Annotated in this window: 54 protein-coding genes, 3 pseudogenes and 1 other annotated feature (1 of these 58 running past the window's edge); of the genes and pseudogenes, 48 read left to right on the top strand and 9 right to left on the bottom strand. The window is 40.7% G+C overall.

Translation table 11 applies throughout. The annotated features are described in order from the left end of the window. From hisG to BMI76_RS07735, 10 genes are all read left to right on the top strand, one after another. On the top strand, nt 1-533 hold the 3' portion of the coding sequence (gene hisG, locus BMI76_RS07780; RefSeq protein WP_075347012.1) for an ATP phosphoribosyltransferase. 115 nt of this gene lie to the left of the window's left edge; the window shows 533 of its 648 coding nt (coding positions 116-648); its start codon lies off the left edge, out of view; it ends in the stop codon at nt 531-533. After that, on the top strand, nt 530-1813 hold the full coding sequence (gene hisD / locus BMI76_RS07775; RefSeq protein WP_075347011.1) for a histidinol dehydrogenase: 1284 nt from the start codon (nt 530-532) through the stop codon (nt 1811-1813). Before hisG ends, hisD begins: the two co-directional genes overlap by 4 nt. Further along, nucleotides 1800-2447 carry a phosphoserine phosphatase SerB gene (gene serB, locus BMI76_RS07770; RefSeq protein WP_075347010.1) on the top strand — a complete coding sequence of 216 codons (648 nt, stop codon included), beginning with the start codon at nt 1800-1802 and terminating at the stop codon, nt 2445-2447. Before hisD ends, serB begins: the two co-directional genes overlap by 14 nt. Next, nucleotides 2444-3028, top strand: a complete 585-nt coding sequence (gene hisB, locus BMI76_RS07765) for an imidazoleglycerol-phosphate dehydratase HisB (protein WP_075347009.1) — start codon at nt 2444-2446, stop codon at nt 3026-3028. Before serB ends, hisB begins: the two co-directional genes overlap by 4 nt. 1 nt (nt 3029) lies before the next feature. Next, nucleotides 3030-3641, top strand: a complete 612-nt coding sequence (gene hisH / locus BMI76_RS07760) for an imidazole glycerol phosphate synthase subunit HisH (protein ID WP_075347008.1) — start codon at nt 3030-3032, stop codon at nt 3639-3641. Between the two features lie 152 nt (nt 3642-3793). Then, nucleotides 3794-4513, top strand: a complete 720-nt coding sequence (gene hisA, locus BMI76_RS07755) for a 1-(5-phosphoribosyl)-5-[(5-phosphoribosylamino)methylideneamino]imidazole-4-carboxamide isomerase (RefSeq protein WP_075347007.1) — start codon at nt 3794-3796, stop codon at nt 4511-4513. Nucleotides 4514-4515: 2 nt separating this feature from the next. Beyond that, entirely contained in the window at nt 4516-5274 is a 759-nt protein-coding gene (gene hisF, locus BMI76_RS07750; protein ID WP_075347006.1) for an imidazole glycerol phosphate synthase subunit HisF, read from the top strand. Further along, nucleotides 5271-5612 (top strand): phosphoribosyl-AMP cyclohydrolase, encoded by a 342-nt coding sequence (gene hisI, locus BMI76_RS07745; RefSeq protein WP_075347005.1) that lies wholly within the window; start codon nt 5271-5273, stop codon nt 5610-5612. Before hisF ends, hisI begins: the two co-directional genes overlap by 4 nt. 144 nt (nt 5613-5756) lie before the next feature. Next, a complete protein-coding gene (gene hisE / locus BMI76_RS07740) occupies nt 5757-6071 on the top strand; it encodes a phosphoribosyl-ATP diphosphatase (RefSeq protein ID WP_075347004.1) in 315 nt (104 codons plus the stop codon). An 11-nt stretch (nt 6072-6082) separates the two neighbouring features. Further along, the gene (locus tag BMI76_RS07735; protein ID WP_075347003.1) at nt 6083-6265 is read left to right on the top strand and encodes a DivIVA domain-containing protein; all 183 of its coding nucleotides are present in this window, start codon (nt 6083-6085) and stop codon (nt 6263-6265) included. A gap of 328 nt (nt 6266-6593) precedes the next feature. Here the strand turns inward: BMI76_RS07735 and BMI76_RS10890 are convergent. Next, nucleotides 6594-6725 (bottom strand): annotated as a pseudogene (locus BMI76_RS10890) (type II toxin-antitoxin system PemK/MazF family toxin); the annotation flags it as partial. 121 nt (nt 6726-6846) lie between these two features. On the opposite strand from BMI76_RS10890, the gene BMI76_RS07725 reads away from it, so the two are divergent. Beyond that, nucleotides 6847-10104 (top strand): Eco57I restriction-modification methylase domain-containing protein, encoded by a 3258-nt coding sequence (locus tag BMI76_RS07725; protein ID WP_075347002.1) that lies wholly within the window; start codon nt 6847-6849, stop codon nt 10102-10104. Here BMI76_RS07725 and BMI76_RS07720 read toward each other — a convergent pair. After that, the gene (locus BMI76_RS07720) at nt 10050-10847 is read right to left on the bottom strand and encodes a TaqI-like C-terminal specificity domain-containing protein (RefSeq protein WP_257615260.1); all 798 of its coding nucleotides are present in this window, start codon (nt 10845-10847) and stop codon (nt 10050-10052) included. The two genes, BMI76_RS07725 and BMI76_RS07720, sit on opposite strands and share 55 nt — an antisense overlap. Before the next feature lie 83 nt (nt 10848-10930). Between BMI76_RS07720 and BMI76_RS07715 the strand changes: the two genes are divergently transcribed. The 5 genes from BMI76_RS07715 (at nt 10931) to BMI76_RS10685 (ending at nt 17623) form a co-directional block, all read left to right on the top strand. Then, a complete protein-coding gene (locus BMI76_RS07715; RefSeq protein WP_075347000.1) occupies nt 10931-11545 on the top strand; it encodes a master DNA invertase Mpi family serine-type recombinase in 615 nt (204 codons plus the stop codon). Further along, nucleotides 11532-14981, top strand: coding sequence for a helicase-related protein (locus BMI76_RS07710; protein ID WP_075346999.1), 3450 nt, complete (start codon nt 11532-11534; stop codon nt 14979-14981). The genes BMI76_RS07715 and BMI76_RS07710 overlap by 14 nt, the downstream gene beginning before the upstream one ends. A 280-nt stretch (nt 14982-15261) precedes the next feature. Continuing rightward, entirely contained in the window at nt 15262-16161 is a 900-nt protein-coding gene (locus tag BMI76_RS07705) for an ATP-binding protein (RefSeq protein WP_075346998.1), read from the top strand. Then, nucleotides 16155-16454 (top strand): STAS-like domain-containing protein, encoded by a 300-nt coding sequence (locus BMI76_RS07700; RefSeq protein ID WP_075346997.1) that lies wholly within the window; start codon nt 16155-16157, stop codon nt 16452-16454. The genes BMI76_RS07705 and BMI76_RS07700 overlap by 7 nt, the downstream gene beginning before the upstream one ends. A 191-nt stretch (nt 16455-16645) precedes the next feature. Continuing rightward, nucleotides 16646-17623, top strand: a complete 978-nt coding sequence (locus tag BMI76_RS10685; protein ID WP_142355067.1) for a hypothetical protein — start codon at nt 16646-16648, stop codon at nt 17621-17623. Between the two features lie 136 nt (nt 17624-17759). Here BMI76_RS10685 and BMI76_RS07690 read toward each other — a convergent pair whose 3' ends face one another. Together BMI76_RS07690 and BMI76_RS07685 are read right to left on the bottom strand one after the other, a co-directional pair. After that, complete coding sequence (locus BMI76_RS07690) at nt 17760-18923, bottom strand: NADP-dependent malic enzyme (RefSeq protein WP_075346996.1); 1164 nt, start codon at nt 18921-18923, stop codon at nt 17760-17762. A 36-nt stretch (nt 18924-18959) separates the two neighbouring features. Continuing rightward, the gene (locus BMI76_RS07685) at nt 18960-20279 is read right to left on the bottom strand and encodes a 2-hydroxycarboxylate transporter family protein (protein ID WP_075346995.1); all 1320 of its coding nucleotides are present in this window, start codon (nt 20277-20279) and stop codon (nt 18960-18962) included. A gap of 331 nt (nt 20280-20610) precedes the next feature. Here BMI76_RS07685 and BMI76_RS07680 point away from each other — a divergent pair, with 331 nt between their 5' ends. Further along, on the top strand, nt 20611-22149 hold the full coding sequence (locus tag BMI76_RS07680; RefSeq protein ID WP_075346994.1) for a sensor histidine kinase: 1539 nt from the start codon (nt 20611-20613) through the stop codon (nt 22147-22149). Then, entirely contained in the window at nt 22146-22817 is a 672-nt protein-coding gene (locus BMI76_RS07675) for a response regulator (protein ID WP_075346993.1), read from the top strand. Before BMI76_RS07680 ends, BMI76_RS07675 begins: the two co-directional genes overlap by 4 nt. A 187-nt stretch (nt 22818-23004) precedes the next feature. Here the strand turns inward: BMI76_RS07675 and BMI76_RS07670 are convergent, their stop codons facing one another. Beyond that, a complete protein-coding gene (locus BMI76_RS07670; RefSeq protein WP_075346992.1) occupies nt 23005-23667 on the bottom strand; it encodes an HAD family hydrolase in 663 nt (220 codons plus the stop codon). A 183-nt stretch (nt 23668-23850) separates the two neighbouring features. Beyond that, nucleotides 23851-24303 (bottom strand): YueI family protein, encoded by a 453-nt coding sequence (locus tag BMI76_RS07665; protein ID WP_075346991.1) that lies wholly within the window; start codon nt 24301-24303, stop codon nt 23851-23853. 139 nt (nt 24304-24442) lie between these two features. On the opposite strand from BMI76_RS07665, the gene BMI76_RS07660 reads away from it, so the two are divergent. The 7 genes from BMI76_RS07660 to BMI76_RS07630 all read left to right on the top strand — a co-directional run bounded on the left by BMI76_RS07660 (nt 24443) and on the right by BMI76_RS07630 (nt 32425). After that, on the top strand, nt 24443-24721 hold the full coding sequence (locus tag BMI76_RS07660) for a hypothetical protein (protein ID WP_075346990.1): 279 nt from the start codon (nt 24443-24445) through the stop codon (nt 24719-24721). A gap of 24 nt (nt 24722-24745) precedes the next feature. Further along, on the top strand, nt 24746-25384 hold the full coding sequence (locus BMI76_RS07655) for a DUF4352 domain-containing protein (protein WP_075346989.1): 639 nt from the start codon (nt 24746-24748) through the stop codon (nt 25382-25384). A gap of 194 nt (nt 25385-25578) precedes the next feature. Continuing rightward, on the top strand, nt 25579-26877 hold the full coding sequence (eno, locus tag BMI76_RS07650) for a surface-displayed alpha-enolase (protein WP_075346988.1): 1299 nt from the start codon (nt 25579-25581) through the stop codon (nt 26875-26877). Between the two features lie 185 nt (nt 26878-27062). Continuing rightward, on the top strand, nt 27063-29948 hold the full coding sequence (locus BMI76_RS07645; RefSeq protein ID WP_075346987.1) for a GBS Bsp-like repeat-containing protein: 2886 nt from the start codon (nt 27063-27065) through the stop codon (nt 29946-29948). A gap of 16 nt (nt 29949-29964) precedes the next feature. Next, on the top strand, nt 29965-30573 hold the full coding sequence (locus BMI76_RS07640; RefSeq protein ID WP_075346986.1) for a DUF6287 domain-containing protein: 609 nt from the start codon (nt 29965-29967) through the stop codon (nt 30571-30573). Nucleotides 30574-30662: 89 nt separating this feature from the next. Further along, complete coding sequence (gene pepT / locus BMI76_RS07635) at nt 30663-31883, top strand: peptidase T (protein WP_075346985.1); 1221 nt, start codon at nt 30663-30665, stop codon at nt 31881-31883. A gap of 56 nt (nt 31884-31939) precedes the next feature. Next, on the top strand, nt 31940-32425 hold the full coding sequence (locus BMI76_RS07630; protein ID WP_075346984.1) for an EbsA family protein: 486 nt from the start codon (nt 31940-31942) through the stop codon (nt 32423-32425). Here BMI76_RS07630 and BMI76_RS07625 read toward each other — a convergent pair. Next, nucleotides 32417-32611 carry a ferredoxin gene (locus BMI76_RS07625; RefSeq protein WP_075346983.1) on the bottom strand — a complete coding sequence of 65 codons (195 nt, stop codon included), beginning with the start codon at nt 32609-32611 and terminating at the stop codon, nt 32417-32419. The genes BMI76_RS07630 and BMI76_RS07625 overlap by 9 nt on opposite strands. Nucleotides 32612-32656: 45 nt before the next feature. On the opposite strand from BMI76_RS07625, the gene BMI76_RS07620 reads away from it, so the two are divergent. The 5 genes from BMI76_RS07620 to rplT all read left to right on the top strand — a co-directional run bounded on the left by BMI76_RS07620 (nt 32657) and on the right by rplT (nt 35180). Further along, nucleotides 32657-33151, top strand: coding sequence for an SAG1386/EF1546 family surface-associated protein (locus tag BMI76_RS07620; RefSeq protein ID WP_075346982.1), 495 nt, complete (start codon nt 32657-32659; stop codon nt 33149-33151). A gap of 9 nt (nt 33152-33160) precedes the next feature. Next, entirely contained in the window at nt 33161-33841 is a 681-nt protein-coding gene (cmk, locus tag BMI76_RS07615; RefSeq protein ID WP_075346981.1) for a (d)CMP kinase, read from the top strand. 24 nt (nt 33842-33865) lie between these two features. After that, nucleotides 33866-33994: a sequence feature (ribosomal protein L20 leader region), on the top strand. Between the two features lie 15 nt (nt 33995-34009). Next, nucleotides 34010-34540 carry a translation initiation factor IF-3 gene (gene infC, locus BMI76_RS07610; RefSeq protein WP_075347062.1) on the top strand — a complete coding sequence of 177 codons (531 nt, stop codon included), beginning with the start codon at nt 34010-34012 and terminating at the stop codon, nt 34538-34540. A gap of 34 nt (nt 34541-34574) precedes the next feature. Beyond that, nucleotides 34575-34775, top strand: a complete 201-nt coding sequence (gene rpmI / locus BMI76_RS07605) for a 50S ribosomal protein L35 (protein ID WP_075346980.1) — start codon at nt 34575-34577, stop codon at nt 34773-34775. Between the two features lie 45 nt (nt 34776-34820). After that, nucleotides 34821-35180 (top strand): 50S ribosomal protein L20, encoded by a 360-nt coding sequence (rplT, locus tag BMI76_RS07600; RefSeq protein ID WP_027976332.1) that lies wholly within the window; start codon nt 34821-34823, stop codon nt 35178-35180. A gap of 248 nt (nt 35181-35428) precedes the next feature. Here the strand turns inward: rplT and BMI76_RS07595 are convergent, their stop codons facing one another. Continuing rightward, nucleotides 35429-37588 carry an LTA synthase family protein gene (locus tag BMI76_RS07595; RefSeq protein ID WP_075346979.1) on the bottom strand — a complete coding sequence of 720 codons (2160 nt, stop codon included), beginning with the start codon at nt 37586-37588 and terminating at the stop codon, nt 35429-35431. Nucleotides 37589-37718: 130 nt separating this feature from the next. Between BMI76_RS07595 and BMI76_RS07590 the strand changes: the two genes are divergently transcribed. From BMI76_RS07590 to pezT, 16 genes and pseudogenes are all read left to right on the top strand, one after another. Further along, complete coding sequence (locus tag BMI76_RS07590; RefSeq protein ID WP_075347061.1) at nt 37719-38876, top strand: class I SAM-dependent rRNA methyltransferase; 1158 nt, start codon at nt 37719-37721, stop codon at nt 38874-38876. A 6-nt stretch (nt 38877-38882) separates the two neighbouring features. Then, nucleotides 38883-39560 (top strand): type I 3-dehydroquinate dehydratase, encoded by a 678-nt coding sequence (aroD, locus tag BMI76_RS07585; RefSeq protein WP_075346978.1) that lies wholly within the window; start codon nt 38883-38885, stop codon nt 39558-39560. Beyond that, nucleotides 39550-40413: a shikimate dehydrogenase gene (locus BMI76_RS07580; protein WP_075346977.1), complete on the top strand. Its 864-nt coding sequence runs from the start codon at nt 39550-39552 to the stop codon at nt 40411-40413. The genes aroD and BMI76_RS07580 overlap by 11 nt, the downstream gene beginning before the upstream one ends. 18 nt (nt 40414-40431) lie before the next feature. Continuing rightward, nucleotides 40432-41499 carry a 3-dehydroquinate synthase gene (gene aroB / locus BMI76_RS07575; RefSeq protein WP_075346976.1) on the top strand — a complete coding sequence of 356 codons (1068 nt, stop codon included), beginning with the start codon at nt 40432-40434 and terminating at the stop codon, nt 41497-41499. A gap of 1 nt (nt 41500) precedes the next feature. Further along, a complete protein-coding gene (gene aroC / locus BMI76_RS07570) occupies nt 41501-42667 on the top strand; it encodes a chorismate synthase (RefSeq protein ID WP_075346975.1) in 1167 nt (388 codons plus the stop codon). Nucleotides 42668-42781: 114 nt separating this feature from the next. Then, nucleotides 42782-43924, top strand: a pseudogene (locus BMI76_RS07565) (prephenate dehydrogenase); the annotation flags it as partial. 16 nt (nt 43925-43940) lie between these two features. Further along, nucleotides 43941-44282 carry a YlbF/YmcA family competence regulator gene (locus BMI76_RS07560; RefSeq protein WP_075346973.1) on the top strand — a complete coding sequence of 114 codons (342 nt, stop codon included), beginning with the start codon at nt 43941-43943 and terminating at the stop codon, nt 44280-44282. A 398-nt stretch (nt 44283-44680) separates the two neighbouring features. Further along, nucleotides 44681-45964: a 3-phosphoshikimate 1-carboxyvinyltransferase gene (gene aroA, locus BMI76_RS07555; protein ID WP_075346972.1), complete on the top strand. Its 1284-nt coding sequence runs from the start codon at nt 44681-44683 to the stop codon at nt 45962-45964. After that, entirely contained in the window at nt 45957-46436 is a 480-nt protein-coding gene (locus BMI76_RS07550; RefSeq protein ID WP_075346971.1) for a shikimate kinase, read from the top strand. The genes aroA and BMI76_RS07550 overlap by 8 nt, the downstream gene beginning before the upstream one ends. Continuing rightward, entirely contained in the window at nt 46433-47257 is an 825-nt protein-coding gene (gene pheA, locus BMI76_RS07545; protein WP_075346970.1) for a prephenate dehydratase, read from the top strand. Before BMI76_RS07550 ends, pheA begins: the two co-directional genes overlap by 4 nt. Before the next feature lie 45 nt (nt 47258-47302). Next, entirely contained in the window at nt 47303-48691 is a 1389-nt protein-coding gene (locus tag BMI76_RS07540; protein WP_075346969.1) for an LCP family protein, read from the top strand. A gap of 57 nt (nt 48692-48748) precedes the next feature. After that, entirely contained in the window at nt 48749-50110 is a 1362-nt protein-coding gene (gene rlmD / locus BMI76_RS07535; RefSeq protein ID WP_075346968.1) for a 23S rRNA (uracil(1939)-C(5))-methyltransferase RlmD, read from the top strand. Nucleotides 50111-50232: 122 nt separating this feature from the next. Further along, nucleotides 50233-51093: a hypothetical protein gene (locus tag BMI76_RS07530; protein WP_075346967.1), complete on the top strand. Its 861-nt coding sequence runs from the start codon at nt 50233-50235 to the stop codon at nt 51091-51093. A 50-nt stretch (nt 51094-51143) separates the two neighbouring features. Next, nucleotides 51144-51404, top strand: a complete 261-nt coding sequence (locus BMI76_RS07525) for an HNH endonuclease (protein WP_075346966.1) — start codon at nt 51144-51146, stop codon at nt 51402-51404. A 188-nt stretch (nt 51405-51592) separates the two neighbouring features. After that, the gene (gene pezA, locus BMI76_RS07520) at nt 51593-52069 is read left to right on the top strand and encodes a type II toxin-antitoxin system antitoxin PezA (RefSeq protein WP_075346965.1); all 477 of its coding nucleotides are present in this window, start codon (nt 51593-51595) and stop codon (nt 52067-52069) included. Further along, a pseudogene (pezT, locus tag BMI76_RS07515) lies at nt 52069-52837 on the top strand (type II toxin-antitoxin system toxin PezT). The gene pezA and the pseudogene pezT overlap by 1 nt, the downstream one beginning before the upstream one ends. 609 nt (nt 52838-53446) lie before the next feature. Here pezT and BMI76_RS07510 read toward each other — a convergent pair. Next, nucleotides 53447-55408, bottom strand: a complete 1962-nt coding sequence (locus BMI76_RS07510; protein ID WP_075346964.1) for an NAD(P)/FAD-dependent oxidoreductase — start codon at nt 55406-55408, stop codon at nt 53447-53449. A gap of 134 nt (nt 55409-55542) precedes the next feature. Here BMI76_RS07510 and BMI76_RS07505 point away from each other — a divergent pair, with 134 nt between their 5' ends. Together BMI76_RS07505 and BMI76_RS07500 are read left to right on the top strand one after the other, a co-directional pair. Then, complete coding sequence (locus BMI76_RS07505; RefSeq protein ID WP_142355066.1) at nt 55543-56097, top strand: TetR/AcrR family transcriptional regulator C-terminal domain-containing protein; 555 nt, start codon at nt 55543-55545, stop codon at nt 56095-56097. 78 nt (nt 56098-56175) lie between these two features. Beyond that, on the top strand, nt 56176-57114 hold the full coding sequence (locus BMI76_RS07500) for a CPBP family intramembrane glutamic endopeptidase (protein WP_075346962.1): 939 nt from the start codon (nt 56176-56178) through the stop codon (nt 57112-57114). Nucleotides 57115-57671: the final 557 nt, after the last annotated feature.

Raw genomic sequence — 57671 nt, 5'->3', positions numbered from 1 at the left:
TGATTTTTGAAAGTCCCGATAAGCGTTTTCGCTTTTTGTTAGTCAAGGCACCGGATGTTACGACCTATGTCCGCCACGGTGTAGCCGATATTGGTGTCGTTGGCAAGGATGTCCTGATTGAACATCCGACAGGTTATTTGGAAATGCTGGATTTGAATTTCGGCCTCTGTAAATTTTCTGTGGCATCGACCAAAGATTATAATCCGACTGACCATAAGCGCAAGCGCATTGCCACAAAATACCCAACCCTCGCTAAAAACTTCTTCAACCAAAAGGGAGAAGATGTGGAAATTATTTCCATTCAGGGCAGTGTCGAAATTGCTCCTGTTATCGGTCTGGCAGATGCCATTGTCGATATTGTGGAGACCGGCAACACCCTAAGAGCCAACGGCTTAGAGGTATTTGAAGATATTTGCCGCATTTCGGCACGGATGATTGTCAATAAGGCCAGCTTAAAAAACAAGCCTGAGCTGCTGCCTTTTATTAAAAAAATTGAAGGACTGGTCGGAGATCGGGAGGTAGCTTTTAAATGAAACGTCTAACAGGAACTAATGAAGAAATATCGAAGATTCTCTATCAAGAACAGCTGGAGCTGAACCGGGAAAATGTCAGTGTTGAAGAAACCGTCCGCGCTATTATTGACGATGTGAGAAATCGCGGTGATCAAGCCCTGCGTGAGTATTCCATCAAGTTTGACAAGATTGATTTGACAGATTTTGAGGTGGGGCAGGACCGGATTGACCAAGCATTTGCAGATATTGACAGGGACGTTTTGGCAGCGCTGGAGAATGCCAAGGCTAATATCGAATCCTACCACCGCCAGCAGCTGGAGACAGGCTTTGAGGATCAGCCGTCAGAAGGTGTGCTTCGCGGCCAGCTTATCCGTCCCATTGAGCGCGTGGGTGTCTATGTGCCGGGAGGAACAGCAGCTTACCCGTCCTCAGTCCTTATGAATGTTATTCCGGCTAAAATCGCTGGTGTCAAGGAAATCATTATGATAACACCGCCGCAGGAGCACTTTGTGCCGGCTATTTTGGTGGCTGCTAAATTGGCGGGAGTTGATAAGATTTTCCAAGTCGGCGGGGCTCAAGGGGTCGCTGCTCTGGCTTACGGCACCCAAAGCATTCCAAACGTTGATAAGATTACAGGTCCTGGTAATATCTTTGTGGCAACGGCTAAGAAAGAGGTTTACGGTACCGTTGGCATTGATATGATTGCAGGTCCCTCAGAAATCGGTGTCATCGCTGACAGTACCGCAAGTCCTCGTTTTGTAGCGGCGGATTTGCTGTCGCAGGCTGAGCATGATGTTCGTGCTCGTGCCATTTTGGTGACCAATTCTGAAACTCTGGCTGATGCGGTAGAGGCTGAGATCGAAACTCAGCTGCAAACCTTGCCGCGTGAGGCGATTGCCCGTCCGTCTATTGAAAATAACGGCCGCATCATTATTGCAGAAAATGCGGATGATATGTTTGACCTTATGAATAAGGTTGCGCCAGAACACCTAGAAATTGCTATGGAAAATGCTTATGACTATTTAGACAAGGTCCAAAATGCCGGCTCTGTCTTTTTAGGACACTATACGAGCGAACCGATTGGTGATTATTATGCCGGTGCTAATCATGTCCTACCGACCACAGCAACCAGCCGCTTCTCATCTGCTCTGGGAGTGCATGACTTTGTCAAACGCATCCAGTATACCCAGTACAGTAAGGCAGCGGTCAACAGCGCAGAAAAAGATATTACAACTTTGGCCTATGCCGAGGGTCTGCAAGCGCATGCGAAAGCGATTGAGGTGAGAAATGAGAAAAGTTAGAGGACTCTTGGTCATGGACGTGGATTCCACCCTTGTTCAGGAAGAAGTCATTGATTTACTGGGGGATGAGGCCGGTGTCGGTGCCCAAGTTGCGGAGATCACCGAGCGTGCCATGCGGGGAGAATTGGATTTCAAACAGGCGCTGAAAGAGCGGGTGGGAACCCTCAAAGGACTGCCGGAATCCATTTTTGATCAGGTCTATCAGCGCATTCACTTTAATAAAGGTGCCAAGGAGCTGGTAGCTGAACTTCATGCGCGCGGTTATAAGGTTGGTTTGGTATCAGGAGGTTTTCATGAAACGGTTGACCGCTTAGCCGAGGAAGCAGGCGTTGACTATGTCATGGCGAACCATTTGGAGGTAGCAGACGGTGTTCTGACAGGTCAAACTTACGGTGAGGTGGTTACTAAAGAGATTAAAGTGCAAAAGCTCCGCGATTGGGCTGCGGAAAATGGGCTGGCGCTGGCAGAGACTGTTGCCATGGGTGATGGAGCAAATGATCTGCCCATGATTCACGAAGCTGGCATCGGCATTGCCTTTTGTGCCAAACCCATTGTGCGCCAGCAGGCACCTTACCAAATCAATGAAGCTGATTTGTACAAGGTGATTGAGATATTAGACGAGGTGAAAAAATGAGACAAGCAAGCATCGAACGCAATACCTTTGAAACAAAAATCAAACTCAGTTTGAATTTGGATGCGCAGGAGCCCGTTGACATTGATACGGGTGTAGGATTTTTTGACCACATGCTGACCCTCTTTGCCCGCCATGGACGGCTGTCCTTGGTGGTCAAGGCAGACGGAGATCTCTGGGTGGACAGCCATCACACGGTGGAAGATGTCGGTATCGTCTTAGGCCAGGCCCTGCGCCAGGCCTTGGGAGACAAGGCTGGTATCAACCGCTATGGAACAAGTTTTGTGCCCATGGATGAAACACTGGGGATGGCCAGTCTTGATTTGTCGGGCCGCTCTTACCTCGTTTTTGATGCTGACTTTGACAATCCCAAACTGGGCAATTTTGATACCGAATTGGTGGAAGAATTCTTCCAAGCCCTTGCCTTTAATGTGCAGATGAATTTGCACTTGAAAATCTTGCATGGTAAAAATAACCACCACAAGGCAGAAAGTCTGTTTAAGGCGACCGGCCGTGCCCTGCGTCAAGCAGTGACCATCAACCCGGAAATTCACGGGGTTAACTCTACCAAAGGAATGTTGTGATATGAAAATAATAGTCATTGATTATGACGCCGGCAATACAGCTAATGTCCTGCGGGCCTTGGATAAGATCGGTGTCGAGGCTGAGCTGTCAGCTGACCCGCAAAAGATTTTGGCAGCTTCTGGCTTGATTTTGCCGGGAGTAGGAGCCTATCCTGCAGCAATGGCCGAGCTGGAAAAACGAGGGCTGGTATCCGCCATTAAAGAAGCCGTTGCCAAGGGCACGCCGCTTCTGGGAATTTGTCTGGGCATGCAATTGCTGACCGAAACAGGGCTGGAGCATTATGAAACGGCTGGCCTGGGCTTCATTCCGGGTGCGACACGTGAAATCCCAGCCAAGAATGGCTTTCCAGTACCCCACATGGGTTGGAATGATTTACAGGTCAAGCAGGAGTCGCCTCTGACAGCTGGTTTGCAGGATCAGGCGGTCTATTTCGTGCACAGCTATTTTACAGATGTTCCCCAAGCGTACATTGACGTAGCAGCTGACTATTCTATTCAAGTGCCCGCCATGATTCACAAGGACAATGTCTACGGCGCCCAGTTTCACCCTGAAAAATCAGGAGCTGTCGGACTGGGCATTCTCGAAAAATTTGTGGGCTTGTGTGATCGATGAAAATAAATTAGAAAGGACGGTTCATTCAGGTATTTTCTGAACTGAACCCGAGCTAAAAGCATCGAGAAAAAGATAAACTGTCCAGTGACTAAAGTCACGTCGCCAGTTTCCTGTTTTCTTCTTGCTTTCTTAACGCTCTTGGTATCTTAATTATGCAGATTCTTCCTGCTATTGACATTAAAGACGGTCAGGCTGTCCGCCTTTTCAAAGGTGATTTTAACCAGCAGACGGTGGTTAATCCTGATGTGCTGGGTCAGGCACGCATTTTTGCGGATGCGGGCATTGACTTTATTCACGTTGTAGACCTTGATGGGGCTCTGGACGGTCAGGCGACCAACCGCGATCTCATTGCAGCACTGAAAGTGGCGACAGGGCTTGGTGTTGAAGTCGGCGGCGGCATTCGCACGCTAGAGCAGATTGAGGACTACCTCAATGTCGGCATTGACCGTGTCATCATCGGTTCTATGGCCGTTAAAAATCCCGCTTTTGTCAAAGCTGCGCTGGATAAGTTTGGGGCGGATAAGATTGTCGTTGGCATTGATGCCAAGGACGGCTATGTTGCTACTGAGGGGTGGCTCGCGACCAGCACGGTTGACTACATCAGCTTGGCCAAGGAAATGGAAAAAATGGGCGTCCAGCTCTTTGTCTACACCGATGTCGACCGAGACGGCACGCTGACGGGACCAAACTATGACCATTATGAGCGTTTGGTTGCTGAGCTGACGACTGCCAAGGTTATCGCCTCAGGCGGCATTGCAGAGCTGGATAATTTGACCAAACTTGAGGCTATCGGTGTGGCAGGCACCATTGTCGGCAAGGCCTACTACAGCGGCAACATCACGCTGGACGAGTTAAAGAGTTTTGGAGGATAAACATGCTGAAAAAACGAATTATTCCCTGCCTTGATGTCAAGGACGGGCGTGTTGTCAAGGGAATCAATTTTGTCAATTTAACCGATGTCGGTGACCCTGTTGACTCGGCGCGTGCCTACTATGAGGCCGGCTGTGATGAACTGGTCTTCTTGGACATCACCGCAACCCATGAAAAGCGCGATACTACGGTAGACATGGTGCGCCGCGTCGCCGATCAGGTCTTCATTCCTTTTACAGTCGGCGGCGGTATCCGCACCAGCGATGACATGAATAAGATGCTCAAGGCCGGTGCCGACAAAGTTGCAGTCAACTCTTCTGCACTTGCTAATCCCCAGCTCATCAAGGAATGTGCTGAAAAATTTGGCAGTCAGTGTGTCGTGGCAGCTGTTGACGCCCGCAAAGAAGCTGATGGAAGCTGGCATGTTTATGTGGCCGGCGGCCGCAAGGATACCGGCAGAGATCTGATTGACTGGGTTAAAGAAGCTGTTAGTTTGGGTGCGGGTGAAATTCTCCTCACCTCTATGGATAAGGATGGCACAAAATCTGGTTTTGATGTGGACATGCTCAATGCTGTAGCAGCAGTGGCGGATGTGCCCATTATCGCTTCAGGCGGTGCGGGTAACAGCGATCATATAGTAGAGGTCTTTGAGAAGACCCCGGCGACTGGTGCCCTGGCGGCTTCGATTTTTCATTATGGAGAAGTTGCTATCGCTGACACCAAAAAAGCCATGGCTGACGCGGGAATTGAGGTGCGCTTATGACAGATATCAAACTGGATTTTGCTAAACAAGACGGACTAATCCCTGTCATTGTCACAGATTATCAGACAGGGCAAGTACTTATGCTGGCTTATATGAATGAAGAATCCTACCAACTGACCCTTGAAACCAAGCAAATGCACTACTGGAGCCGCTCGCGGCAGGAACTCTGGCACAAGGGCGCAACCAGCGGCCACTACCAATATGTCAAATCCATCACAGCCGATTGCGACTGCGACACCCTGCTCATTGCTGTCGAGCAAGTCGGCGCAGCCTGCCATACGGGTGCTTACAGCTGTTTTTTTAATGAGATATACAGCGAAGAAAACTCACAGCAATAAGCTCTGCTATTTTTCAAAAAATCGAAAGAAAGGAATTGAGTTTGAGCTAAAAGCTTGGAATTTAGATAAATTATTTAGAAAATCAGGATTTTCCGATAATTTCCTAAAATTCAGTCGTTTTTTAGACGCTCTCACATCTTAATTATGTTAGAAACACTATATAAAGAAGCCCTTGACCGCAAACAGAACCCCAAAGAAGGGTCTTACACCAACTACCTTTTTGACAAGGGCTTGGATAAGATTTTAAAGAAAGTCGGCGAGGAAGCCACAGAAGTCGTCATTGCTGCCAAAAATGCAGATAAGGACGAAATCGCCAATGAAACAGCAGACGTCCTCTATCATTTGGCCGTTATGCTGGTTGAAAGCGGCGTGACGCCTGACGATGTCAATAGAGTGCTGGAAGCCCGCCAGGGCAAGAAAAGCAATGTCCACGACCGAAAAGAAATCACAAATTATTAAGGAGCATCAAAATGCTAAGCCAGCAGGACATCCGCAACAAGCTATTCTCTACTAAGTTTCGAGGTTATGATCAGGAGGAAGTCGATGAATTTCTTGATGAGATGATAGCAACCTTGGACGCCTTAGAGCAGGAAAATCAATCACTCAAAAGACAGATCAAACGGCTTAAGTCGGGAGATGACTATTTGTTATAAGAATAACAGCAAAACAAAAGAATTTGTGACAAAAGTCTCAAACTCTTTCAATTTATGAAGTATCACATATTAACGCAGTGGTTTATTGGAAGTCCTTATCCCTTGCTACGCAAGTGATAGCTCCAACAGTTTGGGGAACTGTTGGAGGATATCCAATTATATGAACGTTAGTTCATGTCAATCCCTAATAAACTGTGCGGAGGTGGGATAGAAATTATCCAGTGGATGATTTCTACCTGAGCCTTAAAATAGGAGAGCGAGGAAAATCGAAATCGCCATTTCATGACGATTTACCGATTTTTGTCCCACTCTCTTTTTTGATGCAGAATTAGCCCTTTGAATCTTCAAAAATGTAGGGATAAAGCTGTGCCACCTTTTGAAAAGCCCAAGTGTCCAGCTGTCCGACTTTTTGAATGTTGCGGGCACGATAGTCAAAGGTGTGAAGTTGAAAAGGATTGACAATTTTAAAAAATGAAATTTCATTTATCAAGTATAATTAGACTAAAGTAGCTATTAAATTTAAATTATATTCATGATATAATACATTTAATAATATTTATTATGAAAAGATGGGAATAAAAATGTCAGATTCTTTTGTAGTAGAATTAATAAAACAGGTTCAGCCTAATTTTAGCGGAATTAAATATTTAGCAGAGTATCTTGGCTTTAATATCGAAAAAGTCGAGAGTATTAAAGAGTCATTTGAAAACGATACTATTTTTTCTTTTGCGCGACCAAATGATTTAGAAGGAATTTTTGCTTATGTTACCACTCAGGAAAAACTAGCTGTAAAAACACGTGCTAATCAGTTTAAAACGTTTTTTCAAGAGGCAGCACAAGCAATGATCGAAAGGGCTCAAACAAGTGCAGAAGTTGATTTCATCATTGTAATTGGAAAAAACATTGTCATCATTTTTGATTCAGCAGATTATAGGAAAAGGTTAATTCTAACACCTGATAAATTATCTAGAAGTAATTCTAAATATTTAGCGAAATTAAATTTATTAAAATCAGATTCCCTAATAGACAATCAGAATTATGTAGAAGATGATTTCTTTGGCTTAGTCCAATTGGATGAAAGATTTAAAGTAGACCTTTTTCGTTTTGCCATAGCTGACGATGAACAATTTATTAATAAAACGAGAGTTTTACGCCTTAATTTTTGGAAAAGAATTAAAGAAGATTCCAAGTGTAGAAAAATTATTAATAAGATTTTTTTCAAGGAGCCTAGTTATACAGATGAAGCATCTGAACGTTATGGTGATGTTATCTCTGCAGTATTGGATACACTGGTATTACGATACATTTTGGTCCGTATTTTAGAGGGGCGTTTTGGCTATGAGAATGAATTTGCCAAAAAGTCTGTTGCTAAAATTGGATTAGGAACATCTATGTCTATAGACCAATTGCTTGAATCTAAGGCACACTTTGATCAGCAACAAAAGGATGAATTGTTTGCTTCTAAAAAGAAATCAGCACAACTGTCACTTTTTGATCTTCTACCTGATGAGATTGACACCCAAGCTGTTTCAGAGATACAAGATGAACAATCAGCTTATATGGAAGAAATGTATGGTGGGGATCTTTATGTATCGGATATTGCAAAAGCTGCAACACAAATTGAAAGGACTTTGACTGAAGCTGAATATGCCCTTATCTGGAATGTTACTAGCTCAACTGACTTAGATTTTGATTTAGATGACGTCACTCCGGGAACTATTGGAGAACAGTACGAACAGACACTCCAGATGAAATTAGTTCAAGATGAAGCAGGAAATTGGGTTTACAGTAAAGATAATGAAAAACAACGTTCACAAGGTTCTTTTTACACTAGTGCACAAATTACGGATTATATTATCGAGCAAACTCTTGGGAAAAAACTTATTGAAATTAAATACAAACTTATTGATAAAGAATCTTCTGAAAAGCAAAAAATTAAGACTTTAAGGGATACTCTAAATCTAAAAATGGCTGATATTTCCAGTGGTGGAGGAACATTTTTAGCTGGTGCTGTACGCAAACTAGGAGATTGGTACACAGAGCTTGAGAAGCTAGAGGATATAAAAGACTTATTACCTAAAATTTCTAATTTTAAATCGGCGATTGAATTTCAGAAATATGCTGTTAATCATATGATTTATGGTGTGGATCTTGATTTAAAAGCTTTAATTGTTTCAAGTTTTGCTCTAACATTGGAATCATTGGGAGATACTCAAGGTAAACTACCAGAACTCATAGGTAGAACGCTGATTCACCAAAATTCTTTAGTGTCGTTGGTACCAGAATCTTTAAAATTAGAATGGTTTGCTGCTTATAAAGATGATATTGCTAAGTTATATACCGAGAAGAAAAAGTGGCTCTCTAAAAAAAGCAATGATTTTTTTGAAGTAAAGGCTAAACTACAACAAATTTTTGCTGATATGGCTTCTGAACACCTCAGATCAAAAAAATATGCAAAAGAAAGTTTAGACAAAGTTTTTGTTGATAAGCATATGGAAGTATTGGAGTTTAATCTTCCTGAAGTATTCTTTGATAAAAATGGCAACTATAGTGGAGGCTTTGATATTATATTTGGTAATCCTCCATACATTCAGCTGCAAAAAAAGAAGATTTTCTCTGATACAGAAAAGTATATCTATCAAAAATTAGGAGAGTTTAAATGTTATGAGTCGACAGGGGATATTTATAGTCTTTTCTTTGAAAGAGGAGTTCAATTATTAAAATCCAATGGTGCTTTAGGATTTATCACGTCTAATAAATACTTACGTGCTGGCTATGGACAATCATTAAGAAATTATTTTTTAGAAAAAACGAATCCATATCTTTTAGTAAATCTTGGTTCAGGTATGTTCGGCGCGACAGTAGATACAAGTATTCTAGCGTTGGAAAAATCTCATAATAAAAATGAATTACAGGCTATTGATTTAGTGCAACGTGATAGTAATCCTAAAAAACGATTAGAAAATATGAGCGATTATATTGAGCAGCATAGTTTTTCGATTTCTTTTAATAAGGATGAGAGTTGGCTTGTCTTATCACCCATTGAACAGTCTATAAAACACAAGATCGAATCAGTCGGTACCCCTCTTAAAGATTGGAATATTTCAATTAATTATGGGATTAAAACTGGTTTCAACGAAGCTTTTATCATCAATGCTGAAAAACGAAATAAAATTCTCAATAATTGCCAGACAGAGGTTGAACGTAGCAAAACAGCTGATTTAATACGACCGATTTTAAGGGGCAAGGATATCAAACGATATTCATATGATTTTGCAGATAAATATCTTATTACAACTTATAATGAATTTACAGATGGTAATGGAATAGTTCATCCATCAATTGATATAAAAGATTACCCTGCCATAAAAGAACATTTGGATTATTACTGGCAACAGATTAATAAACGTCAGGATAAGGGAGACACCCCATATAATTTAAGAAGATGTGCATATATGGACGATTTTAATAAGCTAAAACTTGCATGGAATAGAATTGCTAGCCAAAAGATTTTTGGAATTGTATCGGAAGGCATTTATATCCAAGATAGTATGCATTTCATCACGGGTGAACATATTGAATATCTATCTGCCGTGCTCAATTCTTCATTATTCAATTGGTTGATGAATACAATCGTTGGAGAATCCGCCGGAGGTAACGCGGGAAACGCTGATAATATTAAGAATTTGCTGATAATAAAACCTACAAACGAAATAGAATATAAAATAATAAAATGCCTTAAAATCAATGATTCTAACTCCATTGATAAGATAATTTTTCAACTTTATTCATTAAGTGACGAAGAAATCCAGTTTATTTCAGATTCATTAAAATCATAGATTTTATAAATTTCTTCCTCCGTAACTGCAATATCTTTAACGAACTTAGGAATAGGGATATTTTCAAAAAATATTTTACTTAATTCCCTAGTTCCTCCTTGTAATTCAGGAAAATAATCCTTGAAGCAAACCTTGAATACATTAGAATTAAAAAAACTCACTAGAAATTCTAATTTCTCTCCTGTCATAATGAAACACTTTTGATTAGCGACAAAATTTTCTCTATCTAGATAAAATGGTAAATATTTTGTCATGTTTGGATATATAATTTTCGGTTTAGAAAAATCGTCCCAATATTTTGCACCCCAGCGTTGTAAAGCATACCATTCATAACGTATTCCTGTTTCTGATTTATTCCGCGAGGATAGCTTCTCTTTAAATTTAAGGAGATGCGAATATATAGCTGGATAATCTTGTTCAAATAATTTTTCGGCTTCTAACGAAGCACCTTGTACAGAAGTATCATTGTGTAAAGGAAAATGCCATGGAATATAAATGAGATACAAATCAGCAAAGTCATAGCCGTACTTCCTAATATCACGGCCACGCAAAATCGGTCGTATAATTTCAGCAGATTTGGCGTCTTTTTTAATTAATTCATCACGTTTCTTTTTATCAATGATAAATGCTTCATTGTAACCTGTAAGAATACCACGATTAATCCGAATATCCCAATCTCTTAATGGTGTTCCGACTGCCTCAATTTTTTGCTTAATCGATTGCTCTATAGGCGATAAAATCAACCAACTTTCATCATTTTTGAATGAGCATTGAATTTTTTGCTGCTCAATATAATCGCTCCTTTTAAGAAAGCAGGTGTGAAGGAATGATTTATGGTTATATAAGGGTGAGTACAGATAAGCAAACTGTAGAAAATCAACGATTTGAGATTGAAAAATTTGCAAAAACACGAGGAATGGTAATTGAGGAGTGGACATCTGAAATCATTAGTGGAACAAAGAAAGCAAATGAACGTATTTTAGGAGAGTTACTTAAACAATTAGAAAAGGGAGATATCCTAATTATTAGTGAATTATCTAGGCTGGGAAGAAATCTTTTACAGATTATGTCTTTGTTAAACTATTTAATGGAAAAAGAAATCATTTTGTTAACTGTTAAAGAGGGTTACGAATTAGGAAATAATATTAATTCTAAAGTTTTAGCATTTGCCTTTGGGTTATCTGCTGAAATTGAAAGGAATCTAATATCACAGCGTACAAAAGAAGCATTAGCTAGAAAGAAGGCAGAAGGAGTTGTTTTAGGTAGACCGAAAGGGCTAGCTAAAATTTCAACTTATAAACTGTATAGATATAAAACCGAAGTATTAGAAATGAGAAAAACAGGCTTATCTTTTAATAAAATTGCTCGTTATTATGGTGTAAATAGAGCAACAGTCTCAAAATTTATTAAACGTGTAGGAGAGAATAATGGCATTAGATAATTATATTCCTGAAATTGGTACTGAAAATCGCATAGATAACAAGTTGAGAACTATGCGTGGCGCTATCGGTGGTCTTATGGAACATAGCAATAAAATAAGAATTGCTAGTGGCTATTTTCGATTAAGTGGAATTGTTGAGCTAGAAGATGATTTTAGACAGTTCTTTGCGCGTTCAGAAAAAAATAAGATAGAGCTCTTAATAAGTAATCAATATGATACAAAAAACACCGATACACGAACTATTTTAGGAATTGCTGAAGGCTCAGTTGATTACAGTACAGAGTCTTTCTTTTTGGATAATCAATTTTATCAGGAGTTGGTTAAATGGATTAAGACTGGGCGTATTGAAGTAAAAATTTTTGTAGATGAAAAATTTTATGAAACTCATTCTAAAGCTGATATCGCATTTTTGCATGGTAAGGCCTATTTATTTTCAGCATCTGACGAATACATTAGTAACAGTGTCTTAATTGGCTCATCTAATTTTACTTATGGCGGTCTTGTTGCTAATAGAGAATTGAATATGGTCACTGCGGATTCATTTCCTACAATTAGGGAATGGTTTGATGAAATGTGGACAGAATATTCTGAGCCCTATGCAGATAAATTACTAAGTGATCTTAAATTTCAAAAAGATCATTATTCAAAACCCAAAATTAGTTATACGCCAGTAGAATATTTTTATTGGAATTTAGGAAAATATTTTGGTAAGAAGGCTTCAGAAACTCTAGTTACTCGAGTAAAAGAGATTGAACAAGATTTACCTTATCCTAGTCGTAAAGACGGCAAGAAATATTTTGCCCATCAGTTTTATGGAATTTTACATGTTTACCAGGCTTTAAAAGAGTTCGATACTCAAGTTCTAGCAGATGGAGTCGGTCTAGGAAAAACCTTAGAAGCTGCTAGTATCATCAAATTGTATCTTCAAGATTTATTGCTAAAAAATGATAAACGAAAGGTATTAATTTTGGCAAATGATCGTTTGAGAGAGCAGTGGATAGATGAACTAGGGAACGTTGGGGGAGAGCTTTCTCGAATTGATATTACCACGCGTCAAAAATTTACTGGATTAACTGAGGAAGAAATCCATTCCTATGCAGAAATGTACTCTTTAGTTGTTATTGATGAAGCACATGAAGGTTTTCTACGTAAAAATAATAAAGCTTACCAAAATATGCAAGCTATGATTCATTACGCAAGAAGGACTCAGAGTCGTACAATTAGAGGATTATTGTTAACAGCTACACCGTGGAATAACTCCAGAGAGGATGTTATCCGTTTAGGATTACTCTTTTTAAATATTGATAAAGTTCCAAAACAACGTCAATATTATAACTATATATTAACTAATCGTGAGAAGTTATTATATGATGTTAAGGATAGTGGGAACTATAATCATAATGCTTACGTAGAATTTTGGAAAGATTTGTTTTATCAACGTACAAGAACTAGCTTGGCAAATGACCGATATTTATCGGATAGATATCCAAGACGAGAATTTCCCCTTGAGGAAAGTGAAGAACCATTTACAATCACCTATTCTCCAGAGGTGTCACAATCTCTTAGTGAAATTTTAGAGCGCTTAATTGAATTGAAGTTACCATATCAAGATACAGTTTGGCAGTATTTTGGCTCAGATAAAGAAAGTAATGTTATCTTACGTCAACGTTTTCAGTTGCTTCGTAGAGTAGATTCTAGTAATGCTGCTTTTGGAAAAAGTTTGGAAAATATCAAGAATAAGTTAGAGTTGTTTCAAAAAGATATTTTGCATTTACAAAATGAAACTCTTACACAAGTTAAAAGATATTTTTATTCTAAAGTAAATGAAGACTATGCTGAAGATTTTACAGATTCTGAAGAAGGATTTGATTTTGGTAGTGATTTGGAAGAATATGAAATAGAGTTAAACAAATCTCAACGTGATCGTATCAGATTAATTGATGAAAAACTTTCGGAACAGACACTTACTCCATTGTTAACAGAAATGTTGGAAGATACAAGTAATGACATTCAAAGTTTAGATGAAGTTCTTGAACAATGGGGAATTACTTCGAAACAAGATGAGAAGCAAAAGATAATTATTGACCAAATTAAAGAAATCATTTCTAAGGGTGAAAAAGTATTGATTTTTTCAGAGTTTTCGGATACTGTGGAAAATTACTTCCAAGAAATGATTGCGGATAAAGCGATTTTAGAAGCTGGTATAGGTATGATTCATGGCAGTACTAATCGTATTAACCATGGCGAAAGTACCAAAAAGGAAGTTTTAGGGCGATTTTCCCCTATTTCTAAATCATATGAACTTTTTGATAAAAAAGAAATTTCGATTCTAATAGGGACTGATGCTATTTCAACAGGACAAAATCTACAAGATGCTGATCATATTATGACTATTGAATTACCCTACAATCCAATGCGTTTGGAGCAGAGAATTGGGCGGATTGACAGACCAAAAATTAAGGGTGAAAATAAAATTTGCGTCTATGCTTTTCCCTCTGAAGAAATTATCAGTGCTGAATTAAAACTTTCAGAACGCTTTGAAAATAAAGCAAAAGGAGCAGCTACTGACACTGAAGGAGACTTCAAGTTACCCTTTGTTCATGAAGGAAGCTATAAAGGTCTTGTTGAAAGTTTATCTGAGAGTAACAGTGATGAGAAAAATATTCAAGATGAACTTTTAGCTTCTGTATCAGAGTTTGAAGCACGCGAACGTGTCCACGATTTTTATGAAAAAATTGGAGATGATTTTACAAAAAATAGAGAGTTTCAGCTTTTCCCTTATTCCTTTAATCACAAAGAATCCTTATTATTGTTCCAAGCAGAATTCAATGATGTTAATGGTAAATTTATACAAAAAACAACTCCTACTTTATGGAACATAGCTAGTGGGAATGAGTTAAGTTTTATGGAAGCCGAAAATAGAGTAAGAAAAATTTTGAAAAAGGATGCTTTTATTGAAGTTTCTGAAGCGACGAGTTTAATCAATGATTATAACAATAATCAGGTGGAAATTCTCAAGAAAATGGTTGAATACTATAATAAAGACTTAAAAACTTTAACAGAGTTAGAACAACAGCCGACTTATATTTTAGAGCTGAGGAAAACTTTGATGGACAATATGCAAGGGCATAGAAAAAATTTCTTAGACCAGAATATTAATGGAAAAGCCTTTTATAAGATTGTCCACTCGTTAGATCAAATGGGCTTTAACTCGGAACAACAGATGTTTTTGAGAAATTTAAAAGATAATGAAGGCAAATTAAGTACGTTCAAAATTAATGAAAACATCTGGAAGAATCTAGGTAGATTTATAGATGTATTCAGCGAATCTACTCATAATGCAGAAAATATTGTTTTAGAAAAAAACAAAAATAATAGGGCTAATACTAAGCATTCTACCTTAGAAGTGATAGCTGGGGTACTAAGCACAAGTTGAAATATCTCTTCCGATTCCAGATAATAAGGATGGGTAGATGTCTGCTGTTAATGTAGGTGCTAATTGCCATATTATTTTCGAAGGTTATACAATACGGTGACTTATAACAAAAAAGTTTAAAGTCGTCACTTTATTAGCCACTTCAAGGACTCATTGTTATATTAGCAAAAATTATAATTACTGAACTGACTATAATATTTATAGCAGATACTTTATCTTATTATATTAAATAGAATGGTTTTTACGAATAGAGTAGGTAGAAAAAATAAAGGGAGAAATCATGCATATCATTACTCTACCTAAGCAGGTTACTACAGATTCTATTAGAAAAAATATGATAGAGTTTAGAAATTACGTTGATAAAAGTTCAGATGGCGCGTTTTTATCCATTGATTTAACAAAGGTTGAATTCATTCAGCCTGCTGGAGTTATAGCATTAAATAATATTTTCCAGTGGTCAAAACAGCATAAGGGAATTGGAGTGTCCTTTGTAGTTGACACAGATACAGAAAATAAACGAAATCGGGAAGCTATGGGGTACCTTTCTGACTGTGGATTTTTTGGTAATTTTGGACAAGCAGATATCTTTAAAATTCCAAAGTTACGCCCCACTATGCTATCTTTAAAAACAGTTGAAGCAAGTAAAGTCGATCAATGGAAACAATCTGATTTAATGGGGTGGTTACAAAGACAGACGGGTAAAAGAAATGATTTTTCATCTATATGTGTTGCCATTGATGAAATCTTTAATAATATATCAGATCATTCAACTGAAAAGATAGGATCAATATTTGGTCAGTACTATCCTAAAAGCAATGAAATTGTCATAGTTGTTTCGGATTTTGGAATTGGAATTCCAAAATCTTTGAAGGAAAAGTATGGTGAAGAAAAAGCGGATAATGAGTGGATTGAAGTTGCCTTGAAAGAAGGGGTATCAACACAATCAGTTCCGCAAAATAGAGGAGCTGGTTTAGTCAATATTATGAAAACTTTAACTATAAATCAGATAGGCCAAGTGACAATTATATCAAATTGTGGTAAAGTAAAATTAGATAACAATCAAATTGTTGAATCTAAATCTTTTGAAGACTCATATCAAGGAACTTTTTTTGAATTAAAGATTGATACCTCAAATCAGTCTCTGTATGACATGGAAGAGGAGGAAGATTTCGAATGGTAAAGATTATTGTTAAAGATGTGGTGGATAATTGTTCAGACAATACTTCTGGATTAAAAATTTTGACACTTATTGAAGAAGCTTTGAAAGCAGGGGAAGAAGTAGCGGTTTCTTTTGAAGGCGTTTCCTATGTCAGTACTTCTTTTGTCAATTCAGCTTTTATCAACTTGCTGGAAGAGTTTACCTTTGACATCATTAAAACGAAACTTTCTTTCGTTAAGTCAACCGTTCAAATCAACAAGTTGATAAAAGAACGCTTCGCTTTTGAAACCAACAAAACAGTAGCAGTTTCATAATATCGATAGGTTAGGCCAGGAAGCGTACGGCGCCCTGGCCGTTTTTTATCAATTTGCATTAATTAGTATTTAGGACTGTCACTAAGAGGAATACTGCTATGTTAAATAAAACTTATAACTTACAAAACCCATGTGATACTTATTTCGGATAATTGCCGGCAGAAATTCGCTGATAGAAAAGAGGAAAAACTATGTCTGTTAAGCAAAAGGGAAAACGGTCTAAGCTAAGAAAATGGCTGGCTGCAAGTATGATTATTGTGAGCAGTTTCTTATTAGTCAGTTTGATGATTTATGCTGTTACGGATTTTTTGCCTAAAGATGCTTCGCCTGTGCAGATGAAAGTGTTGGTCATTGCTCTGATGGCTTTTTTGCCTTTCAATATGCTGATTAGCGCTGTCTTTATGCTCAAATATCAGAAGATTTTTAAAAAGATTCTGCTAACCTGTCTGGCTTCTGTTATGACAGTGATCATTATCTTTCTTGTTACTGTTTTTACTATAAAGTCAGATGTTTCTGATCTTCCTCAGTCCTTTGGTGTTCGAACGACGTATTCATCCAATCAGTCAGTAAATAAACATAAAGAACGGGAAAAAACATCAGAAAATGGTCGCTGGTACTCAACTGAAAGCGAAGCTTTGAATCATTTTAAAAAAATAAAGGGAAAAACGAATGAAGATTTCTTTTACATTAAAGGCTTAAGGGGCACCGTCCATTATTTTTATACTTCCGGCAAATCAAAGACCTTTACAGTATATACGCTGGAGGTGAAAGACGGCAAATATTTTAAACCTGCTGTGGAAGAATATTTTGTAAAAGATTACTTAGATGATCCTTACTTATATGACTGTGATGATGCTGCCTGTGACAGTATTTCCGAAGAGTACATCTTTAAATATACGCCGGGAGCAAGTGTCTCAGCCATGGCAGAGCAGGATTTATACTTTGGCATGTGGCACAATAAAAAAGAAGTCAAAAGCTTAACAATTTTAGGCAAGCACCCGGATGAGATTATTCCTGTCAAGTCTGGAAAGAGAGTAGATTATTTTTGGACTATGGAAAGTCCAGAGATCACCAAATCGCTTGAAGACTTTAACTTTTCTAAATTTACCTACCGTAAATTATCTAAGCATTTGCAGATCAAGTACACCAAAGCAAAAAAAGCAGACTAAGCTTTAAAATGGCTGCACAAAAAGACTGAATTTGGCTGTCCCTAAATTGGATTTTGATGTCCGATTTAGAAAAACAGTACAGATTCAGTCTTTTTTGGCTTATGCGGAGTCGTTTACTGGTCTTTGAATCGTGCTTCTAGTGTGCGGCACTTTCTCTGACAGCGGCTGCCACTGTTTTGGCAACCCCTTCTTGGAAGGCGTCCGGGATGATATTGGTCGGGCTGAGTTCAGCATCCGAAATAAGATCGGCAATGCCGTGTGCTGCGGCAATCTGCATGTCGATGGTAATTTTTCTGGCCCGAGCATCTAAGGCACCGCGAAAGATTCCTGGAAAGGCTAAGACATTGTTGATTTGATTTGGAAAATCACTGCGGCCTGTTCCGACAATATAAGCTCCGCCTGCGATAGCTTCATCAGGGAAGATTTCAGGGACTGGGTTAGCCATGGCAAAGATAACCGGCTTATCTGCCATTTCCTTGATCCATTCCTTTTTGAGGACGCCCGGTGCAGAAACTCCGATGAAAATATCGGCACCTTTAAGGGCTGTCTTTAAGTCACCGGAGAGGTGTTCGCGGTTGGTTACTTTGGCGATATCGGCATGGTGAAGAGGGAGGCTCTTATCCTCTTCATTGATAATGCCTGTGCGATCAACAACAGTAATGTGTTTGGCGCCGGCAGCTAAAAATTTGCGCGTGATGGACAGACCGGCTGAGCCGCCGCCGTTGACCACGATTTTGACTTCATCAAGGGTCTTGCCAATCAGTTTCAAACTGTTAAAGGCAGCTGCCAGAACGATAATGGCTGTTCCGTGCTGGTCATCATGGAAGACCGGAATAGGGCATTCTTCAATGAGGCGCTGTTCGATTTCAAAGCAGCGCGGTGCACTGATGTCTTCCAGATTAATGCCGCCAAAAGTTGGAGCAATAGCTTTAACTGTTGCGATAATTTTCTCGGTATCCTGCGTATCAAGAACAATTGGCACTGCATCAACATCGGCGAAGCGTTTGAAGAGTGCTGCCTTACCTTCCATGACCGGCATAGCAGCTTCCGCGCCGATATTTCCCAGCCCCAGAACGGCTGAGCCATCGCTGACGACTGCAACGGTATTTTTCTTAGTTGTCAACTCGTAGGCCAGTTCCTTGTTTTCTGCAATAGCCGATGAAACTGCCGCAACACCTGGTGTATAGGCGATGCTTAAATCTCTTTTGTCTTCGACTTTGACCTTAGAAATCACTTCTAATTTTCCGCCCTTTTCTCTTGCCTGCTGCAAGGCTAATTCTCTAACATCTTCGTTTGCCATATTTATTTCTCCTCTTTTTTATTTTTTACTGAATCATTAAAAGATAATCCGCAAGATGGCGGTCATGGTAATAACAGTGATGGCTCCGCCAAGACGCGTTGCCACTTGGGCAAAGGGCATGAGATTCATGCGCTCTGCCGTGCTTAAGATGGCGACATCACCTGTGCCGCCCATACCGCTTTGGCAGGCCGAAATAATAGCAGCCTCAATAGGATACATGTTCATAAAACGAGCTACGAAAAATCCCACTGAAATAACGGTAAAGACAACGCTGATAACGATGATAAAGTAGGGCAGGGTAAGAACGCCGACAACATCCTTCAAAGGAATATAAAGAAGACCAAGCCCCGCCATCAAAGGGTAAGTAAAGTTGCCTGAGATAAATTTATAAAGCTGTTTAGCACCGTGCTGTGTTTCTGCCGGAATAACGTTGAGATATTTGAGAGCAGCAGCAGCAACAATCATCAGCACCGGTCCCGGAAAACCTGTAAGATGCTGCAGCAGATGGCCGACAATGAATAAGGTACAGGCTGTCAGGACACCGGCTCCCATTTTTTTGATGTCAAGCGGTCCGGAAGTGTCCTTGAGAGCGTCAGCCATATCGTCCTGAGAGCTGAGCCGCACCAGCTGTCCTTGGCCTGAGAGATCCGGCCGCCGCTCACCCCAGCGTGACAGAATAGCGGTACACATAATAGCAAAGAAGTTGCCGACAATCGTTGCCGGAATCAGCTGGGCAACCAGCTGCTCGCTTCCCATGCCGGTAATCGCACTGTAGCCAAGCGACAGCGGAAGAATCCCTTCGCCGATTCCTCCGGCTAGAACAGGTGTGACAATGAAGAACAGGGTATGCTTCCAGTCCTGCCCCAGCAAAACGCCTACCAGTGTACCGACAGCCATGGCGCAGATCATCCCCAGCATCATAGGAATAATCATCCGCATCAGGCCCTGCACCAGAATTTTACGATTCATTCCCAGAATGCTGCCGCAGACTAAACAGGCAATGTAGAAGTATAAAAAGTTAGCCTGCTTCATCAAAATATCAGCAGAATCCAAAACATTTTTGTTTACCAGATTCAAAAAGACTAAAATGGACGGCATCAGCAATGAAAAAATTGCCGGTCCGCCAAAGTTTTTCAAAACCGGAATATTGGCACCGAGGGTTCCCAGTAACCAGCCCAAAGTCAGAATAACAGCAAAGCCGCCCAGCATATTGACAGGGAGCTGCTGCAGCAGGGCTGTTATCAGTATAATGAGAGATAAGACGGCGTAGACAGGCAGAGGAACAGAACCGACACGGCGGCTCATCCATTTTTCCCATCCCGTTGGAGACGTTTCAGCTGCTTTCTCTTTTGCCATAAGTTTCTCCTCCTAATTGATTGGAATTACCCTCATTATAGAGAAAATGTTTTTTGAACTTAAGATTATTTAAGTAATTTAAGTAAGTCAACTTTTTTAAGGTCAGCTGCCGCTTGGCGGATATGGTATAATAATGGACAAATAAAAGGGAGCAGGTGGACGTTGCTGCTTGCACTGCGTGGGCTAGAAAGCTCAAGCACTCATTTGCCGGCCTTGCTCTGCCTCATGAAATACAACTAATGAAAAGGCATAGAAAAAACTGGGAAACTTTAACAGGTTTGTCTTATCAGGTGTCTGCCGGTTAAGCAATCCGAGAACAGGAGATTTGAGCATGAAGAAGGGACTGACTCTCAGAAATTTATTGACCATGGTCTTTATCCTGATGCTGCTGATGATGGCTTCTTTATTCTATGGACTGACTCTCTACCAGCATTCGCAGCTCATTCGCCGCCAGCAAGAAGAGCTCTTGCTTTCTGTGGGGCGTCAGCTGGCTCTTGACCCGCAAATCAAAACAGCTCTTTTAACCAAGGACAAAGATGAAAGAGCAGAAGTCTATACGAAGAAAATTGCCGCTATCCACCGTTTAGATTTTGTAGTGGTGATGGATATGCGCGGGATTCGTTTGACCCATCCTGATAAGAGTAAAATCGGCAAACACTTTGAAGGAGGCGACGAACGTCCGGCCCTTAAAGGAAAAACAGTCATTTCGGTCAGTCAGGGCAGCCTTGGCAAATCCTTGCGCGGTTTTGTCCCTATATACGCGGATAATGCTAAGAAAAAACAAATCGGTGTTGTGGCCTTGGGAATTAAGGTCCATTCGCTGAGCACGCTTATCAGAACCTCACGGCAGGGGTATTCATTGGCTCTGTTTTTAAGCATTATGGTAGGGTTTGCTGCTGCAACGGGTCTGGCCTTTTATCTCAAAAGACAGCTCCTCAATTTGGAACCGCGGGAGCTTTCCCGTCTTTTTGAAGAGCGCAATGCCATGCTGGATCAGACCAAGGATGCCATCGTCGTCATTGATCTTGGGTATAAGATCAGCTTGGCCAATATTGCTGCCGAGGAGCTTTATCGAAAGAGCAGCGGGCAAAATGACAGTTTGCTGCAAAAGCCTGTTGAGCAGCTGATAACGGATTTTTCAGCAGATATGTTAAAGGATAAAAAAGAGCAGGTCTACCGTCAAAAGGGCCAGGATTATATCTTTTCTTCCGCTCCTATTGAGGTCAGCGGCAAGCTGATTGGCTGGATTATTTTTTTACGAAATGCGACTGAATCTTTTTTGATTATGGATCAGCTGGCCAATACCACGGCTTATGCCTCTTCGCTTCAGGCGCAAACTCACGAATTTGTCAACCGCCTTCATGTTATCTATGGCTTAGCCGATCTCAATGCTTATGAGGAGCTGAAAATTTATTTAGAAGATATCCTGACGCCGGACAAGGAATTTGCCCACCAGCTGTCCTTTTTGGTTCAAAATCCCCAGATTGCGGGTTTTCTAAATGGTGAACGCCAGAAATTTACTGAGCGCAAAATACCGTTTTTGGTTGAAATTTCACCCAAAATTCCGGCCAATGAAAACGAGGCAGAAACCAAGGCTTTAATCAATGTTTACCGCTACATTCACCATGTTCTTTTGCAGCTGGTGCTGCAGGGAAATCTTTCCCTGGCAATCCACTATGAAGACAATCAACTGACGGCCAGGTATTTTCTCACCCTGCCGCAGGATCAACAAGAACAGCTGCAGAATCAGTTCGACAATCATTTTTTCAAGCAGATTCTTAAGGAAAATCAGGCAGAATTTGACATGCAAGCAGAAGGCGGCCTCATTCAGCTTGTCTTGGTATTGCCTTACAAGGAGGGAAATACATGAATGTACTCATTATAGAAGACGATCCCATGGTAGAATTTATCCATCGCAACTATTTGGAAAAGGGAGGGCAGTTTGATAATATTTACTCCGCTAATTCTCTGAAAGATGCTGAGGAACTTCTTGAAAAGCGTGAGATTGCTTTGATATTGCTGGACGTTCACTTGCGAGACGGCAGCGGTCTGGATTTGCTCAGCGACCTTCGCAAGCGCCGCAGCAACAGCGATGTCATTTTAATTACAGCCGCCAATGAAGCCCAAACTGTTAAGGAAGGGCTTCACTTAGGTGTGGTTGATTACTTGATCAAACCCTTTACTAATCAGCGTTTTCAGCAAAGCATCAACCTCTTTCTCAGACAAATGACCAACTTGAACGAAGACACTGTGGAGCAGGCACAGATTGACCAACTTGTGAGCAGCAAGGCCGATGCTCCCCAAAATACAGCAGAACTTGACAAGGGACTGTCTATAGAGACCCTGAGCAAAATAAAAACAGCCATCTTGGAACTCCCTGCTCCCTTTACCGTTCAGGAGCTGGCTGACCGCTGTCGAATTTCGCATGTTACCATCCGCAAATATATCTCTTATCTGGAAGAACGCCACTATCTTAAGAGCCATATTGTCTATACCAAGGTCGGCCGTCCCTACAAAGTATTTGAAAGGCAAAAATAACATTTTTTGGTTAGAATCCTCATTCGCAGCGGCCAAGAAAACTAATGGATCCTATTTAAAATCGTTTAAGTTTCCTTTAAGCCTTCCTTGCTATAGTATAGTCATCCTAAAACTTTCTTTTTCATAAATCTCCTAAAAAAGTGAGGGAACGAATCAGTTCCTTCACTTTTTCTGTATATCTCAAATGTTAATTCTTGCTACCGGTTTCAAGAATAATCCTCTTTAAATCTTCTTTGTTTTCAGCGATATAATCAGCTTTTGCGGCCTGCAGTTCTTCAAGGCTGCCATAGCCATAAAGCACACCGAGCGATGCGATTTGATTTTCCTTGGCTCCTAAAATGTCATATTTGCGATCGCCAACCATAAGGGCTGCACTGGGGTCTGTGCTGCCAGTATTTTCCAGAGCATAGGCGATGATATCTGTTTTTTTGCTGCGGGAACTGTCCATACTGGCGCCGGCAATGTATTCAAAAAAGGCGCTGAGTTTAAAATGTTCTAAAATTTGGCGCGCAAAAATTTCAGGTTTAGATGTGGCCACTAGGAGCTGTTTTTTCCGGTCTTTTAAATCTGCCAGAAGTTCCGGGATACCTGGATAAATCTCGTTTTCAAAGATTCCTTTTTCTCTGAAATAATCTCGGTAAAATTGAATGCCTGCCTGACTTTCAGCCGGGGACATACCCAGAGTTTGTTCAAAACTGATTTTCAAAGGAGGGCCGATAAAGGTTTTCAGCAGATCATCGTCTGGAATCGGGCGCTTTAGCTGGGTCAAAGCATAGCGGATAGAATTGAGGATTCCCCGTCCTGAGTCGGTCAGGGTACCATCCAAATCAAATAAAATTGTCTGATACATATAATCTCCTTTGACAAGGTCTGCAGGTAAGGTTTTCTGCGATCAAAAAACAGTCTCAAAAATACTTGGGCAGCTGCGGCTGTTAATTTGGACAGAAGTGGCTATCCTATTAGCAGTTCAGCAGCTCCGACTGTCAACAACAAGGCGCCAGTCTGATTATCCGACATGAAAATGTTACGGCCCCTATTTTTTGGCAAACCATTTTTTCCAAAATGATTTTTGCTGCGGCTGTTCATTCTGCTGTGCAAATAGTTTAGGATAGAGGGCCTTGATGTCAGTATTTTCAAGGTTTTCAGCCTTGTTTGTATGAGCCAGCAAACCAAAGGGAGACTGACAGTTGTCTTCATCAACGATAGTCGCAGGAAGGCTGGCTTCCTGTGCTTTTTTCATATAAACCATCTGGCTGTTCAGTGAGAGCTGGGATGAAATCTTCAGGAAGCATTCATCGTAGTTTGCCTTGAGGTCTGCCAAAATAGCATCCAAAGCCTCAAAAACGGCTGGTTTTTCAGCGTCTGCTAAAAGAATGCTCAGTACCAGACGTTCAGCAAAGGTTCCTAAATACTTTCGCTGTTCATCAGGATTTAACCGGCGCTCACCCTGAGCACTTTCCAGAACTTTTTTCTCTAAATCAGTCATTGTTCACCTCGTTTTATTACTTATAAAAATTATACACTATTTTACAGAGAAAAGCTGTGCTGATTAGGGCAGAAGTTGCTTTTTAGGGAAATTTAATGATATAATCAACACAATAAAAGCTAAGAAAGGACAGAAGCAAATGGAAAAAAGAACAGATATTTGGAAGATTCTCGGCATAGTCTTCATTGTTTTAACCAGTGTTTTTTTCATTTTAACAGCGACAATGACAACTGTCTGCATTTTATCCAATCAGGAGGTTCATCGCTTGATTGAACGCTCGGAGTATAAGGAGGATAAAATTTCTGATTATCGAAAAACAGTGAGAAAATATAAGGAAAAAGAAGCCCGATATAGTAAAAATGCTTATTATAGGTACAATGGCCGGAACTACGGTTCAGATGAAAGCAGCGATGACTAAAAACTAACGGAAAGGAAAAGAAAAATGGAAAAAAGAACAAATGTCTGGAAAATTCTTAGCATCGTCTTTATGAGTGTGGCAGGATTTTTCTTTCTGCTTACCTTAGTCATGACTGCTTATTATGTAGTATCCAGGCAGGATTATGATCATTGGCTGGCAATGAACAGCATGCAGGACAGAACTATTGTCAACAAGAAAGAAGAAATTAAACGGCTGAAGGCTGAAGATGAGATAAGAAATGGCAGCAGGAGCTATAGTTATTCATATAATAAGCCCAAACGGTATATTTTTGGCGAGAGTGCCAGACTGACCACCGGTGAAGAAATAACGGTAACAGGTATAAAATCAGCATCAAATCTTAAAATGAAAGGTGCTTCCAGTGATGACCAAAAAATTGTTTTGACCGTAAGTGTGGAAAATACAACAATGCACCCTATTCAGTTCAGTCCCCGGGATTTCTATATCTATGACAGAACATTTGATATTGCTGACTTGAGCAATTATGCTGGCAATGAAAAGATTCCGGATACGATTGAACCGGGAGAAACCATTGATATCAAAATTTATTTTACCATCTCTAAATCATCTCCTTATATCGTCAATTTCGGAAATGCTTACTGGATCCCTCAGTCTGCCTATCAGAAAAAATCACGTTCAGCCTGACAGCTGAGCGCCTGTACCGCTTTCTTTTATCCGTTAAGAAACGGTCTCTTGGATAAAAACACAGCAAAAAAGACTGTAGTCTTGCTTTAATTTTAGAGAAGCAGAGCAAACAAATCTTTTTTTGGTTTGCCTAAGTGCCAACTTTGTGGTATTATTAACATGTAAAAATTAAAACTCATAAGGAGAGTAACATAATGTCAATTATTACTGATGTTTACGCTCGCGAAGTCCTTGACTCACGCGGTAACCCAACACTTGAAGTAGAAGTTTACACTGAATCAGGTGCTTTCGGACGTGGTATGGTTCCTTCAGGAGCTTCTACTGGTGAACACGAAGCAGTTGAACTTCGCGATGGAGACAAATCACGCTACGGTGGTCTTGGTACTCAAAAAGCTGTTGATAACGTAAATAATGTTATTGCAGAAGCACTTATTGGCTACGATGTTCGTGACCAACAAGCTATTGACCGTGCTATGATCGCTCTTGATGGTACTCAAAACAAAGGTAAACTTGGTGCTAATGCTATTCTTGGTGTTTCTATTGCCGTAGCTCGTGCTGCTGCAGACTTCCTTGAAATTCCGCTTTACAGCTACCTTGGCGGTTTCAATACTAAAGTTCTTCCAACTCCAATGATGAACATTATCAACGGTGGTTCTCACTCAGATGCTCCTATTGCTTTCCAAGAATTTATGATTGTACCTGCTGGTGCACCTACATTTAAAGAAGCTCTTCGCTGGGGTGCTGAAATCTTCCATGCTCTTAAGAAAATTCTTAAAGAACGCGGACTTGAAACAGCTGTTGGTGACGAAGGCGGATTCGCTCCTAAATTTGACGGAACTGAAGATGCTGTAGAAACAATTATCAAAGCTATTGAAACAGCTGGCTACAAACCAGGTGAAGAAGTATTCATCGGCTTTGACTGTGCATCATCAGAATTCTATGCAGACGGTGTTTATGACTACACTAAATTCGAAGGTGAAACAGGTGCAAAACGTACTGCTGCAGAACAAATTGATTACCTTGAAGAATTGGTTAACAAATACCCAATCATTACTATCGAAGACGGTATGGATGAAAATGACTGGGATGGCTGGAAAGCTCTTACAGAACGCCTCGGCGGACGTGTTCAGTTAGTTGGTGACGACTTCTTCGTTACAAACACTGACTATCTTGCTCGCGGTATCAAAGAAGGTGCAGCTAACTCAATCCTTATCAAAGTTAACCAAATCGGTACTTTGACTGAAACATTTGAAGCTATCGAAATGGCTAAAGAAGCTGGCTACACTGCTGTTGTATCACACCGTTCAGGTGAAACTGAAGATTCAACAATCGCTGACATCTCAGTTGCAACTAACGCTGGCCAAATCAAGACTGGTTCATTATCACGTACTGACCGTATTGCTAAATACAACCAATTGCTTCGCATCGAAGATCAACTTGGTGAAGTTGCTGAATACCGTGGTTTGAAATCATTCTACAACCTTAAAAAATAATCGTTGATTTAACAACGTTTTGAAGACCTTGGCTTTGATGCCGAGGTCTTTTTGGCTGCTCTGATATGATTTATTAATAATTGTAAAATCGATTAAATAAAATTTTACAGAAGAAAGTTACCAATTTTGAGCGGTAGTTGCGAATATGTTATAATGAACATAATTATATTTTGAAGGAAAACAATATGGCAAAAAATAACGTTAAAACCTATCTGATGATTCCTTTGGCCCTGACTCTTTTTATGGCTGCCAGTAAGGTATCTGCAGATGAAACAGCTCAAACTGCCTCTGTCTTAGATAAGGCTGCATCTTCTGAAGTCGCGGAAGGAACCGGCACTGAAACATCAGTATCAGAAGTAAGCAGCAGCCAGAGCACTGCAGCAGTCAGTCAACCAGCCAGTCAGAAAGAGCCAAGCCAGACAGTTGATCAGACAACGGCTGCTGAACTAACGACTGCAGAAAGTTCTCAGCAAAGGAAGGAAACGACAGCCGCTGCAACAAGTTCGTCTGTTTCCAGTCAGAAGACTGTTCAGACTCAAAGTCACCCAGCAACCAAAGCTGCTAATGTTCAAAGCCAGCAGGCCTCGTCTTCTCAGTCTCTTAAGCAAGCCGCACCCTTGAAAAGGTTAGCTGTGACAAAGACACCTCAGTCAAGTGCTGCAACTGTGAAGAAAACACCTAAGGAAGTGACAGCGGCTACAGTTGAAGCAAAAGGAATAAAACTACAGTACAAACAGCCTATTGCTAAAGGCAGTAAGATCCAGTTTGCCGTTTGGACGGCGCAAAAAGGGCAGGATGACCTTAAATGGTATACAGCCAATAATATGGGAGCAGCTTATGCCGAGTTCAAGAATCACCGCGAGTACGGAACCTATTATATTCACACCTATGCCAATCAAAAGGGTAAGATGACAGGACTCAATGCGATGACTGTTAGGATTGCTAAGCCTCAGATTAAAACAAAAATTCAAAAAACCTCAGCTCATCATTTTGAAATTACGGTCTCAAATGTTCCAAAGACCATCACACAGGTTGATATTCCTGTCTGGTCGGATAAAAAGGGTCAGGACGATCTAAAGTGGTATAAGGCGGCGAAAACTGCTAACGGCAGTTATAAAATCACAGTCAATCTGCAACATCACAAAAATACTCTGGGGCACTACCAAGCTCATATTTACGGCTACAGCACTGTTACTCAGTCTCAAATCGGCCTGGCTGCCAGTTCAGGTTTTGATAATGTTGACAGCCGTGCCAATGCGACTGCCTCAGTTGTCGGTTACAAAGAAACCTCTGGTATCTTCAATGTAGTTGTCAAGGGCAGTCCAAGTACAAAGGTGATAAAATCTGTCAGCGTTGCTGTCTGGTCAGAAGAGAAGGGTCAGGATGATCTTAAATGGTACACACCGGCAGTTGTTAATAATCAAGCGACTGCTAAAATCAATATTGCCAACCATGCTAATGTATCTGGACTCTACCATGTTCATGTTTACACAGATTATACTGACGGAACAAAATCCGGAAAAATTTTGGGAACTTATAAGATTACTAAGGCAGCTGCTGAGGCTAAATTAACTTCTAAGGGTATTTCATTAAAGCTAACTGCTGCTAACATTAAGGATAAGTCTAAGGTTTCCTTTGCTGTTTGGTCCAATGAAAAGGGTCAGGATGACCTGAAGTGGTATCAGGCAAATAAGCAGGGGGAGGCAATTGCCAGCTATGACAATCACAAGGGTTACGGTCTTTACAACATCCATGTTTATCACAGCCAAAACGGCCGTTTGACAGGGCTGGGAACAGCGACCTTGACTATTCCCAAACCATCTGTAACAACGAGCATTGCTAAAACAGCTGACAATGAGTACACTGTTACCCTTAAAAACGTGCCTTATTATATCTCTTCCGTACAGGTTCCTGTGTGGACGAGCAAGAACAATCAAGATGATATTAAATGGTATGGAACTCGCAAGATATCAGATAAAACTTATGAAGCGAAAATTCTTCTTAAAAATCATCAGTTTGAAACAGGCCGCTACAATGCTCATGTTTATGGCAAAAGCAGACTGGAAAACAACAAATTAATTGGCATGGCAGGAAAAGAATTTACAGTCGCTGCGGCTAAAATCAGCAGCCCAAAGGTTAGCGTGACCAATCATCAGGCTAAGAAGGGAACTCTGGATGTGGTCATTACTGAAACCAGTAATTCTAAAAAGCTGAAATCTGTTAAGGTTGCTGCTTGGTCAGAAGCCAAACAAAGCAATCTCTACTGGTATACCAGCAATGCTGTCAAGGATGGCAAAATCAGCATTACTGTCAACGAAAAAAATCACGGCTATATCAAAGGCAGCTACCATGTTCATGTTTATGTGACTTATCAGGACGGTCAGGAAACTGGTTTTGATAAAGGAACTTACCGTTTGGAGGCCCAAAAGCCGGCTATTGCTCTGCCATCTTACTTTATTGATATCAGCAGCCATAATGGCACGATTTCTGTTGCGGAATTTAAGAGTCTAAAGCAGCAGGGGATTCAGGGAGTTGTTGTCAAGTTAACAGAAGGTACCAGCTATACCAATCCTTATGCAAAATCACAGATTGCTAATGCCAAAGCAGCAGGAATCAAAGTTTCTGCTTACCACTATTCGCACTATACGTCAGCAGCAGGGGCCCAAGCGGAAGCACGTTATTTTGTCAATGCTGCCAAGGCACACGGCTTGTCCTCTGCAACAGTTATGGTAAATGATATGGAAGAAGCTTCCATGTTAAACAATATCAATGCTAATGTTCAAGCCTGGCAAGATGAGATGAAGCGTCAGGGATACAGCAACTTGGTTCACTATACCATGGCGAGCTGGCTGGATATTCGCGGCGGAAGCGTTAAGACAGCACAATTTGGTCTTAATAATTTCTGGATTGCTCACTATGCTAAGGGATATACTTATATGACTCAGGAAGAGGCTAAGTCCTTTAATTATTATGCCAATGCGGCAGCTTGGCAATATACAAGTGTTTCTCCGAAATTATCTCATCCTTTAGATGAAAATATTGACTATACCGGCCGTTTTACCCAGTCCTGAATAAGGAGCCTGATTTATGAAAATGAAACCTATCTTTAAGAATTTTACTCTTGTATTGCTATCTGTTCTTCTGCTTGTCGGCTGCTCAGGTCAGAAAAAGAGTCATGACGGGGACAAATCGGTTTCCCCTAAGACAAGTTTGCAGTCGAAATCGCATAAGAGTGACAAACACAGCTCATCTGAACAGGAGAAAAAAACAGAATCTTCGTCGGAAAGCAGTCAGTCGTCCAGTTCTTCCAGTGAAGAGAGCCGTGAGGCAGAAAGTCTGGCTCCTATTGATACAGGGGCTATCTTAAAGGCTGATTACAGTACTGCAGCAGGTACCTGGAAGAATGCACAGGGTCAGACCCTTACTTTCAATACACAAGGTTTGACAACTTCTGGAATGACAGTCAGCCTGCTGGATATTGATCAGGATGGTATTCTCCTGCTGAATGTGGAAACAGGGAACAAAACAAATTTGACTCTCTATATGGTAGCGGCAAACCGTACGCTGCCTCAGCGCTACTTTGCAAATGGGCAAACGGATACATCTGATAAATCAAAAGACCGCATTATTTCGTCTGAGACCTTGAACAGCAATCAGCTGGCAGATCATGTTTATTATCATGTATCCAATCATTAACCAAACTGAAAAAATTCTGACTAATATTTAAAAAAACCGCATATATCTGTGGTTTTTTCTGTTATAATTAAGAGGATAAGAGGTAGAAAATGACTTACGATAATTTGTTAAAACGCTTTTTGACCTATGTTAAAATCAATACCAGAAGTGATGCAAACAGTACTAAGACACCAACAACACAGAGTCAGACTGATTTTGCATTGACCGTTTTAAAACCAGAAATGGAAAGTATCGGTCTCAAGAATGTTCATTATTTGCCCAATGGTTACCTGGTAGGAACCTTGCCTGCAAATGGGGACTTTCCTCATAAGATCGGTTTTATTGCTCATATGGATACAGCCGATTTTAATGCCGAAGGTGTGAAGCCTCAGGTTATTGAACATTATGACGGCGGCTCTATCCAGCTTGGTCAGACGGATTTTGCTCTTGATCCGGGAGACTTTCCCAATCTTAAAAATTATGTGGGACAGACTCTGATTACTACAGACGGGACAACCTTACTGGGGAGCGATGACAAGTCTGGTATTGCTGAAATTATGACGGCAGCGGAGTATCTGGTCAACCATCCTGAGATTGAACATGCTGAAATTCGTATCGGTTTTGGACCCGATGAAGAAATCGGCAGCGGCGCTGATAAATTTGACCTGACAGATTTTGATGTTGATTTTGCCTATACTGTTGACGGCGGACCGCTGGGAGAGCTGCAGTATGAAACGTTCAGTGCCGCCGCAGCAGACATTAACTTTATAGGTCGCAATGTCCATCCGGGAACTGCTAAAAATCAGATGGTCAATGCCCTGCAATTAGCTATTGATTTTCATGAGCAATTGCCTGCTGCTGAGCGCCCTGAAAAGACAGATGGGTATGAAGGCTTTTATCATCTGCTCAGTCTTAATGGGACAGTCGAGGAAGCTCACAGTTCCTATATTATTCGTGATTTTGAGGATGAGGGTTTTGCTGATCGCAAAGCACTGCTGCAGCACATTGCTGAGGAAATGAATGCACGTTTAGGAGCCGAACGGGTGGAGCTTGAACTTCAGGATCAATATTATAATATGCGAAAAGTGATTGAAAAAGATATGACCTGTGTCAATATTGCTAAGAAAGTCATGGAGGATCTGGCTATAAAACCCGTCATTGAGCCCATCCGGGGCGGAACAGACGGCTCTAAAATATCCTTTATGGGGCTTCCGACACCTAACCTTTTTGCAGGAGGTGAAAACATGCACGGCCGCTTTGAATTTGTCAGTTTGGAGACCATGCAGAAAGCTGTAGAAGTTATCGTAGGCATTGCTGGTTTCAGACATTAAATTTTGGAAAAAATCACTTAACTATGATAAAATGATGTAACACGGAGGAAAAGTAAGTGATTAAAATATTTGGGAAAGTGCGCTATCATTGGCAGCCCGAACTGTCGTGGCTAATCATTTATTGGTCCATTGCGATTATGCCGATTTTCATTGCTTTGTCACTTTTGTATGAGCAAACCAGTATTCCGCAGTATTTCTTTATTTTGTTTATTGCTTTTGTTGTCTTGGTCGGTGTTGGGTTTCACCGTTATTTCATTATTGAAGATAAGGGTATTTTAAGGGTTGTGTCCTTAAATATATTTAGACCGTCCAAGATTATGATTGCTGATATCGAAAAAGTAGAGGTCACAAAATCAACAGTCACTCTGCTGCTTAAAAACAAAAAGAAAAGCCTCTTTTACATGCGAAAGTGGCCGAAAAAATATTTTTTAGATGATCTGGCTGTCCATCCGGATTTTAAAGGTGAGGTTGAGCTGATTGATAATTTTGTTAACCTTGATTATTTTGAGGCTTACAAGGATGAAAAAAAGCCCTCACGGTAAAGTAAGTGCTTTTGTTGGACAAGATTTGACTGCAGTGAGAATATCGGCATCATCGCTAAAGGTTTTAACGTTTTCGCTGCTGCCTGAAAATTTGACAATGCCGTCATCATCATAATCAAAGACATCTGAATAAGTTTGGCAAAGCCCGCAGGCAATGCATTTTTCTGGGATAATAGCTACTTTCATAGTAACATTGTAATACTATTGTTGACATTTAACAAGGGGGAAATCATGTCCAATAAACCATGGGAAGAAAAAGTAACAGAAACGGATACTGAAAACAAGGAATTAACGAGGAATTCAAAAGATGATCGTGCTGTCAGTACACCGGTTTTGACGATTTTGCTGAGTCTCTTTTTCTTGATTATTATTGGTATTTTATTTTTTGTACTTTATACTTCTAATGGCGGCAGTGACGAAAAGGCGGCAACTTCTGGATTTTACGGTTCCTCTAAAACTGTCAAAAAATCTACTGACAAAGTCAGTCAGTCTTCAGAGTCGGAAGAACAGACAGTAACAGAATCAACCGAGACCGAGTCCACTCAAACAGAGACAACGACTTCTTCTGACGGAGAAGATACCCTTACTGTTCAAGGCGGTGAAGGTGCTGCGGCTATTGCTGCGCGTGCAGGAATTTCTGTTGAGAAACTTTATGAGTTAAATCCGGATCACATGACAAAGGGCTATTGGTACGCCAATCCCGGTGATAATATAAAAATTAAGTAAGAGGATTGTATGACAGGAATTAAAATTGCTATTGACGGGCCTGCTTCAAGCGGGAAGAGTACAGTTGCTAAAATTATTGCCAAGGATCTGAATTATACCTATTTGGATACAGGAGCTATGTACCGCTCTGCGACTTATCTGGCCCTTCAAAATGATGTTGCCCTAACCGATGAAGATACCATTGTTAAACTATTAGAGGACTATCCAATTAGTTTTGGCCGTCGTGAAGATGGGCAGCAGTTAGTCTTTGTCGGAGATGTTGATGTCAGCCTTCCTATCCGGGAAAACGAGGTGACCAATAATGTTTCCACGGTATCTGCCCTGCCTTTGGTGCGTGAAACCTTGGTTGCGCTTCAGCGTCAGATTGCTGATCAAGGCGGTATTGTTATGGATGGCCGTGATATCGGAACGGTTGTTTTACCGGATGCTGAATTGAAGATTTTTCTGATTGCTTCTGTTGATGAAAGGGCTGAACGCCGATACAAGGAAAATCTTGAAAAAGGGATTGAAACAGATTTGGCCAAGCTAAAAAGAGAAATCGCAGCGCGTGACTATAAAGACAGCCACCGCAAGGTTTCACCTCTTAAGCCGGCTGCGGACGCCATTACCTTTGACACAACAGGTGTCACAATTGAGGGTGTTGTACAGTTTATTGAAGAAAAAGCAAAGAAAATGATTGACAGGCATTAATTGACATGTTATACTGGTTAACAGTGAGAAAAGCAGAAGTGAGAACTTCTCGCCTTGCGACTAAGGTTGTCTGGCCCAACATGTCAAAATTCCTTATCTAAGGAAAGTTATGTGTGCGGGCTTGAAATGTCAAGTCCGCTTTCGTTTTTCTCGAAAAAATGTAAAGGGGTGAAGAACATAGCTAAAAAAGATTTGTTCATTAATGATGAAATTCGTGTCCGCGAAGTTCGTCTTATTGGCCTTGATGGTGAACAATTAGGAATTAAGCCCTTGGCAGAAGCGCAGTCTATTGCTGACGATGCCAATGTTGACTTAGTTTTAATTCAGCCGCAGGCTACACCGCCTGTTGCCCGTATCATGGACTATGGTAAGTTCAAATTTGAGTATCAGAAGAAACAAAAAGAGCAGCGCAAAAAACAAAGCGTTGTTACGGTTAAGGAAGTCCGTCTCAGTCCCGTTATTGATAAAGGGGACTTTGAAACAAAACTCCGCAACGGCCGCAAATTCCTTGAAAAGGGAAACAAGGTGAAAGTTTCAATTCGTTTCAGAGGACGTATGATCACTCATAAAGAAATCGGAGCAAAGGTGTTAGCTGATTTTGCTGAAGCAACGCAGGATATTGCGATTATTGAGCAAAGAGCTAAAATGGATGGCCGTCAGATGTTTATGCAGCTTGCACCAATTCCAGACAAAAAATAAGTCGATAAAAATAGTAAAGTAGGAGAATATTAAAATGCCAAAACAAAAAACACACCGCGCATCAGCTAAACGTTTTAAACGTACAGGTTCAGGTGGATTGAAACGCTTCCGCGCTTATACATCTCACCGTTTCCATGGTAAAACTAAGAAACAGCGTCGTCATCTTCGTAAGGCATCAATGGTGCATTCAGGAGATTTCAAACGCATCAAATCAATGCTTACTCGCATGAAATAAGAGTAGCTTAGAAAAAATTAGAAAGAACTATTGGAGGATCAATAAATGGCTCGTGTTAAAGGTGGCGTTGTTTCACGTAAACGTCGTAAACGTATTTTAAAATTAGCTAAAGGTTACTATGGTGCAAAACACATCTTGTTCCGTACTGCAAAAGAACAAGTGATGAATTCATATTACTATGCTTACCGTGACCGCCGTCAAAAGAAACGTGATTTCCGTAAATTGTGGATTACTCGTATCAATGCGGCAGCTCGTATGAACGGACTTTCATACTCACAATTAATGCATGGTTTGAAATTAGCCGAAATTGAAGTTAACCGCAAAATGCTTGCTGATTTAGCAGTTAATGATGCAGCAGCTTTCACAGCTCTTGCAGATGCAGCTAAAGAAAAGCTGGGTAAATAAGATATTCAAAAAGTGGGATGGCAAGTTAATAGCTTTGTCCCGCTTTTTTTATTGTTCAGGAGTGCTAATGCATGGGGAACACGTCCGATCAGCGATTGTAGGAAATCTGACAGACATAATTAGCCAGTACAGGTGAAATACTATTTTGGGTGTGAAAGTAGCTTCTTTAGCTGAGCGGCTGTTTTCGCCGATACTAAAAAAGGACTGGAAAGAATTCACTCTTTCCAGTCCTTTTTTTGTGTATAGAGTTATTTTTTCGAATCCGTATCTGCTGTTGATGAGGCTGCTTTGGCTTCTTCTGGGTGTAATTCCTTATAGCTTGGGGCTTTGTATAAGTCTTGGGTCGACTTATTGCCATTTTTACTGTAGAGGCTGGTTGAATTTTGACCTAATTTCTTTTCAATCTTTTTCAGAGAAGCCAGAGAGTCCTTCTTATATGAGATAGAACTGATGTCCACCGGTTTTAGACCGCTGTCTTTATCAAAGCGCAGCAGATCACCTGTTTGAATTTCGTCACTCATACTAAGCTGCTTGTCAGCCGCTTCACGGAGCTCTTTGAGTTTGGCGGTTGTCGTTTCATCAGGATTGGTGATTTCAACACCGGTCTTGGTATCGTAGACACGTCCGCTGTAGTTGGTATAGTTAGGGGTGATGTAGTTGCCTTCAGAGCGGAAAGCAACCAGCTGTTTATTATCCGGAGACAGCAAATCCTGCCCTAATTGAACATAGTTTTTACTGTCAATTCCAAGCAGATGAAGCAGGGTTGGCAGAGTATCAACTTCACCGCCGTAGGTATTGCTGATAAAGCCCTTGTCTGTTCCGGGAACATGAATCATGTAAGGAACGCGCTGCAGCATGGCATTGTTGTATTCTGTCCATGTCTGCGGGTCTTTGCCCAGAAGCGGTGCGAGGTCGGTATTTCTTGAATTGGCAATACCGTAATGATCACCATACAAGACAATAATGGAATTTTTGTATAGACCGGAAGCCTTCAAATAGTCAAAGAAACTTTTGATTGCAGAGTCTAGATAATTGGCAGTCGCAAAATAACCATTGATGGTTTCGTCATCTGTCTTAGCAAGAGGGAAGCCAGTATCATCACCGGCCAGACTTTGGTAAGGATAGTGGTTAGATACGGTGATAAACTTGGTATAGAAAGGCTGCTGCAGATGCTCCAGATACTTAATGGAGTCTGAGAACATGACTTTATCATTAAGGCCGTACTGGAAGGAATTATCCTTGGTCATTTTCGACATGTAGGATTGGTCGAAGAAATGCTGATAGCCTAATTGTTTATAAGCATTGTTGCGATTCCAGAAAGTGCCGATATTACCATGAAAGACAGCGCTGCTGTAGTTGCCAGTATCATTGAGGATATGCGGTGCGGCCTGTTGGGTGTTGTCCCCGCCGTATTGGACGAAGAAAGATCCTTGGTTGAGGCCAAAAAGCGAGGTTTCCATGAGGGTCTCGGCATCGGATGTTTTTCCGGCTTTAACCTGATGGAAGAAGTTTGAAAATGAAAATGTTTCTTTGGAGTGGTAAAGAGAATTGAGGAAAGGTGTGACAACATACTCTTTGCCATCAACATTGAGCTTATAATCAATGAGGAACTGCTGGAAACTCTCCAAGTGAAGAACGATGACATTCTTGCCCTTGGCGATGCCATAATACTTAGAATTTGGAGCAGCATAGTGTTCCTTGACGTATTCCTTGACAGTATTGAGTTCGTCAGCAGTTGCCTCAGAGCGCACTTTTTGTGTTTGATAGGTTTGATTGGCACTGTAGGCGCTAAAAGCCGGCAGACCCAAAGCACGAACAATATAGATATTTGAAAAGCCGCGTGTCAGCAGTTCAGGCCGGTCAATTTCAGCCATGAAAAGATTAATCGAAAAGAAAAGTCCTGACAGTGCTGAAATAGCAAAGCTGGCTCTTTTATTAAAAGGTCTGGGATCAAAAGAAATTTTCTTGAGGGAAAAGAGCGTGATGAAGATGATGTAATCTAAAATATAAATAGCATCCCAAGGTCTTAACAAATTGAGGGCTGAAGCTCCCAATCCGGCAGAAGTTTTACTGCTGGCAAGAGCTGCGCTGACCGTAATGAAGTCCGAAAATTCTCTGAAGTAAATTGAGTTTGCAAATAAAAGAACATTGAGCACAGTGTAAATGACAGCTGTGACAATGTAAAAAGCGCGTGTGTTTTTTATGTAGAGGCTCAGCCCCAGAAGCAGCAGGGAAACTGGAATAGGATTAATCAGTGTTAAAAGAAACTGATAGGAATTGCCTACGTCCAAACTAAAATCAATGTTATAGGCCCACAGAGTTTTGAGCCAATAAATGAGCACAAGTGTCAAAATAAATCCTAAACGCGTCTTGACAACGCTCAGGAGAAATTTAACTATTTTTTTCATTATACCGATTCCTTATCATTATAAAGATAAAATCTTATTATTTGATTATAATATAAATTTATTTTTGGCATATAGAAGAAATGTTTTTTTAAGGGAGAAAATTTCTTAATTTTTTGTTATAATGGTTGTTATGAATAGACTTACGGTGGGTTCTTCGGCGGAAAAAAAGATTAAGCGGGGAATTCAGTTATTAAGCAGCAAAGATTTTCCCAATATAAGGCTGACTGACCAGACGGTTTATCTGTATTCTCAGGCGGGCAGTTTTTTAGGGACTGCTTACCTGTCCAAGCAAAATAAGGGAGTCGGCTGGTTGGTGTCATCCCAAAAGGTGACACTCAACCAGGCTTATTTTGCTGAATTGTTCCAAAAAGCTAAGGAAAAACGGGAAGCTCTGGCAAATTCGGATTTAACGACAGCCTATCGTCTTTTTAATCAGGATGGTGATTGTTTTGGCGGTATGACTGTTGACCGTTACGGGCAGTTTGCTCTTTTTTCTTGGTACAATGCTTTTGTTTATCAGCTGAGAGATCAGATTACAGCTGCCTTTCGGCAGGTGTATCCCGAATTTTTGGGTGCTTATGAAAAAATTCGCTTCAAAGGACCTGCTTACGAATCGGCTCATTTGTACGGAGAAAAGGCACCGGAGCATTTTACGGTCACCGAAAATGGTGTGTCTTACAGTGTTTTCTTGAATGATGGCTTGATGACGGGGATTTTTTTGGATCAGCGGCAAGTGCGTAACAGCTTGGTAAATGGCCTGGCTGCCGGGAAAAGAGTCTTAAATTTATTCTCCTATACAGCTGCTTTTTCTGTTGCCGCTGCTATGGGCGGAGCTCTTGAGACAGTATCAGTGGATTTGGCTAAGCGTTCGAAAGAACTTTCTTTAGCGCACTTTCAGGCCAATCATTTGGATATGGCTCAGCATCAGCTGGTTATTATGGATGTTTTTGCTTATTTAAAATACGCTAAGCGTCATCAGCTGACCTTTGATGTTCTGATTATTGATCCGCCGAGTTTTGCGAGAAACAAAAAAGAAACTTTTTCCGTTTCGAAAGACTACCATAAGTTAATTAGTCAGGGACTTGAGATTTTGGCTGAGGATGGCTTGCTGATTGCATCAGCCAATGCTTCCAACATGACGGTCGCTCAGTTTAAAAAACAGCTTGAAAAAGGTTTTGGAAAACGCCAGCATACTTATCTTGATTTGCAGCAGTTACCCGGTGATTTTGCTGTCAATGAAAAAGATGAAAGCAGCAATTATTTAAAAGTATTTACAATAAAGGTTTAATAATTTATGAAAATAGTAGTTCCTGTTATGCCTCGAAATATTGACGAGGTGAATCAGCTTGATTTAGCAAAAATTAGCAGCGCTGACATTATTGAATGGCGGGCAGATTATCTGTCCAAGGATGATATTTTGACAGTAGCTCCGGCTATTTTTGAAAAATTTGCAGGGCGTGAAGTCATCTTTACTTTGCGGACAGAAAAAGAGGGTGGTAATATTTCGCTGACCAGTGCGGAATATCTTGCCATTATTCGTGATATTGCAACTCTCTATCAGCCGGATTATATTGATTTTGAGTATTTCTCTTATCGTGAAGTCCTAAAAGAAATGTACGATTTTTCTAATTTGGTCCTGTCCTATCATAATTTTAAAGAAACTCCTGAAAATCTGATGGAGGTATTTTCGGAACTGACGGCTCTGGGACCGCGTGTAGTGAAAATAGCTGTTATGCCTCAAAATGAACAGGATGTTCTTGATTTGATGAATTATACAAGGGGGTTCAAGACCTTGAATCCTGAGCAGGAGTATGTCACCATGTCCATGTCCAAGTTAGGACAGGTATCGCGTTTGGCGGGTGATTTAACAGGCAGCTCGTGGACTTTTGCCAGTTTGGAGCAAGAAAGTGCTCCCGGGCAGATTTCACTGACAGATATGCGCAAAATTAAGGAGGTTTTAGATGCAAATTGACGGTCATACGCGTTTAGCCGCAGTTGTTGCGACACCCATTAAACATTCTATTTCACCTTTTATTCATAATTATGCCTTTGATAAAACGGGTGTCAACGGCGTTTACGTGGCTTGGGATATTCCAGAATCTGAACTTGAGGCTACTGTGGAAAATGTCAGACGTTATGATATGTTTGGCATTAACATTTCCATGCCTTACAAACAGACCGTTATTCCTTATCTTGATGAGATAACAGAAGCAGCTGGCCTGATTGGAGCAGTCAATACGGTTGTCAATAAAGACGGCAGACTCTTAGGTTACAATACAGACGGGCTGGGCTTTTTTAGAAGTCTGAGTGTTTTTGCTGATTTTGATGTTAAGGATAAGGTGATGACTATTCTTGGCGGCGGGGGCGCTGCAACAGCTCTTATTGCTCAGGCTGCCATCAACGGTGCTGCAAAAATTAACATTTTTAATCAGACAGAGTTTTTACCGGAAACTAAGGAAAAGGCTCAGCGGATTTCCAGTAAAACAGGGGTTCCTCTTGAAGTCTTTCCGGTTGAAGATGTGGCTTTAATTCAGGAAAAAGTTTTAGAGTCTGACTTATTTGTCAATGCCACCAGTGTTGGTATGGATGGCAAATCCATGATCATCGATGAAAACTTTGACTTCCCTGAAAATATCATGGTTGCCGATGTCATCTACCAGCCTTTTGAAACGCCGTTTTTGAAATTGGTCCGCAGCCGCGGCCTAAAGGCTGTAAACGGCTTGGGTATGCTGTTATTTCAAGCAGCAGAAGCTTTTGAGCTCTGGACAGGAAAAGAAATGCCAAGTCAGGAAATCTGGCAGGCATTAGCAGAAAAATATAAATAAAGGAATTTAGGTGTTTCTATGAAATTAAATGTCAATCTTCCTCGAAATCCCTATGATATAGTTATTGAAAAGGGCAGTTTAGCTCAGGCAGGCCAATGGGTCAAAAAACTTTGGAAACCGCAAAAAATAGCCATTATTACAGATAACCGTGTTGGAGGCCTCTATGCTGAAAAAGTAAAGCTCAGCCTTGAAGATGCCGGTTTTGAGGTGGTTGTCTTTGACTTTTTAGAAGGTGAAGCCAGTAAAAATTTGACAACGGCCAACAAGGCCTATGAATTCTTAGTGAAACGGGGCCTGACCAGAAGCGATGGGATTATTGCTCTGGGCGGCGGTGTTGTCGGTGATTTGGCTGGTTTCGTTGCATCGACTTACATGCGGGGCATCCATTTTCTGCAGATTCCAACCAGCCTGACAGCTCAGGTAGACTCTTCTATCGGCGGTAAAACCGGCGTCAACACTCCCTTTGCTAAAAATATGGTGGGAACCTTTACTCAGCCTGACGGTGTTCTGATTGATCCGGATACTCTCAAGACGCTTGGTAAGCGTGAGCTGATTGAGGGCATGGGCGAGGTGATTAAATACGGTTTGATTGCTGATGCAGAGTTCTGGGATAAACTGGATGCTCTGGATGGCTCTGCAGATTCCGTTTTAGAAAATTCTGAGATGATTATTTATCGTTCCTGCGATGTTAAACGCAAGGTCGTTGTTGAAGATGAGCTGGATAACGGCGTTCGGCTCTATCTCAATTTTGGCCATACGATAGGGCATGCTATTGAGCAGACTGCAGGCTACGGCAAGATCATGCACGGCGAAGCGGTCGCTATTGGCATGGTACAGGTTTCCCGTATTGCGGAAAAAAAGGGGCTTATGCCTAAAGGAATAACAGAAAAAATTGAGGCCATGTGTTCCAAGTTTGGGCTGCCGACTTCTTATGAGCCATGGGCTGCTGAGCCTATGTACCAAGCTCTGAAGCATGATAAAAAAGCGCGCGGCCAAATGATAAAAATGGTCATTGTTCCCCAATTAGGGCAGGCTGCTATCAATGAAATCAGTCTGGAAGAGATGAAGGAGTACTTGGAGAAGTAAGATGAGATATTTCACAGCTGGGGAGTCGCACGGTCCTCGTCTGACAGCTATTATTGAAGGAGTGCCGGCAGGTCTTCCGCTGACCGCCGATTATATCAATGCTGAATTAAAGCGGCGTCAAGGGGGCTATGGCCGCGGCGGCCGTATGAAAATTGAATCCGATCAGGTAGAGATTACCTCCGGTGTCCGCCACGGTTTAACCATGGGCAGCCCGATCACGCTCAATGTTAGCAACCGAGACTTTAAAAATTGGACTGAGGTCATGAGTGCCGCTGACATTGAAGAGAAGAAGAAATCGATTCGAAAATTAACCAAGCCCCGTCCGGGCCATGCTGACTTGGTTGGCGGCATGAAGTACCGTTTTTCTGATCTGCGCAACAGTCTGGAACGCTCCAGTGCGCGTGAAACAACCATGCGTGTTGCGGTAGGGGCTGTTGCCAAGCGTCTTTTAGAAGAGATTGGCATGGATGTTGCCAGTCATGTGGTCGTTTTTGGCGGTATTGAAGTGGATGTCCCTGAAAATCTGACTGTAGCTGAGATTAAAAAACGGGCCCGCCAGTCAGAGGTTTCTATTGTCAATCAGGAACGTGAGCAGGAAATCAAAGATTATATTGACCGGATAAAAAAAGAAGGCAATACCATCGGCGGTGTTATTGAAACGGTTGTCGGCGGTGTTCCGGTTGGTCTGGGTTCTTATGTTCAGTGGGATCGTAAATTAGATGCTAAAATAGCACAGGGTGTTGTTTCCATCAATGCCTTTAAGGGCGTTGAATTCGGTTTGGGCTTTAAAGATGGCTATCTCAAAGGCAGTGATGTTATGGATGAAATTGTTTGGTCCCAAGAAGACGGCTATACGCGTAAAACCAACAATCTTGGCGGTTTTGAAGGCGGTATGACCAATGGCCAGCCTATCGTTGTCCGCGGTGTCATGAAGCCGATTCCGACACTCTATAAACCTTTGATGAGCGTTGATACTGAAACGCATGAACCTTACAAGGCCAGTGTAGAACGCTCAGATCCAACAGCTGTACCTGCTGCTGCGGTGGTCATGGAAAGTGTGGTTGCAACAGTTTTGGCGACAGAAGTTTTAGATAAATTTTCTTCGGATAATTTAGAAGAACTAAAAGAAGCTGTTCAGCGCCATCGTGACTATGTTAAGCATTTTTAAACTTAGAGAAGCTGTTTTTAGATAAAGATACTTGTTCAGTGCAAAGCAGCAAAAAGTTAAGCTGTGGCGGGAAAGAGCGCAGATGTTACCTTTTAGAGGCAGAACAAAAACTGGCGAAAAACAATCAGTTGTACTAGGAAAGCAGAGGATGTAATGACTAAAACAATTTATATCGCAGGACTGGGGCTCATCGGAGGCTCCCTTGCTTTAGGGATTAAGCGCGGTCATCCTGATTATAAGGTTATTGGTTACAATCGTTCTGACCAGTCACGCGATATCGCTCTTGAACGCGGAATTGTGGAGGAAGCGACTGCCGATTTCAAAGAATTTGCTCCCTTGGCGGATGTTATCATCTTGGCAGTGCCGATTAAACAAACAATTGATTTTATCAAAATTTTGGCCGAGTTGGATTTAAAAGAAAATGTTATTATTACAGATGCCGGTTCTACCAAATTTGAAATTGTCAAGGCTGCGGAGTACTACCTTAAAGACAAGTCTGTCCAATTTGTAGGCAGCCATCCTATGGCTGGAAGCCATAAATCAGGAGCTATTGCAGCAGACGTTAATCTGTTTGAAAATGCCTATTACATCTTTTCGCCGTCAAGTCTGACTGCAGCTGACACCATACCTGCTTTGCAGGATATCTTGTCAGGTTTGCATGCTAGATACGTTGAAATTGATGCAGCAGAACACGATCAAGTGACCAGCCAAATCAGTCATTTTCCCCATATTATCGCTTCAAGCCTTATGGAGCAGGCAGGTGATTTTTCAGAAAGCCATGAAATGACCAAACACTTTGCTGCGGGCGGTTTTCGCGATATGACGCGCATTGCAGAAAGTGAACCCGGTATGTGGACGAGCATTCTTTTGACGAATTCTCAAGCTGTTTTAGATCGCATTGAAAATTTCAAGCAGCGGCTGGACGGGATTTCTGATTTGATTAAAGCCAAAGATGAAAATGCCATTTGGGAATTCTTTAATCGGGGCCGGCAAATTCGTAAAAATATGGAAATTCACAAACGCGCGGGTGTTGACAGCTTTTATGATATTTATGTGGATGTTCCCGATGAAGAAAATGTCATTTTGGAAATCCTGGAGCTGCTGAGAGGAACCTCTCTGGTTAATGTCCGCATCAATGAAGAAAATCGGGAAGATATCAATGGTATCTTACAAATCTCTTTCAAGAGTGAGCGCGATCTGAAACGAGCTCAGGAAGTAATCAGTCAAAACACAAGTTATCATGTTTATCTAGATTAAATAAAGGAGGGATATAATGGCAGAAAATATCTATGATTTAGCAAATGAATTGGAGCGCGGTATCCGCGCCTTGCCAGAGTATCAAGCTGCTGTTCAGGCAAAAGCTAAGCTCGACGGTGATGAAGAGGCCAAAAAACTGTGGTCTGAGTTTACAGAATTTCAAATGAAAATTCAAAATCACATGCAGACAGGACAAATGCCGACTTCCGAAATGCAGGAAGAAATGCAGCATTTTAGTCAAAAAATTGAAGCCAGTCCGCTTTTAAAGGAATACGCTGAAACCCAGCAAGCTCTTGCAATCTATATCAACGATATCGAACGCATTATTTTTCAGCCTCTTCAGGATCTGGCAAATTAATCTTTTCTGAAAGGCGGGAACTGATACTCTTGGGCATGCTTTTCATTATGGTATTTTCAAGGCTGAGTAAAATCACTTATTAGATAATACTGTCTTTTTAGTTCACACTGATTAGCTAATTAAGTCCTGCTTGTTTTATTCTGGATAAGCTGGGAAGAGCCCGTCTGAGATTCACATACTAGGTGAAGATAAGAATATTTAAACGGCCGTTGTGCTGATAAATTTCTAAAGGCTGGAATTTTATAGATGGTTTCCATCTGATAGATTTTTTATCTAACTTTTAGAGTTCTGTTTATTTTTATCTGATCCTTGTTTTTTTATTGTGAATAAAGAAAAGATTTTCTAAAGTTTTTGACTATCTTATGATAAAATAAAGAAAAATCATTTTGGAGCAATAAATGAAACTACGGACAAATGCAAAACAGTTAAAAGGACAGCTAAAAATTCCAGGAGATAAATCCATCAGCCACCGTTCGATCATCTTTGGCAGTTTGGCCCAAGGGGTGACAACCGTTCATGATATTTTACGCGGCGAAGATGTGCTTTCTACTATGCAGGTCTTTCGCGATTTGGGCGTTGACATTAAAGATGAGGGAGATGTGGTTGAAATCCACGGCCGTGGCTTTAAGGGACTTAGGGCGCCTCAAAATGCTTTGGACATGGGAAATTCCGGAACATCTATCCGTTTGATTTCAGGTGTTTTGTCCGGTCAAAATTTTGAAGTCGAAATGTTTGGAGATGACAGCCTGTCCAAGCGGCCTATGGACCGAGTGACTATTCCGCTTCGGCAGATGGGAGTCACAGTTTCCGGGCGAACCGATCGCGATTTGCCGCCTTTAAAAATGAAGGGTTCAAATGCACTTAACCCCATTCATTATCAGCTTCCGGTCGCTTCTGCTCAGGTAAAATCAGCTCTGATTTTTGCGGCGCTTCAGGCTGACGGCGAGAGCGTCATTATTGAAAAAGAAAAGACACGCAATCATACAGAGGATATGCTCAAACAGTTCGGCGGCCATTTAGAGGTAAATGGCAAAGAAATTCGTATTGCCGGCAAGCAGGAGCTGACAGGACAGGAAGTCACTGTTCCCGGTGATATTTCAAGTGCGGCCTTCTGGCTGGTTGCAGGACTGATTGTTCCTAATGCCAAGCTAACCCTTAAAAACGTTGGTATCAATGAAACGCGGACAGGGATTCTCGAAGTTATTGAAGCTATGGGCGGCAAAATTAAGCTGACTGATAAAGATGAAACGGCAAAATCAGCAACCATCACGGTTGAGAGTTCCAATCTGAAAGGAACAGAAATTGGTGGAGATATCATCCCGCGTTTGATTGATGAGCTGCCGGTTATCGCCCTTTTAGCAACGCAGGCCCAAGGAAAAACAATTATCCGGGATGCTGAAGAGCTAAAGGTCAAGGAGACTGATCGCATTCAAGTTGTAGCAGATGCCCTGAATGCTATGGGTGCTCATATTACACCGACGGATGATGGGATGATTATTGAAGGAAAAACCAGCCTTCACGGTGCTGCGGTCAATACTTTCGGCGATCATCGTATCGGTATGATGACTGCCATTGCAGCCTTGCTGGTGGCAGATGGCGACGTTGAATTAGAGCGAGCCGAAGCAATCAACACCAGCTACCCTAGCTTTTTCAGTGATTTAGAAAGGATTGTTAATGGCTAAGATTTTGATTGGATTTATGGGGGCAGGAAAAACAACCATTGCCAACCTTTTAGACCCTGATTTTCTAGATATGGATGCTATTATTACTGAGAAAATAGGGATGCCCATCGCAGTGTTCTTTGAAAAAGAGGGAGAAGCTGCGTTTCGTCAGTTGGAAACAAAAACCTTGGAAAATTTAGCCAAATCCTCTGATACAGTTATTTCAACAGGCGGAGGTGTTGTCGAGAACGCACGTAATCGTCAGATTCTTGCTCAAAATGGAGAAACTATCTATTTAAAAGCAGATTTTGAAACACTTTGCAAGAGAATTGAAGAGGATAACAATAACGTCCGTCCTCTTTTTATAAATAACAGCCGTCAAAAATTTAAAGAGATTTTTGATCGACGGCAGCCTCTTTATGAAGAAGCAGCCAATATAATTATTGATGTCACCAATAAAACACCCCAGCAAATTCTTGAGGAAATCAAATGAAAATTGCTTATCTAGGACCAAGTGGCTCTTTCACCTACAATGCAGCCATACAGGCCTTTCCGGAAGCTGATCTGCTTCCTTTGGCTAATATTACGGAAGTTATCAAGGCTTATGAGGATCAGAAGGTTGATTTTGCCATTGTTCCTATCGAAAACTCGATTGAGGGCAGTGTTCATGAAACCACGGATTATCTGTTTCATCAGGCAGAAATTCAAGCTGTGGCTGAAATCATTCAGCCTATTAAGCAGCAGCTGATGGCTGTTCGAGCAGATAGAAATATTGAGAAGATTTTTTCTCATCCTCAAGCCATTGCGCAGGGTAAAAAATATATTAAAGATCATTATCCTCATGCTAAAATTGAGATGACTGCCAGCACGGCTTATGCGGCTCGGCTGGTAGCGGAGCATCCTCAGGAGAACTTTGCGGCCATCGCCCCTAAAGCAGCAGCTGATGAATACGGTCTGTCTATTATTGCACAGGACATTCAGGAAATTGAAGAGAATTATACACGTTTTTGGGTGCTGGGCCATCAGGTGCCCGAGATTCATCTGGAAAAGACTGATGACAAAGTATCTCTGGCTCTGACACTTCCTGACAATCTTCCGGGAGCCCTTTACAAGGCACTGTCTACCTTTGCTTGGAGGGGGATTGATCTGACTAAGATTGAAAGCCGTCCTTTGAAAACGGTTCTGGGTGAATATTTCTTTATTATTGATTTTGAGAGTCACAATAAAAAATTGGTTTCTTTTGCCCTTGAAGAGTTGACAAGTATCGGAATTCAGTATAAAATTTTGGGTATGTATGCCGTTTACAGGCTTTAAAAGAATTGCTAAGTATTAGAAAAAAATAAGTTAGAGACATTAAAAATGAGCAGAAACGACAAGGGGAAAGTAAGCCGTCATGAACAGCTGCGTTACGAGTACCTCTTAAGAAACATAGCCTATCTCAGCGACCGTGAACAGGCTGAGTTTGACTATCTTAGAAAGAAGGTTGAAGCTAGCAGCGCTGAGGAAGCCTCTTATTATGATGAGCCTGAAGAAGACTACTATCAGGATTATGAGCAGTCTTATGATGATTATTATGACGATGATTATCAAGATGCTGATTCATGGGAGGAAGATTCTTCGAGCAATCAGTACACAGATCAGGGTCTACCTGTTTATCCAGACCAGACATCAAATCGTTCCCGCCAGAGCCGCAAGGAGAAAAAGGCCGCTCAGGCACCGGCCAAGGTTAAGCCAAAGAAGAAACAGCTGACCTTTAAACGTTTTTTAAAAATTATCAGTCTTATACTGCTGGCAGTATTTGTTGGCATGATTATTATGTTTATTAAGGGAATGCATGATATTTCCTCCGGAAAAAATAAGGACTATAAACCAGCTGTTGTCGAGGAATTTAACGGCCAAGATGCCAAAGACGGAACGAATATTTTGGTTTTAGGAAGCGATCAGCGCATCACACAAGGATCCTCCGAAGCACGGACTGATACAATCATGGTCGTAAATGTCGGCAATAAAGATAAGAAGGTCAAGATGGTCAGCTTTATGCGCGATACGCTTGTCAATATTAAAGGCGTCAGTGCCGATAATTACTCCTATGACAATAAGCTTAACACTGCCTTCAATATCGGCGAGCAGGACAATAACCAGGGCGCTGAGCTGATGCGTCAGACCCTCAAGCGTAATTTTGACATTGACATTAAATATTACGTCATGGTTGATTTTCAAACTTTTGCAGAAGCTATTGATACGCTTTTCCCTAATGGCGTAGAAATTAATGCTAAATTTGCTACTGTTGATGGCAATGCAGTGGATTCTGTTGAAGTACCGGATGATCTCAATATGAAAAACGGTGTCGTTCCTAATCAGACGATTTCTGTCGGCAGGCAGAAGATGGACGGACGGACGCTCCTTAACTATGCACGTTTTCGTAAGGATGACGAGGGGGACTTTGGCCGGACCAAGCGCCAGCAGCAAGTCATGTCGGCTGTCATGTCTCAGATTAAAAATCCGGCTAAGCTCTTTACGGGTTCTGCAGCCTTAGGTAAAATTTATGCTCTGACTTCCACCAATATATCTTACGGCTTTTTGCTGAGCCACGGTTTATCCGTTTTGACCAATGGTAAAGAAATTGAGCAGATTACAGTCCCTGAGTACGGTGATTGGCTTGATGACTACGATATGTACGGCGGTCAGGCTCTGTCTATTAACTTTAAAAAATATAAAAAGCGACTGACAAAATTAGGCATTCGCTAATATGATATAATAAAAGGCGGCTGAGAAGTTGAGACCGCCTTTTGTATTGGAGAAAAAATGTTAAAAAAGAATGATATTGCAGAAGTTGAAATTGTTGATTTAAGCCATGACGGTGCAGGAGTTGCCAAGATTGACCGCCTGGTTTTCTTTGTGGATAATGCTCTGCCGGGTGAAAAAATCCTGATGCGCGTGCTTAAAGTCAGAAAAAATATCGGTTATGGAAAAGTGGAGGAGTATCTGCAGACCTCCCCGCACCGAGTGAAAAACTTAGATGCCACCTATTTGCGAACAGGGATTGCTGATTTTGGGCATTTGGTTTATGCAGAACAGCTGAAATTCAAGCGCAAGCAAGTGGTAGACAGCCTCTACAAAACGGCTGGCATTTCAGATGTGGAAGTGGCTGAAACATTGGGGATGGACAATCCAAGAGCCTACCGCAACAAGGCACAGGTACCTGTCCGCCGTGTCAATGGTCAGCTGGAGACCGGTTTTTTCCGTAAAAATTCGCATGACCTCATGCCGATTGAAGATTTTTATATTCAAGACAAGGAAATTGACAGGCTCATCAATTTCACGCGTGATTTGCTGCGCCGCTTTGACCTCAAACCTTACGATGAGAAGGAGCAGACTGGTCTGATCCGCAATCTGGTTGTCCGCCGGGGGCATTATACAGGGCAAATGATGCTGGTTTTGGTGACGACACGACCGAAAATCTTTCGCATTGAGCAGATGATTGAAAAGATTATCAGTGAATTTCCAGCAGTCAAGTCCATCATCCAAAATATCAACGATCAGAATACCAATGCTATCTTTGGTCCAGAATTTCGCACGCTTTACGGCAGTGACACCATTGAAGACACCATGCTGGGCAACCGCTATGCTATTTCCGCCCAATCCTTCTACCAAGTCAATACTGTCATGGCAGAGAAACTCTACCAGACAGCCATTGATTTTTCAGACTTGACCGCTGATGATGTGGTCATTGATGCCTACTCGGGTATTGGCACCATTGGCTTATCTTTTGCTAAGCAAGTCAAGGCCGTTTACGGCGTAGAGGTCATCGAAGCTGCAGTCCGTGACGCTGAGAAAAATGCTGCGCTAAACGGCATTACGAATGCCCACTACGTGGCTGATAGCGCCGAAAATGCCATGTCCAACTGGAGCAAGCAAGGCATCAAACCAAGTGTCATCCTCGTTGACCCACCACGCAAAGGCCTTACTGAGAGTTTCATCAAAGCTAGCGTTGCCATGCAACCAAATAAAATCACCTATATCTCCTGCAACCCAGCTACCATGGCGCGTGACATCAAACGCTACGAAGAATTGGGTTATAAGCTGAAGAAAGTCCAGCCGGTGGATTTATTTCCACAGACGCATCATTGTGAAGCAGTCGGATTATTAGAAAGAGCCGCAGATTAAGAGTCCAGATCGTTTTTGTGTTCCAAGGTGAACTACTAAAAAGGTCTAGTGGTGCTTTTTAACAAATTGAGCGAGGTATTGGAAATATTATGGGTAATGTTTATTGTTTGAGAGGTTAATTTATGGAATGTGATAACTCTTTTAAAAAATCTAAAGGAGAGATTGGGGTATCTTATGTTACATTTTCAAGGTTGGCAGAGGAACTGAAAAATGAGTCTATTATTATGCTGCAAGTTAGTGCAAGTGACTTTTCTAATCTTGGGGAACGTGCTTTAGCGTCAAGTATTGAAGAAGGGAAGCTTAAGAAAGATTTTGATAAGAGTAGTCTTGATTTAATATTTACTGATTCAAAGGTAACTTCTTCGAAAATGTATAGTGCTTTTATAAACTATTATATTTTGAGACTGACTGCTGTTCTTGAACTATATTTCAAAGATTCTATTAAGCAGTTGCTAAAACTAAATATAGACTTGTTAGCAAAAGGTTTTAAGAAAGATGAAGATGGGAAAAGGTTAGTTGTTGGTCTACCAAAAAAGTTAAATAAAAATTATGACTCAAAAAAATATTTGACCTACTTGAATAAGATTGCAAAGCACTATTCAGTCGGGAAAAATTTTTCAAAAAAATATAAAACATATTCAGAATTTTTAGAAGTTAATGTAAGTGATAATATGCTATTAGAAAAGTTAGACAATCTTTTCGCTTTAAGAAATGATTTAGCACATCTTAATAGAGATTCTGATGATGAAGTTAGTGCAGATGATAGACCACAACTTGTTACGGAAAATGGTTTTAAGTATTCGAGGGGAACTTCGCTATCAAAAGATAATTTTAATGAAGTTGTAGAAAATCTTATAAATTTAACTTCCAAAACAGCAATCTTTTTGTGGAAAGTTGAAACAGAGAGTAATTTAAAATGGTCTTTTTGTTATGAATCAGCTGAGTGTCACTATGCACGACTGTTCAAAAACATTAATCAATAAATATTTTCATTCATGGAAAAATTATCAAATAGCCTATAGAAGGTAGTAGTATGCCAAAGAGACCACCGATTAAAACAACCTTTACTGAAATTGTAACTTATTGGGGAAACAGAATGTTTGAAGGCAAATTAAGTGTAGCTTGGTCTGAAGCCCACGAGAGGTATTGGCGTTGTGCGCATAAAACGAATTTACAAAGATGCCATATTATTCCACATTCCAGTGGTGGTGAAGATACATCGTCTAATTTTGTTCTTCTCTGCAAGAAATGCTATATAGAAAGTCCAAATGTGATGGATCCTGAAATTATGTAGGATTTACTGAAGACTTACACCATCTCTCTTTATGATATTTTTTGGATTATTTTGTTAGTATCAAGCTATTTTGATAAATTTATCAATGTAAATACAAGCTCAAGAAGACTTAAAATCGGATAATGCACCATTTTTAGTGCGTTTTTCTTTTTTTATGATATAATAAAGAAAAACTAGAGGAGGCCTCTATGATCGGAGAAAATATAAAATCTTTACGAAAGACACATGGTTTGACGCAACCGGAATTTGCGGAGATGATTGGTATTTCACGCAATAGTCTTAGCCGTTATGAAAATGGGACAAGTTCCGTTTCGACAGAGCTCATAGACCGTATTTGTCAGAAATTTAATGTATCTTATGTCGATATTGTGGGAGAAGAAAAGATGCTGACACCAGTGGAAGATTATCAATTGACGCTGAAAATCGAAGTCATCAAAGAGCGTGGCGCAGCTATTTTATCCCAACTGTATCGTTTTCAAGATAGTCAAGGGATTGCTTTTGATGATGAGACTAATCCTTGGATTTTGATGAGTGATGATTTGTCGAACCTTATCAATACCAAGATTTATCTTGTCAATACCTTTGATGAAATAGAACGCTATAATGGTTATTTGGATGGGATTGAACGTATGTTAAATATTGCTAATCATCAGGTGGTGGCTTAATGCGGTTGGAAGAATTTAGTCAAGATGACTTTGACCTAGCCTTAAAACGAACCATTCGTTCTTTAACTCGTGGTAAAACGATTTCAACCAATCCACAAGCTATTATTAGGTGGTCAAAGCGGAGCAGGTAAGACAACAATTCATCGGATTAAGCAAAAGGAACTTCAAGGCAATATCATCATTATTGATGGTGATATCTATCGCTCTTTACATCCCAATTACCTAGCCTTACAAGAGAAATACGGTAAGGATAGCGTGGATTATACCAAAGTTTTTTCAGGAAAAATGGTCGAACACCTCGTTGATGAACTCAGCAAGCAAGGTTATCATTTGTTAATTGAAGGAACTTTGAGAACGACAGAAGTCCCACGCAAAACAGCTCAGCTATTGAAATCACAAGGCTATCATGTCTCACTAGCTTTGATTGCGACAAAGCCTGAATTGTCTTATTTAAGCACTCTAATCCGTTATGAAGAGCTTTATGCGGTAGACCCGAGTCAAGCAAGAGCAACGCCTAAAGAACACCATGATGGTATTGTGGAGCATTTGGAAAATAATCTACTAGAGTTGGAAAATGATAACGTTTTTGACCACATCCAAATTTACCAAAGAGACAAAAGGTGTGTCTATGATTCTAAAGCGGATGAAGGCTCAGCTGCTGATGTCTTGCAAGAATGTTTGTTCGGAAAATGGAGCAAGATGGAAAAAGAGATGTTGAAGGTAAGGAAAGAAAGATTGAGAGAGTTGAAATTAAAGGAGATTAGCTAATTTTGAAAGAACCAAATGAGTCATAAAAAAGAGAAAATTGTCGTAACTATTATACATTTTGAGTGTAACCATCGTATAGTGGTCTAAACATCTTATTTATGGGATTAAGTTTGCTAATTCAAATTTATAAGTTGATATTGAGTATAAATATGTACGTGAATACATGGATAATAAATTTTTCGGAAAGCTTAGATTCTCTTTTCATCCTTAATTTTTGTTATGTGATAACTTTTCCAAATCATCCTTCTTACCCTTATATCATTCCTAAGGGAGTACTTATCAATTTGAAAAGTGAAGACTCAGAGAACCGAAAATTAGCAAATACGAAATTGTAAGACTGAATCTAACAGAATTGACCAAACAATTGGCAGTTAAATCATGAAAAAATAAAAACTACACTGTGCTCACCTTATCCTGATTGTTTTCAAGATGGGAATTACAGTGTGATTTTTATTTAAAGCTCGTTTTTGCCTAGTCTCTGTTATCATCTAAGCAGTCATCATAGAAGATTTTTAATAGAAAAGATTTCATATACGCATAAAGCATGGTAATTATGTTACACAGGGATATCGTTTATCAGCAAAATTTGATTGGAACGGGGTATCAAAATCAGAGCTGATAAGCTGCAAAATTGCCTTCTCTGACAGCATCCATAATCTTTCTTGGGCGTATTACATCACCGGCAGTAATAACACGCGTACCTTTTGCCCGCAGGGCTTCGATCAGTTGGTTGCCTTCTGATCTCTGACCTGTCGCAAGTACAGAAGTGTCACAAGGGATAGTTTTAATCTCGTCACCAACAGAATACGTCACTTCACCGGGATGAATTTCAAGAACTTTAGCATTGGTGATTGCTTCTACCTTCAACTCCGCAAATTCTGCCATAAGGTCGCCAAGATGTGTCGCTTCCAAACCATTTGCGATAGTTGGGAGCATTTCGAGAATGGTGACCTTGCATTTTCCCTCTTTTGCTATCATGTGAGCAGTCTCACAGGCAACAACGCCTCCGCCAATCATAATAACATTCTGATCTTTAGGTAAGGCAGCTTTGCCACTTAAAATATCCCATGACTGTACAGTGTTTTCAACGCCTTTTATAGGTGGAACAGCAGGTAAGGAACCGGTAGCTGCGATAACTGCATCTGCTCCGAAATCTTGAATTATTTCCGGTGTTGCTTCTAGGCCGAGGCGAACATCAACATTGTATCTCTTCAGCGCTTTTTTAAGATTTTCTGTTTCATATTTAATCGGATACTTTCGTGGCGGAACGCAGGCAATATTCAGCTGTCCTCCAAGTTTATCATCTTTTTCAATAAGAATAGGAGTATGTCCCAGTCTTGCTGCAGTAACTGCGGCCTGCATACCTGCTGGTCCTCCACCAATAATCACTACCTTCTTAGGACTTTCTGTGCGATCATTTTCACTAAAATCTCTTTCGAATCCAGCATTTGGATTTACAGCACATCCACATGGTTTAAAAGACCATATATTGGCAAAGCATCCGTCAAAGCAAGAGATACATTGCCGTATTTCATCTGTTCTTCCAGACTCTGCTTTCTTTGGCCAGTAAGGATCAGCCAACAGAGAACGCCCCAGGCAGATATAATCAGCCTTTTCGTCCTTAATAACCTTATTACAGAACTCTGGTTCCCTCAGATTTCCAACTGTAAAGACAGGAATGTTGACAACTTTCTTGATTGCTTCTGCAAGAGGAACTCTGTCACCTTGTTCATAGCCCTGTGTCTCCATAAGTGTCGAAGATAAAACGGTCGTTCCTCCGCTTATATCGAGGAATTGACATCCTTCTTTTTCACAAGTACGTGCTATTTCCAAACATTCTTCCGGAGTTAATCCATTCTTTGTCCATTCTTTTCCGGGAATGCGTGCTCCGATAATAAAGTTAGGTCCACAGGCTTTACGTATGCCGCGGATAACCTCTACGAGGAAGCGCATTCTATTTTCAAGCAATCCGCCATATTCATCTGTTCTTTTATTAGTATCCGGAGAAAGGAACTGAGAAACCAAGTATCCGTGTGCTGCATGGATTTCTACACCATCACATTGTGCACTTTGGGCATAAATTGCACTTTGAATAAACTTTTGAACCAGTTCTTTTATTTCTTCCGTTGTAAGCTCGTGCTGCGGCCCGTAACTTCTATAATATCGAATAAAAGCATGTTCAATTTCATCCGTATCACTTACACATACAGGCGTTCTCCCTTCTGCTGTAATGTGATTGGTCTGAGCTCCTGCGTGGTGAATCTGAGGGATGAGCAAAGCTCCTTCGTGATGGATAGCATTAGCTAATCTATACCATCCGACAACAAATTTGGGATCATCAAGCCGGTGCTGGCAGCCATCGGTTTTTCCGGTCGGGTAATCAACTGAAAGAACGCCGGGGATGATGATTCCGGCTCCACCTTTTGCGCGCTCGAGATAATAGGCAAAAGCTTGTTCACTCAAAGAGCCGTCGACATTACCCATATTTTCTCCCATGGGAGACATAACAATACGGTTTTTGGTGTAGCAGTTACCGATTTTACCAGATGAAAAGAGATAGTCAAATGCCATAATTATTACCTCCAAGTATATATAAAAAATATATTGACACTATAAAATTAACATTTATAATAAAAAATGAGAATTCACATTTGGAGAAGAATGGGAAAAAATTTACAAATTTATAATAATGTAAAGGAGAATTTATGATGAAGAGCAGTGATGTAAAAGAAACTTTTGCAAATGCTCTGTTAGAGCTCTCAAAGCAAAGATCAGTAGAAAAGATTACTGTTGTGGATATAGTATGTCAATGTAATATGTCTCGCCGCACCTTCTATAACCATTTCATAGACAAATATGATCTGATTGGCTGGATTTATATCAGTCGTGTAGATAAGATCCTTTCCTGCTTTAATAAGACAGAAACATGGGAACAGTGCGTAATCAGCACCTATCAATCACTTTTTGAAAATTCAGACTACTTTCTTTGTGTTATTAATCAGGAAGGACAAAATTCGTTTTATCGTCAATTTGTTTCTCACACTTATGAATATATGAGGGGAATTATTCTCTCATATCTGAAATTGGATAAGCTTCCGGAGGAGCTTGATTATGCGCTGACTGCTCATACTTACGGACAGGTTAACTGTGCTTTGAAATGGATGCGGGAAGGAATGATTCTTTCTCCGATACAGATGGCTCGGTATAATATTGACAACATGCCTTATTTGCTCAAGAGATTCTTCCTTAAGTCAGACTGATTAGTTGATAAGCATTTCTGTCCAGGTGATAGAACTCGGAGAATTTAGATACTGAAAATTTAAAGTAAGGATAATGATATGAATAATAAAAAAATGCTACAGATTCCCATTAATCGCTATAAAAAGCTGCCTTCTTGGCTGCAGGTGATATTATTTTGTCTCTTGCTGCTTGTTTTTGAAATACTGGGCAGCCTGCTTGGAAGCATTGCTTTGGGTATTCTGTCAGTACCTGTGGCTTTGCGGGATCCCGCTATTGTCAAAAATTGGGTGAGCTCGCTCTATTTTCAACTGTCCCTTTTTACTTTTATGACACTTTTAGTTTTATTCTGGGTTAAAGTATTTGAAAGACGGCCAATCAGCAGTTTAGGATTTATAAAAGAAAAATGGCTGATAGAGATAGGAAAGGGATGGCTGGCTGGAACAGTTTTATTTAGCCTATCCTTTGCCTTATCCTATTTTTTGGGAGGCTTGACATTTGAAAGAGTAGATTTATCTCCAGCGACACTGGCTTATGTTTTTTCTCTCATCCCTTTTTGGTTTATCCAGAGTGGAACAGAAGAATTACTGACGCGCGGCTGGCTCTTGCCCAATGTCTATAAGCGGACCAATCTGGCGATTGCTGTTGCCGTTTCCAGCAGTTTGTTTGGACTGTTGCATCTGGCAAATAATAACGTAACGCTCTTGTCTATAGTAAGTATTATTTTATCTGGCTTTCTGATGGCTCTCTATATGCTCAAAACTGATAATATTTGGGGTGTAGCCGGTCTGCATGCTGCTTGGAATTTTACTCAGGGCAATATCTTTGGAGTTGCTGTCAGCGGTCAGCCGGCCGGTGCCTCAATTCTTCAATTTTCAGTGAAATCGGATGCAGCTGAATGGCTGTCAGGAGGTTCCTTTGGCACAGAAGGCAGTTTGCTGGCCTGTGTTGTTTTGCTTTGCGGAATTGCTTTTCTAGCTGTCAGCTTAAAAAATGAAAACCTGAGCTGGTTTAAAAATGACTCGCAGGAAATGAGCTAAGAAAAGAATGATTTCAGTTTATTTTAGTCCGTCACTGTTTTTAGACCTATATTTTTAAAAAATATTTTGGGAAATACCCATAGGATTTTTCAGTTCACTGTCAACTGCAGTGGTGTAGTGGGTGAATTATAACTAAGCACGCGAGAGAATCAGATTGGTTCTCTCTTTTTTAGTTTTAAAATAGTACATAAAATAGCTGACCTTTTTGTAAGGATAGGGTAGAATAATTTTAAAACCCAAAAAGGAGACTGTTATGACAATAAGGCGGAACCGGCAGTTATTAGGAGACGGTTAAGTCTGGCAGACAATCAAGCCGGATTGCGGCCGGAAGTTTCTGAGGTGTTTTGTAATGATAAAACATTTTACTTAATAGAGAGGATATGATGAAAATGACAAAGACGGTTGTTAAATTAGTCCCCCTTTGCATGGATGAACCGCACCCCAAAAGTTAGACGTAAAATCTAACGATTGGGGTGCTATTTTTATGAAATTAAGCTATGAAAGCAAGATTCAAATCTATGAGTTACGACAAATCGGAGAGTCAATTAAATCCTTAT

Origin of the sequence: Streptococcus sp. 'caviae', assembly GCF_001937065.1 — a bacterium.
Taxonomy (GTDB): domain Bacteria; phylum Bacillota; class Bacilli; order Lactobacillales; family Streptococcaceae; genus Streptococcus.
This window is presented reverse-complemented; position numbering and strand designations above follow the sequence as displayed.

Bases quoted from the DNA above. Each gene is read 5' to 3' on its own strand.
- hisD (WP_075347011.1), top strand. From the start codon at position 530: ATGAAACGTCTAACAGGAACTAATGAAGAAATATCGAAGATTCTCTAT.
- serB (WP_075347010.1), top strand. From the start codon at position 1,800: ATGAGAAAAGTTAGAGGACTCTTGGTCATGGACGTGGATTCCACCCTT.
- hisB (WP_075347009.1), top strand. From the start codon at position 2,444: ATGAGACAAGCAAGCATCGAACGCAATACCTTTGAAACAAAAATCAAA.
- hisH (WP_075347008.1), top strand. From the start codon at position 3,030: ATGAAAATAATAGTCATTGATTATGACGCCGGCAATACAGCTAATGTC.
- hisA (WP_075347007.1), top strand. From the start codon at position 3,794: ATGCAGATTCTTCCTGCTATTGACATTAAAGACGGTCAGGCTGTCCGC.
- hisF (WP_075347006.1), top strand. From the start codon at position 4,516: ATGCTGAAAAAACGAATTATTCCCTGCCTTGATGTCAAGGACGGGCGT.
- hisI (WP_075347005.1), top strand. From the start codon at position 5,271: ATGACAGATATCAAACTGGATTTTGCTAAACAAGACGGACTAATCCCT.
- hisE (WP_075347004.1), top strand. From the start codon at position 5,757: ATGTTAGAAACACTATATAAAGAAGCCCTTGACCGCAAACAGAACCCC.
- BMI76_RS07735 (WP_075347003.1), top strand. From the start codon at position 6,083: ATGCTAAGCCAGCAGGACATCCGCAACAAGCTATTCTCTACTAAGTTT.
- BMI76_RS07725 (WP_075347002.1), top strand. From the start codon at position 6,847: ATGTCAGATTCTTTTGTAGTAGAATTAATAAAACAGGTTCAGCCTAAT.
- BMI76_RS07715 (WP_075347000.1), top strand. From the start codon at position 10,931: ATGATTTATGGTTATATAAGGGTGAGTACAGATAAGCAAACTGTAGAA.
- BMI76_RS07710 (WP_075346999.1), top strand. From the start codon at position 11,532: ATGGCATTAGATAATTATATTCCTGAAATTGGTACTGAAAATCGCATA.
- BMI76_RS07705 (WP_075346998.1), top strand. From the start codon at position 15,262: ATGCATATCATTACTCTACCTAAGCAGGTTACTACAGATTCTATTAGA.
- BMI76_RS07700 (WP_075346997.1), top strand. From the start codon at position 16,155: ATGGTAAAGATTATTGTTAAAGATGTGGTGGATAATTGTTCAGACAAT.
- BMI76_RS10685 (WP_142355067.1), top strand. From the start codon at position 16,646: ATGTCTGTTAAGCAAAAGGGAAAACGGTCTAAGCTAAGAAAATGGCTG.
- BMI76_RS07690 (WP_075346996.1), bottom strand. From the start codon at position 18,923: ATGGCAAACGAAGATGTTAGAGAATTAGCCTTGCAGCAGGCAAGAGAA.
- BMI76_RS07685 (WP_075346995.1), bottom strand. From the start codon at position 20,279: ATGGCAAAAGAGAAAGCAGCTGAAACGTCTCCAACGGGATGGGAAAAA.
- BMI76_RS07680 (WP_075346994.1), top strand. From the start codon at position 20,611: ATGAAGAAGGGACTGACTCTCAGAAATTTATTGACCATGGTCTTTATC.
- BMI76_RS07675 (WP_075346993.1), top strand. From the start codon at position 22,146: ATGAATGTACTCATTATAGAAGACGATCCCATGGTAGAATTTATCCAT.
- BMI76_RS07670 (WP_075346992.1), bottom strand. From the start codon at position 23,667: ATGTATCAGACAATTTTATTTGATTTGGATGGTACCCTGACCGACTCA.
- BMI76_RS07665 (WP_075346991.1), bottom strand. From the start codon at position 24,303: ATGACTGATTTAGAGAAAAAAGTTCTGGAAAGTGCTCAGGGTGAGCGC.
- BMI76_RS07660 (WP_075346990.1), top strand. From the start codon at position 24,443: ATGGAAAAAAGAACAGATATTTGGAAGATTCTCGGCATAGTCTTCATT.
- BMI76_RS07655 (WP_075346989.1), top strand. From the start codon at position 24,746: ATGGAAAAAAGAACAAATGTCTGGAAAATTCTTAGCATCGTCTTTATG.
- eno (WP_075346988.1), top strand. From the start codon at position 25,579: ATGTCAATTATTACTGATGTTTACGCTCGCGAAGTCCTTGACTCACGC.
- BMI76_RS07645 (WP_075346987.1), top strand. From the start codon at position 27,063: ATGGCAAAAAATAACGTTAAAACCTATCTGATGATTCCTTTGGCCCTG.
- BMI76_RS07640 (WP_075346986.1), top strand. From the start codon at position 29,965: ATGAAAATGAAACCTATCTTTAAGAATTTTACTCTTGTATTGCTATCT.
- pepT (WP_075346985.1), top strand. From the start codon at position 30,663: ATGACTTACGATAATTTGTTAAAACGCTTTTTGACCTATGTTAAAATC.
- BMI76_RS07625 (WP_075346983.1), bottom strand. From the start codon at position 32,611: ATGAAAGTAGCTATTATCCCAGAAAAATGCATTGCCTGCGGGCTTTGC.
- BMI76_RS07620 (WP_075346982.1), top strand. From the start codon at position 32,657: ATGTCCAATAAACCATGGGAAGAAAAAGTAACAGAAACGGATACTGAA.
- cmk (WP_075346981.1), top strand. From the start codon at position 33,161: ATGACAGGAATTAAAATTGCTATTGACGGGCCTGCTTCAAGCGGGAAG.
- rpmI (WP_075346980.1), top strand. From the start codon at position 34,575: ATGCCAAAACAAAAAACACACCGCGCATCAGCTAAACGTTTTAAACGT.
- rplT (WP_027976332.1), top strand. From the start codon at position 34,821: ATGGCTCGTGTTAAAGGTGGCGTTGTTTCACGTAAACGTCGTAAACGT.
- BMI76_RS07595 (WP_075346979.1), bottom strand. From the start codon at position 37,588: ATGAAAAAAATAGTTAAATTTCTCCTGAGCGTTGTCAAGACGCGTTTA.
- BMI76_RS07590 (WP_075347061.1), top strand. From the start codon at position 37,719: ATGAATAGACTTACGGTGGGTTCTTCGGCGGAAAAAAAGATTAAGCGG.
- aroD (WP_075346978.1), top strand. From the start codon at position 38,883: ATGAAAATAGTAGTTCCTGTTATGCCTCGAAATATTGACGAGGTGAAT.
- BMI76_RS07580 (WP_075346977.1), top strand. From the start codon at position 39,550: ATGCAAATTGACGGTCATACGCGTTTAGCCGCAGTTGTTGCGACACCC.
- aroB (WP_075346976.1), top strand. From the start codon at position 40,432: ATGAAATTAAATGTCAATCTTCCTCGAAATCCCTATGATATAGTTATT.
- aroC (WP_075346975.1), top strand. From the start codon at position 41,501: ATGAGATATTTCACAGCTGGGGAGTCGCACGGTCCTCGTCTGACAGCT.
- BMI76_RS07560 (WP_075346973.1), top strand. From the start codon at position 43,941: ATGGCAGAAAATATCTATGATTTAGCAAATGAATTGGAGCGCGGTATC.
- aroA (WP_075346972.1), top strand. From the start codon at position 44,681: ATGAAACTACGGACAAATGCAAAACAGTTAAAAGGACAGCTAAAAATT.
- BMI76_RS07550 (WP_075346971.1), top strand. From the start codon at position 45,957: ATGGCTAAGATTTTGATTGGATTTATGGGGGCAGGAAAAACAACCATT.
- pheA (WP_075346970.1), top strand. From the start codon at position 46,433: ATGAAAATTGCTTATCTAGGACCAAGTGGCTCTTTCACCTACAATGCA.
- BMI76_RS07540 (WP_075346969.1), top strand. From the start codon at position 47,303: ATGAGCAGAAACGACAAGGGGAAAGTAAGCCGTCATGAACAGCTGCGT.
- rlmD (WP_075346968.1), top strand. From the start codon at position 48,749: ATGTTAAAAAAGAATGATATTGCAGAAGTTGAAATTGTTGATTTAAGC.
- BMI76_RS07530 (WP_075346967.1), top strand. From the start codon at position 50,233: ATGGAATGTGATAACTCTTTTAAAAAATCTAAAGGAGAGATTGGGGTA.
- BMI76_RS07525 (WP_075346966.1), top strand. From the start codon at position 51,144: ATGCCAAAGAGACCACCGATTAAAACAACCTTTACTGAAATTGTAACT.
- pezA (WP_075346965.1), top strand. From the start codon at position 51,593: ATGATCGGAGAAAATATAAAATCTTTACGAAAGACACATGGTTTGACG.
- BMI76_RS07510 (WP_075346964.1), bottom strand. From the start codon at position 55,408: ATGGCATTTGACTATCTCTTTTCATCTGGTAAAATCGGTAACTGCTAC.
- BMI76_RS07505 (WP_142355066.1), top strand. From the start codon at position 55,543: ATGATGAAGAGCAGTGATGTAAAAGAAACTTTTGCAAATGCTCTGTTA.
- BMI76_RS07500 (WP_075346962.1), top strand. From the start codon at position 56,176: ATGAATAATAAAAAAATGCTACAGATTCCCATTAATCGCTATAAAAAG.